Origin of the sequence: Maricaulis sp. W15 (assembly GCF_001924955.1) — a bacterium.
GTDB lineage: Bacteria > Pseudomonadota > Alphaproteobacteria > Caulobacterales > Maricaulaceae > Maricaulis > Maricaulis maris.
Genome location: NZ_LQXG01000022.1, coordinates 1 through 57,671, shown reverse-complemented (window position 1 = coordinate 57,671; position 57,671 = coordinate 1). Strand labels below are relative to the sequence as shown.

The window sequence follows — 57,671 nt, the reverse complement described above, 5'->3', positions numbered from 1 at the left end:
GGGCAACAAATGCGAAATCGCCGACGCCATAGCCAAGCCGGCGCCCGAGTGTCAGCCGCCCGGTCAGCAGCGGTGGGGGCGTGGGCGTACTCGCCGTCGATGGGGGCTGATGAGTCACAGTGAATTCCTGATCGGTTTCCCGGAAGGTGTGGGTCGGTGCGCGCCAAGGCTTTATTTCATGAATAGCCGAATTCTTCCGTCGATCAATTTGATTTCAAACGGTTTTCAAGTGCTCTCGTGCGTACAGCAATCTGTGATCGATCCGCCCCTCAGTCCCGATCCGCCCGTCCCAGCCGAATATCGTCCATCTTGCGGCGCAATTCCGGTTCCCATTCCTCGGCGATGGCTTTGACCCGGGCGACCAGCTCCTTGTTTTCGTGGGCGGGGATGGTGGTGTCATAGACGTCGGCGACCTCGATCATGGAGCGGCGGTCGGTCATGTCGAAGGTCCGGGCCATTTCCAGCGCCCGCTCGTGCTCAATACCCAGGGCCTCGAAGGCCGAGCGGCCGATTCGGATCGAGCTGTCATAGGTCTCGCGAATGATGTCGCGGCAGCCCAGCTCGTAAAGCTGGTAGACATGATCGCGATCAACGGCGCGGGCGATGACGTGAAGGTCGGGATAGGTCTGCAGGGCATAGCTGACGAGGGCATTGATCTGGTCGCGATTGTCGATGGCAACGACCAGCAGGCGCGCCTCGGCAATCCCGGCCGCATGCAGCAGGTCGGGCCGGGTGGCGTCGCCGAAATAGGCTTTCATCCCGAAGGCGCGCAGCATGTCGAGCTGGGCATAGGAGTAGTCGACCACCGTGGTGGGAAAGCCGGCGGCGTGGAGCATCCGGTCGACGATGCCGCCGACCCGTCCGCGCCCGGCAATGATGATGGGGTGGATTTCCTCGATCGCGGCCTCGTCGCGTTCGGCCTGTTCCGACGAGAAATGCGGTGCGATCAGCTTGTCGTGGATGATGAAGAGGAGCGGCGTCAGCAGCATCGACATCGCGACGATGAGCGAAAGTCGTTCGGCGATGTCGCCGGGCAGCACCGCATTGGCGACGGTGAAGGACAAGAGGACGAATCCGAACTCGCCAGCCTGCGCCAGCCCGAGCGCCAGCAGCCAGCGGTTGGAGCCGCGCACCTTGAAGATGATCGCGAGCCCGTAAAGCACGGCAGCCTTGATCGTGATCAGCCCCAGTGTCAGCCCGATCATCAACAACGCATCGCTGAACAGCAGTACGAAATTGATCCCCGCACCGACCGTCATGAAGAACAGGCCCAGCAACAGGCCGCGGAAGGGGTCGATGTCGGATTCCAGCTCATGCCGGTATTCGCTGTTGGCCAGCACCACGCCGGCGATGAAGGTGCCCAGGGCCGGTGACAGGCCGACCAGCGACATCAGCAGGGCGATGCCGATCACCATCATCAGGGCGGCGGCGACGAACAGCTCGCGCAGGCCGGTGCGGGCGATGAAGCGGAAGAGCGGTCGGGTCAGAAAGCCGCCAATCAGCACGACCACGCCAACCGAGGCCAGGGTGACCAGGCCGGCAGCCCAGCCCGGCAGGTGGGCGACCAGGCTGAGCGCCTCGCCATGCCCGTCAGCACCGTGATCGCCGGCATGCGACATCGCTTCGACCAGTTCCGGCAGGGCCAGAAGCGGGATCAGGGCGAGCATCGGGATGACGGCGATATCCTGGAACAGGAGGACCGAGAAGCCGGCCTGGCCGCCATCGGATCGCATCATACCCTTCTCGTTGAAGGTCTGCAGCACGATCGCGGTCGAGGACAGAGACAGGACGAGTCCGACCGTGAGCGCGACCGACCAGCCCAGGCCGAGTGCCAGCGCGACCAGCGTCACGGCGAGCGTCGTGCCCAGCACCTGCAGTCCGCCTAGGCCCAGCAGACGGCCGCGCATCGCCCAGAGGCGTTGGGGTTCGAGTTCCAGCCCGACCAGGAAAAGCATCATGACCACGCCGAATTCGGCGAAATGCTGGATCGAAACGACGTCGACGCCCAGCATTCCGAGTGCGGGGCTGATGGCGATGCCGGCAATCAGATACCCCAGAACCGAACCCAATCCCAATCGGGTCGCGATCGGGACGGCGATCACGCCGGCGATGAGGAAGGTGAAAGCGAGTAGCAGGAAATCGGTCATTGGCCCCCCGACGCACACCCGGATCAACGGGCAATTTGTCGCCAAACTAGGGGGCATTGACCGGTTTGCCCAGATGGCTGCTTCCGTGTCCTGGCGGGACGGCTTGCCGGGTCGGGGTCAGGATTGTCGGAGTGGGACGACGCCCGGCATCAGTGTCGTCGGCGTCGCGCCAACCCGCTTAGGAAGCTGGTCAGCATGCACATGTTGCGTTGCAGCAAGCAAAGTTTGAAAAAGAAATTGCCACCGGTGTCATTGTTGTGCAGCATGGCGTCGATCCATGCTGGCAATTTCGTCTTCAGCTCCAGCTCTGTTTGGAACTGGATCAGTCGAAGCGGAAATGCTACCGGTGTCATTGAGAGGTCGATGGCGCTGTTCAGGGTCAAGAGTTCAAACGCGGACCGGAAACCGGCCGCTGCGGGGAGGAAATGATGAGAAATTCTAACATGCCAACAGGCAAGCTGCGCCTTCTGGCCGGCTGCGCCACGGCCAGCCTGGTGCTCGGGACGGCGTTGGGGGCAACGGCCCAGGCCCAGGATGAGCCGGCCCAGACCAATGACGTGATCACGGTTCAGGGCTTCCGGAGCAGCCTGGCTCAAGCGCTTGATGTAAAGCGAGACTCGAACGGCGTTGTTGACGCCATTGTCGCAGAAGACATCGCGGCGTTTCCGGATCTGAACCTGGCCGAATCAATCCAGCGCATTCCGGGCATCTCGATCAATCGTGTTGCCGGTGAGGGGCGCCAGATCACGGTTCGCGGTCTGGGATCGGACTTCACCCGCGTTCGCATCAACGGCATGGAAGCCATGTCGACGACGGGTGGTTCCGATGCCTCGGGCGGCTCGAACCGTGGTCGCGGCTTTGACTTCAACACTTTTGCGTCCGACCTGTTCAACCAGATCCGCGTCACCAAGACGACGTCCGCATCGATGGATGAAGGTTCCCTGGGCGCCACCGTCGATCTGCGCACCGCGCGCCCGTTCGACTATGGTTCGGGGCTGACGGCCGCCATGTCGGGCCAGATGGGCTATAACAGCCTGTCGGAAGAGACCAGCCCGCGCGTGGCTGGTCTTGTGTCCTGGGTCAATGAAGAAGAGACGTTCGGTGCCAATCTGTCGATCGCCTTCTCTGACCGCACCATCATCGAGGAAGGCTTCTCGACGGTTCGCTGGGATGACGGCAATTTCCGCTCGGTGAATGGCGTCGCCTGTCCGGCCGGTCCCGATTGTGCCGGCATCAATTCCAGCTCCACCGTCTACCATCCGCGTATCCCGCGTTATGGCCGTCTGACCAATGAGCAGGAGCGTCTGGGCATTACCGGTGGCCTGCAATTCCGTCCGAGCGAACGCACGACGGTGTCGCTGGATGCGCTCTATTCCAGCTTCGACGCAACCCGCACCGAGAACTTCCTGGAAGTCTTCATCCGCAGCCAGCAGGGTCAGTTCGACGTCAACAGCTTCACGGTCGACAGTGGGCTGAGCATCATCGACTCGGGCAATTTCGACATCAGTGCCAATTCCAACGGTACCCACCCGATCCGCTCGGAAGGTCGCTATGATGAGCTGACGACCGAGTTCACGCAGTTCACCTTGAATGTCGATCACGACTTCTCGGACCGTCTGCGCGGCAACTTCCTTGCTGGTACGGTGACATCGGATTTCGACAACCCGGTCCAGACGACCATCCTGTTCGACGCCATCGGCGATGTGACCGGGTATTCGTATGACTTCCGCGGCAATCTCAACACGCCGGCGATCGACTTCGGGTCACTTGACGTGACGGACGCATCGCAGTTTGCCTTCACCGAAATCCGCGACCGCCCGCAGTCTGTGTCGAACAGCTTCGATACCTTCTCGGCGAGCTTGGAATTTGACGCGAACGAGAACTGGGTCATTTCAGGCGGCCTCAATTTCAAGCAATATGACTTTGAAAGCCGCGAAGCCCGCCGCGAAAGCACCAATGGCTCGATTGTCTGTAACCTGCCAGGTGTGTCTTGCCCGGTTGGTGCGAACGGCCTGCCGATCACCAGCGACCTGTCATCGGTTCTCACCGGTTTCGGCAATGATCTGGGCATGCCGGCGGGCAATGACACGGCCTGGTTGGTCCCGAACATCCAGGCTGCCGCCGCAGCTGCCGGAATTTACAACATTCCGGGAACGGTTCGCGCCGGAAATCAGCGCGCCGTGAGCGAAGAGGATCTGGGCGCCTTCGTCCAGGCTGATTTCGAAGCGCAGCTGGGCAGCATCCCGGTTCGCGGTGATGTCGGCATCCGCTATGTCGAAACCACCACCGCGGCAACGGGTCTGGTCAGCGGTACGGAAGTCACGGTCGAGCGCAGCTATGAAGATACGCTGCCCTCATTGAACCTGACATTCGAGATGTCCGAGGACTTCCTGATGCGCTTCGGCGTTGCCAAGGTGATGGCCCGTCCGTCGCTCGGCAATCTGACGCCGGGTGGTTCGCTGGACAGCTTCACCGGGCCTCCCTTCTCCTACAATGCGGGCAATCCGGGTCTCGATCCCTACCGGGCAACAGCCTATGACGCGTCATTCGAATGGTATTTCGATGATGAAGCGCTGTTCGCGGTCAGCTTCTTTTACAAGGATGTGTCGAGCTTCTTCACCTCTTCCCAGTCGGTTGAAGTGGCCTACAGCCTGTCCGGCCTGCCGGCCAATCTGCCGCCGGCGTCCAGCCCGCTCTTCAACCTGATCCAGGCCGGCGGCGACCCGCTGGTCGAGATCAGCCAGGTGTCGAATGGTGGCAGTGCCTCCGTGCAGGGTTTCGAAGTGGCCTATCAACAGCCCTTCACCTTCCTGCCGGCGCCGTTCCACAATTTCGGCTTCCAGGGCAACTACACCTATGTCGATAGCGACGAGATCATCGGCTTCTCGCCGAATGCCTATAACGCGACCATCTATTATGAAGATGACCGCCTGTCGGCCCGCATCTCTTCGGCTTACCGCGATGCCTATGTGACGACCCGGGCCAATGGTTCCGGTCGGAATGAACGCGGCGTGGAAGCGAGCTTCAATCTCGACTTCGCCTCCTCCTACCGCGTCAACGACATGATCGATCTCACCTTCGAGGCGATCAATCTGACCGACGAGTTCGAGCATCAGACCTATGACTCGGGCTATCTGCCGACGGTCTACCATCACACGGGCACGGAATACCTCTTCGGGGTTCGTGCATCCTTCTGATCGGTTTGACCATGTGAATGCGGAAGGCCCGGCGCGGGAGATTGCGCCGGGCCTTTTCGTCAAAACCTTGGAGTTGTCATGCGCCGCGCGTTCGCCCTTGCGCTTGCTGTCGTCCTCTTCGCGCCGTCGGCGCAGGCCCAGCATCGTGAACCCGATGCCGAAATCGCAATCTGGGGCGATGCGGTCCCGTCCGGCACGGGCCCGGTCGCCGACGGGCTGTCGGAGGTGATCACCGAGCGCAGCGCGACGCCGGATGTGATCCGCGACCGGATGGCGACCGGCATTACCAGGCCGCGGCTTCTGGTTTTCCGGCCCGAGCGACCCAATGGGTCAGCCCTTCTGATCCTGCCCGGCGGCGGCTATCAGCGGGTGGTGATCGACAAGGAAGGAATCGAGAGCGCTGAACGCTTCAACGCGGCCGGGGTTACGGTCTTCATCCTGCTCTATCGTCTGCCGCATGACGGTCATGATCATGGCGCCGACGTTCCGCTGCAGGATGCCCAGCGTGCCATGCGCCTGGTTCGAAGCGAGGCAGCGGCGTTTGGCATTGATCCAACACGCGTCGGCGTGCTGGGGTTTTCGGCCGGCGGTCATCTCGCCGGTTCGCTGACAACGCGTTTCGACGCCGCTGTCCATACACCGTCTGACGCGGTCGACGCGGTCAGCGCCCGACCGGACTTCTCGGTGCTGGCCTATCCGGTCGCCCGCTTGAGCGGGCCGGCCGTCCATGTGGGCTCCCGTGATCGCCTGATCGGTGCCGCGCCGGATGCCGCGACCCTCGCCATTTACGACATTGCCGAAGCGGCCCGGGCCGATGCGCCGCCGCTATTCCTGTTTCACGCCGCCGATGATGCCGCTGTACCGGTCGAAAACGCGCTGGACGTGTTCAACGCTTTTCGCGCGCTCGGGGTTGAGACCGAAATGCACATCTTCGCCGAGGGCGGACATGGTTTCGGCATCCGCTTCGCCGAGGGCCTGCCGGTCGAGGTCTGGCCCGATCTGGTCCTGGCCTGGATGGCGCGCGGCGGCTTTCTGGGCGAGTCGCGTCAGGTGCCCGGCTGAACGTAAGGCACGCTGGCGAAGAGCGCCCGCTCGCCGCCGCGCGGGTCATTCTCCATCCGCGGCGGCCAGTCGAAGATCATGGTTTCGCGGTTTGGCAGGGTATAGCGCGACCAGTCCGGCAGGGCCGCGTGTTGTGGCCTGCCATTGCGGGCGAGCGCAATGAAGGCCTCGCTCATCAAAGCGGCCATGTTGCGTGCCGTCTCGCCATTGCCCGGCAGGGCGCCCTCCACCGCCGTATTGTCGAACACCAGCGGTATGTCGAATGTGTGCGGGGCGTAGGGATTGCCGAAGTCGAGCTGGTAGACCCAGGTCGGCGTGTCGACCTTGGCCCGTTCCTCGGCTTCGATGATTGCGCCGCGCCAGGATCGGGCGGCGGTGGTTGCGGCGTAGAAAATTTCCTCCGCCGAACGCTCAGGATAGAGTTCGCGATAGCGGGCAATCACCGTCTCCGGCCGGATATCGACCCGCATGTTCGGGATCAAAAGCTCGGGCAGGTCGTCCCAGTCGAGGTTTTCGTATTGCGGGCCGCGCAGGAAGGCGCGGGTCTCGTCACGGGTATTGCCGATGATCATCGGGATGTGGCGCGATTGCGGCGCCACGTCCGGGTAGAAGGGGTGACGGGGCAGGACGACATCATCGCGCACCGGGCCGAAATAGACCCGGCCATAGGGCAGGACCGGATCATCGACGCCGAGCGCTTCGACAAGCTGCTCCATTGGCAGGTCGAGGATTTCGTGGGCACGGGCATCATCCAGGCCAAGCCCTGCCAGAAAGGCGCGTGAGCGGGCTGTCGCATTGGCAGGGCCGGAGGCCGTCACCTGCTGGCCGCTCATCGTGGCCGCGCTGTGGAACAAGCCGTCGGCGACCGGGGTCGCCATCAGGCTGGCAATCTTGGCGCCACCACCGGACTGGCCGAACACCATGACCCGGCCCGGATCGCCGCCAAAGCGGGCCGCATTGTCGCGGACCCATTCCAGCGCCAGCACAAGGTCCAACTGTCCGGCATTGCCAGAGGCGGCAAAGTCCGGCCCCAGGAGGCGTTGCAGATAGAGATAGCCAAAGGCATTGAGGCGGTGATTGACCGTTATCACCACCACGTCGCCGCGTTGGCACAGCCGGGTGCCGTCATAGAGCGGTGAGGAGCCGGATCCAGCCGCATAGGCGCCGCCGTGGAAATAGACCATCACCGGTCGCGCTGCATCGGCTTCGAGGCCGGGCGTCCAGACATTGAGGAAAAGGCAATCTTCTGACTGGTTCGCTTCGTTGCGGCCTTGTGGCGAGGCTGAGCCATACTCGGTCGCGTCAAGCGTGTCCGTCCAGGGCGCCGGCCGGGTCGGAGGCCGGAAGCGGGTCGTCGCGGTGTCGGCGCCATAGCGGATGCCGAGGAAGCGGTTGATACCGCCTTCGATGATGCCGCGAACCGGTCCGTTTGACGTGGCGACGACAGGGTCGCCGCGCTGGGCGCAGCCGGCACCGGTCGCGAGCACACTGCCGGCGGCGCCGGCCGTGGCCAGAAGGGTGCGTCGGTCGAGGGAGAGGCTCATCGGATCACTCCTGCATCGCTGTCGTCGATCGCGCGTTCAATCTCGTCCAGCCGCGCCATCGAGGCGTCGCCGGGCGTCGTCATGGCCAGGGCACCGTGAGCGGCGCCATACTCGACCGCCTCGGCGGGTGTTTTTCCGGCCATCAGCGCCCAGCAGACACCCGATGCGAAAGCATCGCCGCCGCCGACCCGGTCGAGAATGTCGAGGCCTGGCCGTTTGCGGGATTCACGGAATTGGCCATCGGCGTGGATGATCGCCGACCAGTCGTTCGAATTGGCTGTATGCGCCGTCCGGCAGGTGGTGGCGACAACGCGCAGATTGGGAAAATCGGCGACCGCGCTCTCGATTGCCGTCCGCGGATCGCCGCCGGACGGTCTGTCGCCCAGCCCCTCGGCCCCGAACAGGACGTCAACATGGGGGGCGATGGTGCGGTTTAGGGCGCGGGCCGCGTTCGAGCCGCCGCGTGAGGCCCAGAGCGAGGCGCGGTAATTGAGGTCGAAGGAGACGACGGCGCCGTGCTTGCGGGCGGCCGTCACGGCCTCGACGGTCAACGCGGCCGTGCTGTCGCTGAGCGCGGCGAAAATGCCGCCGGTGTGGAACCAGCGCACGCCCTGGGCGCCGAACAGGGTGTCCCAGTCGACATCGCCGGGCTTCATCGCCGAGGCCGCACTATGGCCGCGATCCGAGACGCCCAGGGCTGGACGCAGGCCGAAGCCACGCTCGACGAAGTTCAGGCCGACCCGGCTGTCGCGACCGATGCCGTCGAAATCGCGCCAGAGAATGTGTGACGCATCGACCCCGCCCTGACAGATGCAGTCCTCGACCAGCCAGCCAACATCGTTGCGTGGCAGGGCCGTGACCACGGTTGCCGACAGGCCGAAGCATTTGCGGGCCGCGCGGGCCAGATTGTACTCGCCCCCGCCCTCCCAGACCTGGAAGTGACGGGTATTGCGCACCCGGCCTTCGCCGGGATCCAGGCGCAACATGACTTCACCGAGGGCGGCGACGTCCCAACGCGCCGATCCGGCGGGTTTGATGGGCAGAAAGCTGTGGGTCATGGGATCAGGGTCAGAGCGTTACGCCGCCCTTCCACAGGGCGATCTGGCGTTCGTCATAGAGTTCGTTGCGGGCGCGCTTGCCGCCGGCGACATCGAGAAGGGTCCGCCACAGGCGGTCGGCCGTCGCGTCCGGCGCCTCGCCATCAAGGATGGGACCGGCGTCAAAATCGATCCAGTTCGGCTTGCGCTCGGCAAGGTCGGAGCGGGTGGAGAGTTTCAGCGTCGGCACCATCGTGCCCAGTGGCGTGCCGCGACCGGTAGTGAAGAGGATCATCGTTGCGCCGGCGGCGGCCATGGCTGTCGTGGATACGGCGTCATTGCCCGGTGCTTCCAGCAGGCTAAGCCCGCTACGCCGCAGCCGGTCGCCATAATCCAGGACATCGACCACCGGCGCGCTGCCGGCTTTCTGGACCCCGCCGAGCGATTTTTCTTCCAGCGTGGTGATGCCGCCCTCGATATTGCCGGGTGACGGATTGGCGTGGACCGGCTCGCCATGACCGATGAAATAGCGTTTGAAGCGGTTCATCATCGTGCCGATCGCGGTGTGGACTTCGCGCGAGACGGCGCGGTCCATCAAAATATGCTCGGCGCCGAACATTTCCGGCACTTCGGTCAGGATGGTACTGCCACCGGCGGCGTCGAGCCGGTCGGTGATGCGGCCCAGGAGCGGGTTGGCGGTGAGGCCGGAAAACGCGTCTGAGCCACCGCATTTCAGCCCGATCACCAGGTCGGAGACCGGGCAAGGCTCGCGGCGATCCATCTGCGCCATATGATCGGCGATCTCGGCGACGGCGGCGATGCCGGCATCCAGCTCGTCGCCGGCCTCCTGGCAGGCGAAGGCGCGAACGCGCAATGGATCGGTGTCGGGCATCGCGTCGAGCAAGGCGCGATACTGGTTGGACTCGCAGCCCAGCCCGACCAGGAGCACGCCGCCGGCATTGGGATTCTGCGCCAGGCCGGCGAGGATGGCGCGGGTCTTCTCGAGATCATCGCCGAGTTGCGAGCAGCCGAAAGGGTGGGTGATGGCATGGACGCCATCGACCTGGCCACGGACCTGGTTGGCGGCCATGCGGGCGATGCGTTCCGAGGTGCGGTTGACGCAGCCGACGGTCGCGATCACCCAGATTTCATTACGGATTCCGACCCGGCCATCAAATCGGCGATAGCCCATGAATGTATCGGTGCTGACCGCGGCCTTGGAAGACCGGTCTGCCGTGCGCCCGGTCCAAGCGTAATCTTGTTCGCCGCTGAGCGTGGTTTCGAGATTGTGGCTGTGGACATGGGCGCCAGCCGCGATGTCACAGCGGGCGCGGCCGATGATGGCGCCGTATTTGATGACCGGTGCACCGGCCGGAATGTCGGTGAGGGCGAATTTGTGCCCGGCGGGAACAGGGTCGAGCAGGCGCGGTAAATTGGCGGCCGGGCGTTCGCCCCTGGCTAGCGCGCTTGTCGCGACCCCGACCCGGTCGTCCGGATGGACGACAAGACCTTGGCTGACCGCGGATTTTTCGGCGACACTCATATCGTCTCTCACCCTTGCTGGCCTGAATGGTAACCGGTGTCATTTTACACGGAAAGGGAAAATTTCATCGCCAGCCATCAAGCGGCCGAAAGGCATGACAAGCAAGGAGATGTCCTGTAGTGGACATTTCCTTGGCATGGTGCCGCGGGGGATTTTCCGGATGAATGACGGCGAGACGCCTGACAATGGCAAGCCGGCGAAAAGCCTGCGCGATGAATTCGTGGACCGGCGCCCGACCATCAATGATGTCGCCCGGCTGACCGGCGTTTCCAAGAAGACCGTGTCGCGCGTCATCAACAAGTCACCGGCGGTGAAGGAAAACACGCGCGAAGAGATCCTGCGGGTGATGCATGAGATCGGCTATGCGCCGGATCCGCAGGCCCGCGGCCTGGCTTTTAGGCGCTCTTTCCTGATCGGGATGATCTACGACAACCCGAACCCGCAATATGTCGTCAACATGCAGCAGGGTCTGCTGGACGGCATGCGCAGCACCGGTTTTGAATTGGTTGTCCACCCCTGTGACCGGGCCAGCCCGACCTTCCTGGAAGATGTCCGCAATTTCGTCGAGCGCCAAAAACTTTATGGCGTCATCCTGACCCCGTCAGTCTCGGAAGACGAGCGGGTGCCGCCGATCCTGCGCCAAATCGGCTGTGAATTCATCCGTATCGCTTCGGTCTCGCTGGACGAGCCGGAACACATGATTGTCTCGCACGACCATCTCGGCGGTGCGGCGGCAGGCCGACATCTGGCCGAACTCGGGCACACACGGATCGGCTTTATCTCCGGTCGCGAGAGCTTCCGGTCCTCCCATGAGCGTCGCCGCGGCCTCGAGCGGGCGCTGGGGGAGGCCGGGCTCACCCTGGACGATGATCTCGTCGTACAGGGCGCCTACACATTCGAGTCCGGCTATGACTGTGCCCGCGACCTGTTGCAGCGGCCGGTCCGGCCGACAGCGATCTTTGCCGCCAATGACGAGATGGCCGCCGGCGTGCTGCAGGCGGCGCGGTCGCTGGACATTCGCGTGCCCGATCAGCTGTCGGTCGTCGGCTATGACAATTTCCAACTCGCGGAACGGCTGTGGCCGCGTTTGACCACGGTCCACACCCCGACCCGCGAGATCGGGCGGCGCGCTTCCACCAAGCTGGTCAATCCGCAGTCGGCTGCCGAGATCGAACAGCAAGACCCCCGGGCCCTGCCCAGCCTGGTCGTCCGGGACACCACTGCACCGCCAACCTGACACCCCTGCAAAGACAGCAGGAGAAAAGACTGAATTTGCACGCTCCCGACCGGTTGATGTTCGCAATGACACCGGTTACCTTTCTGCCTGACAGTCCGCAGGACAGATAATCGAAAACAATGCCCACGAAGTCGTTTTTCCATGAGGATCGCCTCTTTCCCGCCGACCCGGTCGTGCGGGGCATTGCCCGTGAGCTGCATGCCTCGGTGCGCGATCTGCCGATTGTCTCGCCGCACGGTCATACTGATCCGCGCTGGTTCGCGAGCAATGATGCCTTCGACAATCCGACCGCGCTGTTGCTGGCGCCGGACCACTACATTTTCCGCATGCTCTATAGCCAGGGTATCCGGCTCGCCGATCTCGCCATTCCCGATCGCCAGGGTGTCCCGGCGACCGATCCGCGCGCGGCCTGGCACTTGTTTGCGTCCAATTTCCATCTCTTTCGCGGCACGCCGTCAGCCATCTGGCTGAGCCATGTGCTGGTCGAGGTCTTTGGCATTGAGGACCGGCTCGATGCGGCGACGGCCGATGCGGCCTATGACAGGATTGATGCCGCGCTCAAGACCCCGGAATTTCGTCCGCGCGCCCTGTTCGATCGTTTCAATATCGAGCTGATCGCAACCACCGAGTCTCCGGTCGACACGCTTAACCATCACCACGCCATCGCCCATTCGGACTGGGCCGGACAAGTGGTCACCGCCTACCGGCCCGACCCGGTCATCGATGCCGACCATGAGGACTTCCATGCCTCGCTCGACGCCTTTGGCGACATCACCGGCGAAGATGTTTTCAACTGGGATGGTTATCTCGCTGCCCACCGCCAGCGGCGGGTCGACTTCATGGCCGCGGGCGCGACGTCAACCGATCACGGCCACCCCACCGCGCGTACTGCAGATCTCGACCGGGGTGAGGCAAAGGCCCTGTTCGACCGCATCGTCAGTCGCAAGGCGCGCGACGGTGACGCCGAATTGTTTCGGGCCCAGATGCTGACCGAGATGGCCGCGATGAGCCTGGAAGATGGTCTGGTCATGCAGATCCATCCCGGCAGCCATCGCAATCATAACGGCCCGCTTTTCGACAGCCATGGCCGCGACAAGGGTGCCGATATTCCGACGCGCACCGAATATGTTGAGGCCCTGCGTCCGCTCCTCAACCGTTTCGGCAATGAACCGGATTTCGGCTGCATCGTCTTCACCCTCGACGAGACCAGTTATTCGCGCGAACTCGCGCCGCTGGCCGGTCATTATCCGGCGCTGAAGCTGGGGCCGGCCTGGTGGTTCCACGACAGCCCGGAAGGCATGATGCGCTTTCGCGAGCAGACCACCGAGACCGCCGGTTTCTACAACACGGTCGGCTTCAATGACGATACCCGCGCCTTCCTCTCCATCCCGGCCCGTCATGACGTGGCGCGACGGGTGGATTGCGCCTTCCTGGCGCGGCTCGTGAGCGAGCACCGGCTCGGCCTCGACGAGGCCCATGAGACCGCCCGCGACCTCGCCTATAATCTGGTCAAACAGGCCTACAAACTCGACGCTCAAAACTGAGACAGGAAATCCCCATGAAGATCGCGCTCATCATCGAAAACAGCCAGGCCGCCAAGAGCGGAATTGTCCACGATGCCCTGGCCACCGTGGCCGAGCCGCTCGGCCATCAGGTGCACCATTACGGCATGTATACGCCCGAGGATGAAGCCTCGCTCACCTATCCGATGAATGGCTTGCTGGCGGGCCTGCTGCTCAATTCCAAGGCCGCTGATTTCGTGGTCACCGGCTGCGGCACCGGTGTCGGTTCCAACCTCGCCTGCAACGCCATGCCGGGCGTGTTCTGTGGTCTCGTTGTCGATCCGACCGACGCCTTCCTGTTTGGCCAGATCAATGATGGCAATGCAATCTCGATGCCCTATGCCAAGGGCTTCGGCTGGGCTGCGGAACTCAATCTGCAGGACTGTTTCCGCAAGCTGTTCGAAAACGAGCGCGGAGCGGGCTATCCCAAGGAACGCGCTGCCGTCATGGCGAAAAACCGCGGCATTGTGGCGGAGCTGAAAGCGGCCTCCTGTCACGACATGCTGACCGTGCTGAAGACGGTCGACCAGGACCTGCTGAAAGCGGCCATCGCCGGCGAGAAATTCCAGGAATACTTCTTCGCCAACTGCCAGGACGACGCCATCGCCGACTATATCCGCACGGTGCTGGCCGCTTAGGCCTTGCGCCCGAACGGCCGTGTGAAACGGAGAAACCCATGAGCCCATCATTCGATCTCACCGGCAAGGTTGCCCTGGTCACCGGCGGCAATACCGGGCTTGGCCAGGCGATGGCGATTGCCCTGGCCCAGGCCGGTGCCGATATCGTCGTCGCTGGCCGGTCCAGCGCCGCCGAGACCGGTGAAGCGGTCGAATCCGCTGGCCGGAAATTCTACGAAATCAAGGCCGACTTTTCCGACCCGTCCTGTGTCGAGGGGGTGGTCGCTGCCGCCGTCGAGCAGGCGGGCCGGATCGATATCCTGGTCAACAATGCCGGCATCATCAAACGCAATGACGCGCTCGACTTCACCCAGGAAGACTGGGACAGCGTCATGGACGTCAACATCAAGTCGGCCTTCTTCCTGTGCCAGGCCGCAGCCAAGCACATGGTCGCCCAAGGCAGCGGCAAGATAATCAATATCGCTTCGATGCTGTCCTTCCAGGGCGGCATCCGGGTGGCGTCCTACACGTCTTCCAAGAGCGCGATTGCCGGCCTGACCAAGCTTCTCGCCAATGAATGGGCGGCGAAGGGCATCAATGTGAATGCGATCGCGCCCGGCTATTTCGCGACCAACAACACGGCCGCCTTGCAGGCTGATCCGGATCGCAACGAGCAGATACTGGGCCGCATTCCGGCCGGGCGCTGGGGCGACCCGTCCGACATCGGCGGCGCCGCCGTCTTCCTGTCTTCTTCGGCTGCAGACTATGTCCACGGCACGGTTCTGGCCGTGGATGGTGGCTGGCTCGCCCGCTAGGCAAACAACTCCCGAACCTTCCCTCCAGCCGGCCCTTCGGGGTCGGCTTTTTTTTGGCTGTCGGACGCTCTTCCAGCGCTCGGCCTCCTTCGTCCTGTCGCCATTGGGAAGAAGAGGGCGCGGGTCATCACCCGGACGAGGAAAGGCGGCGGGACGCGAAGCGGCGAGGCGGAGCGGGTGACCGTTGGGCGGCGGCACAACGCGAGCGCATCCCACCCCTTCCGGCCCTTCGGGCCACCTTCGACGTCAAGGGGAAGGGTTTTTTGAGCGGGTTTGTCGCTCGACCTCAACGCATCAGATTGACCAGACCCATGGACAGGGCGGGGAAATAGGTGACGGCCATCAGGGCGACGAACAGGGCGCCATAGAACGGCCAGATCGTCTTGACGGTCTCTTCCACCTTCACCTTGCCGATTGCGGCACCCACGAAAAGGACCGAGCCGACCGGCGGGGTGACCAGGCCGATGCCCAGATTGAGCATCATGACGACGCCGAACTGGACCGGGTCCATGCCGAGATCGACCACGATGGGCAGGAAGATCGGGGTGGTGATCACGATCAGTGGCGACATGTCCATGAAGGTGCCGAGCACCAGCAGGATCAGATTGATGATCAGCAGGATGAGGATCGGATTGTCGGTCACCGTGGTGATCAGGCTGGCCAGTTGCGAGGGCGCTTCCAAGAGGGCCAGCATCCAGCCAAAACCGGAGGCCGAGCCAATGATCAACAACACCATGGCGGTCGTCTTGACGGCCTGGATGGCGGCATCAAGGAAGGCGCGCGGGCCCATCGAGCGGTAGAGCAGGGCGGCGACGACGACGGTGTAGAGCACAGCGACGGCTGAGGATTCGGTGGCCGTGAAAAAGCCGCCGAGCACGCCGCCGACAATGATGATGGCGGTGAACAGGCCGGGCAGGGCCATGATGAAGGCGCGCAGGAAGGCCATCCAGCCGGGGAATTCACCCTTGGGATAGCCACGCTTCACCGCCACCAGCCAGGCGGCAACCATCAAGGTCGCACCGGTCAGGAGGCCCGGCACGATCCCGCCCACGAAGAGCTCGCCGATCGACACGCCGACGCCGGCAGCGGCGGCATAGATGATCATGTTGTGCGAGGGCGGGATCAACAGGCCGCAAACGGCGGAGGTCGAGGTCACGTTGACGGCATAGTCGGCATCATAGCCGCGCTCGCGCATCATTGGCATCAGGGTCGAACCCATCGCCGAGACGCTGGCGATGGCTGAGCCGGAGACGGCCCCGAACAACATCGACGCGCCGACATCGACCTGTCCCAGCCCGCCTCGTGATCGCCCGAAGGCGGCTTCCGCGACATGGACCAAGCGTTCGGCGATGCCGGACCGGTGCATGAGTTCGCCAGCGAACACGAAGAAGGGGATGGCCATCAGGGAGAAGATGCTCATCCCGCCCGCCATGCGCTGGAAGACGGCGATGGCCGGCATGTCCATCATGAAGAAGGTGATGAGGGTCGCGCCGAGCAGGGAGAAGGCAACCGGCACACCGATGATCAGCAGGAAAACAAGGGTGCCGAGGAGGACTGACAATTCCATGGTTCAGGACTCCGCGTCGCCGGCAATGGCCGGATTGAGCTGTTCGAGAATATTTTCCAGCGCGAAGAGGCTGATCAACACGCCGCTGATCGGCAGCGGCAGATAGGCAAAGCCGCGCGAGATACCGAGCGTCGGGATGGCATGCTCCCAGGTTCGCAGGATCAATTCTCCGCCCCAAAAGGCCATGGCGCCACCGACCAGGGCGACGATGAGGTGGGACAGGAGTTGCAGGCGGTGTGGCCATCGGCCGGGCAGGTTGTCGGCGAAGGCGGATATCCGGATATGGAAACCTTCTTTGACCCCGGCCGCCGCGGCGAAACTGACAAACCAGATCATCAGGACAAGCGAGGCCTGTTCCGACCAGGACGGGCTGGCATTGAGCACATAGCGTGCAAAGACCTGCCAGCCGATGATCAGTGTCATGACGGCCAAGCCGATACCGCCGAGCAACAGCAGTGACCGGCTGGCGAAATTGAGGAGGTTGGCGAAAGCACGCATCAGGCATCGCCCCCGAGATTGCGGATATCCTCGACCAGGCGGCGTTGGACATCGGTGACCACGAACCGGTCCCAGACGCTTTCCATGCGGTCTGAAAAGGCGGTGATGTCACCGATCTCGTTCGCTTCCACGCCACCGGCCAGCACCCGTTCGCGCGCGTCGGAAACGCGGGCATCCCAGATTTGACGCATGACTGGCACGCTGTCGCGGGCGGCCTGCTGGAAGATCGCTTGGTCTTCGCCGGACAAGCGGTCCCAGCGGTGTTTCGACATCACCAGGATTTCCGGTGCCATGACATGGCGGCTGAGGCTGTAATAGCGCGCGGCCTCGAAATGACGGGTCGTCTCATAGGAGGGCCAATTGTTTTCGGCCCCGTCGATCACGCCCTGGACCAGGCCCTGATAGACTTCGCCGAAGGACATCGGGGTCGGGTTGGCGCCGAGCGCCTCGACCATGGCGACGTAGAGATCGGAGTTTTGCACCCGGATCTTCATGCCGCGCAGATCGTCCGGCGTGTTGATCGGGTGGCGGGTATTGTAAAAGCTGCGGGCGCCACTGTCGTAAAAGCAAAGTCCGACCAGCCCGTGCGGGCGCAGGGCGTCGAGAATGGCCTGGCCCGGCGCGCCGTCGAGTGAGGTGCGCATATGGTCGATCGAATTGAACAGGAAGGGCAGGCTGGGGACGATCGTCTCATTGGCGATCGAGTTGAGTGGCGCCAGATTGACCCGGTTGAGGTCGAGCGCGCCGAACACGGTCAGCTCCAGCGTGTCGCGTTCCGAGCCGAGCTGGGCCCCGGCGAAGATTTTCACCCGCTGACGACCGCCGGTGCGTTCCTCGACCATGCGGGCCATGGCTTCAACGCCTTGGACTGTCGGATAGTCAGCGACATGGGCGTCGGCGGAATAAAGCGGCCGGTCGGCTTGTCCGCAGCCGGCAACAGCCGCGGCCGCCCCCGTCGCGATGAGGTGTCTGCGATTGATCATGATCCCTCCCCAGGGTCTGGTCCGTGCCGGCTACTCAACGAGTCCGTTCAGCCAGTCCTCCAGTTCAGTATACCCGTTGCCGTCGGCGTCATGCGAGCCGTCTTGCGGATTTTCGGGGTCGAGGCCGCGGGCGGTTTCCCACGCATCGGGCATGCCATCGCCATCGCTGTCGGTGCGCGCAGGCTCTGAAGGCAGGTCGGGCCAGCCACCGACTTCTTCCTCTGATGAGATGATCCGGCCTGTGCCGTTGAGCACGTCATTGATGATGCGTTGGTCGGCTGCGTCGCGCCAATGCGAGGCGCCGGCGCCCGCCAAGACCGCCGCATAGGCTTCGTCGGCGGTGTCGGTGCGGATGAAATCAGCCTCATAGGGCTCATCAACCCAGCTAAGATCATGCGCCGCCGAGCGCAGCATGGGGCGTTGCTCGCGCAGCTCGCCATCCATCGTATTGCCGGAGAAATGGGCGCGCCCTGTTGTGTTGCGCATGTAGAAAATGACCGGGCCGAGCGTTTGCGGACCCTGGACATAGGCATTGTTGATGAAGTTGTAGTGCGCGACCGAGGCCGGATCGAGATCGGTGCCGGCGGCATGATGATAGTCGGTGCCTTCGCGCCCGTAGAGCGGGTCCTGGTTCAGACCAAGATGCTGGGAGGGGTCGAACTCGGCGCTGGCGGGAACCCAGTCCCAGAAGTCCGTCTCGGCGCCATGTCCCCAATTGTAAAAGACATTATTGCGGAAATCGAGGAAAAGACCGTCGGGATCGTCGAACGGTGTCGCGTAATTGCCGATGCGGGGCATGCGCGAATTATGGTTGGCCCACAGATTGTGGTGCCAGGAATAGCGGGCGCCATTATTGCCGCGGATCAGGCTGCCATAGGCGCGGTCGCCCTTCTCGTGGCCGGCCTGGTAGAGGCCTTCGGCCATGATCGACCATTGCACCGTCAGATTGGTCAGGTGTTTCTGGCCAGGCGAGCCGCGATAGCTTTGCGACGAGGACAGGGTCTCGTCGATCGCCCAGCTGGTCGAGACGTGGTCGAGAATGATGTCAGAGCCGCCGACGATCGAGATGGCGTCATCCTCGACATGGCTCGCACCGCCGATCCGCGAGCGGATATAGCGGATCACCACATGATTGGCGTGCACCTGCAGTGGATAATCGCGCAGGGCAATGCCAGCGCCGGGTGCCGACTGGCCGGCGATGGTGATGTAGTCATTGAGCACCCGCAACGGGCTTTCCAGCTGGATCGTGCCGGAGACGGCAAAGACGATGGTCCGCGGCCCGTCAGCCTCGACGCCTTCGCGCAGCGAGCCGGGACCTGAATCGCCCAAGTGGGTGACCGTGTAGACATCGCCGCCGCGACCGCCGCGGCTGAAACGGCCGAAGCCGTCAGCGCCCGGGAAGGCGATCTGCTGGCCGTCGGCCACGGTGGGCGGTGCAACGGGAGGCGCAGTGTCATCGGCAGAAAAATTTGTGGTCAACGCATCAATGTGACCGCAACCAGTCGCCACGGCGCAAACGCCAACGAGCAAAGCGCTTCTGAACATTCGTCTCTCCTCCCGGACGGTCGAGAATTGCCTCTGACCGTCTCCCATTCGTGCCGCTCATTGTTGCTTGCGGCTTGATCTTGAGGGAATACCGTGAAAAATGACACCGGTTTCCTTATTTGGAACCGTAACCGATATCGAGTGAGGCGCAAGCCCCTTCGTCAGAGTAACTCGCCGGCCGATAAGGCGAGGAAAATCAGGGAAAATCGACTTGACGCCCAATCAGAAAACCATCTCGGAAGCCTTCATCGGCGCACGTCAGGCGGGGGCCGGATTGCGCGACTATCCCGGTCAATTGCCGGCGACGCTCGCGGACGCCTATGCGATCCAGGACCAGTCCATTTCGCGCTGGCCCGATCGTGTTGACGGCTGGAAAATCGGACTGGTTCCGCCGGAGTTCCGCGGTCCTGTCGGCGCCGAGCGGCTGGTCGGTCCGATCTTTGCCAATCTGATCCGTGATCACGCGATCGGCCAGGTCCATGACATGCCGGTTTTCGCCGACGGTTTCGCCGCGGTGGAAGCGGAATTCATCTTCGTGCTCGGCAAGCCGGTCCCGGTCGGCACCAAGATCACGCCGGAACTGACCCGTGATGTGGCTGGTCGGCTTCATGTCGGCGTCGAGATCGCTTCGAGCCCCTTTCCGGGCATCAATGATCTCGGACCGATTTGCGTTGTGACCGATTTCGGCAATAATTTCGGCCTCATCGTCGGGCCGGAGATCGCCGACTGGCAGTCGCGCAGCTGGGCGGATCTGCCGGCACGGGTCGTCATCAGCGGCGAAGAGGTCGGCGCCACCACTGCGGCCGCCTTGCCGGGAGGACCGATCGGCGCGCTCGAATTCATCCTGCGCTTGATGCAGGAACGCGGGATCGCGCTCGACGCGGGCAGCCATATCTCGACCGGCGCCGTAACCGGCGTCCACCAGGCCAAGGTGGGTGATACCAGCCGCGTCAGCTTCGGCGAGTTCGGCGAGATTGAGCTTAGCCTGTCTGCGGTCCGCTCCGATTGGCTTGGGCTGACGGCAGGACACCGGGCTGCGGCGCATCCAATCGGTTCCTGAGGTGTTGCGCCCCCGGGGTGTGCAGACAGGTCCCGGAAACGGTGCTACCTGTCTGGCAACGCAGTGTTTCGGGGGAGAAATCGATGAGCGTCACCACCAAGCCGATCTGGGCCAGCCTGGTCCTGGCCGCCGCCTTGGCCGCCTGTAGCCAACCGACCGAAACCGGCCCGACCGGCGCCGATGCGGGGTCGGGCACAGCAATAAGCGAGAGCGCCCCGGAAGCCGGGCGCTTCACCATCCTGGTCGGCGGAACCGAGATCGGCGCCCTGGAGATTTTGCCCTCCGAAGACGGCTATGCGGTCGAGTACGAATACCGCAATAACGGCCGCGGCCCGACCATCACCGAAAGCATCGCGCTGGACGAGGCCGGCCTGCCGGTCGACTGGACGATCTCCGGCGCTTCGACCTTCGGCAATCCGATTGACGAGAGCTATGCCTATGTCGACAGCGAGGCGCGCTGGCAGGACGCCACCGGCAGCGATCAGGCCTTGCCCGAGGGCGACGCCTTCTATGTGCCGCAAGACGCCAGCCCCTATTGGCTCGCCATTGCCGCGCGGGCCCTGATGGCGCGTGACGACATGACGATCCCGGCCCTGCCCGGCGGCGAGCTGCGGTTGACCGCGATTGATCAGCTCACGGTGAGCAATGGCGAGGCGAGTCGCGATGTCACGACCTATGCCCTGTCCGGAACCAGCGAGAACCCGACCTATTTCCTGATGGATGATCGCGCCTTCTTCGGCCTGATCACGCCGGGTTTTGCCATCCTGGAAGCCGGGTATGAAGGTGAGGATGAGCGCTTGCGTGCCCTGGCCGCAGGCTATGGCGCGAGTCGCTTCTCCGAAATCCAGGCGCGGGTCGCGCATGACTATGACGGGCCGGTGCGCATCCGCAATGTCCGCGTTTTTGACCCGCAAACACTGAGCCTGGGCGAGCCGGTTTCGGTGGTTGTCGAGGGCGAGCACATCACCGCGATCGATACGCTGGATGTGGCGACGCAGGCCGGCGAGACGGAGATTGACGGGGCCGGTGGCTCATTGATCCCGGGCCTGTTCGAAATGCATGCCCATATGGGCGAGACCAGCGCTTTCCTGAACATTGCCGCCGGTGTCACCAGCGTTCGTGACATGGGCAATAACAATGCCGTTCTTGATGAGTTGATCGGACGGATCGAGGCGGGCGAAGTCGCCGGGCCGCGTGTCCACCGCAGCGGCTTCATCGAGGGGCGCAGCCCGTTCAGTTCCAATAACGGCATTCTCGTCGCCAGCGAGGAGGAGGCTGTGGCCGCCGTTGAGACCTATGCGGCGAGCGGCGATTTCATCCAGGTGAAAGTCTACAACTCGATGAATCCGGACTGGGTTCCGGCGGTTATCGAGGCGGCTCACGCCAATGGTCTGCGCGTTGCCGGCCATGTTCCGGCCTTCACCAATGCCAATTCGATGATTGCGGCCGGCTATGACGAGATGACCCATATCAACCAGATCATGCTGGGTTGGGTGCTCGAGGAAGGCGAGGATACGCGCTCATTGCTGCGTCTCACCGCGTTGCGCCGCCTGCCGGCCCTCGATCTCAACAGTGAAGCGGTACAGGCAACCATTGCGGCGATGGCAGCCAATGGCACGGCGGTCGATCCGACCTATGCCATTCATGAAGCCCTGCTCCTGTCGCGCAATGGCGAGGTCTCGCCGGGCGTGGTCGATTATATCGACAATATGCCGGTCGATACCCAGCGCGGCGCCCGCAGTGCCTGGGCCGATATCGCGACGCCCGAGGATGATGCCAATTATCGCGGCGCGTTCGACCAGATCACCGAAACCCTGAGGATGATGCGCGAGGCCGGTATCTTCATCGTGCCGGGCACCGATCTGGGTGGGTCTTTCGCCTATCACCGTGAACTGGAACTCTATCAGAATATCGGCATGACCCCGGCCGAGATCATCGCCTGGGGTGGTCATGGCATGGCCGAATATCTCGGCGTCGATGACGAACTCGGCACGATTGCACCGGGCATGCTGGCTGACTTCTTCCTGGTCCCGGGCGATCCGACCGTCGACTTCAGGGAGCTCAAGACGATCGCGCTCGTCTCTGCCAATGGGGTCTTCTACTATCCGACGGAGATTTATCCGGAATTCGGGATCCAGCCATTCACGGACCTGCCGGCCATTTCGCAGCCGCGCTAGGATCAGGCTTGCCGTGTCGGTCCGGTGTCGGGAATCATCGGGCCGGGAGGGGTGTGATGCCTGTGATCGAAACTGCCCGACTGTCTCGCCGGACCCTGCTCGCGCAGGCCGGCGCGGTCGCCCTTGGTGCCTGCCAGCCGCTCACTGGTTGCGCGCCGGTGCGCGCCGGCTTGCAGCTTTACTCGGTGCGCGAGGCCATGGCCGTTTCGGTGCCGCAGACCCTGGAGCGGGTTGCGGGGATGGGCTATGGCGCCGTTGAATTCGCGGGCTATTTCGATCAGGCGCCGGCCGGGATTGCCAGCCTTCTTGCGGCGACCGGACTTGTCTCGCCCAGCGCCCATGTCGATGCCCGCCAAGCCCGCAATGATCCGGCCCGCATCGTCGCGGCCGGCGCCGAAGCCGGGCATGATTATCTGGTGATCGCCTGGATCCCGCCGCAGGACCGGACCTCGCTGTCGGACTGGCAGGCCTGGGCCGATATCCTCAACCGGTTGGGCGAGGCGTGTCGCTTGTCCGGCTTGCGCTGCGCCTATCACAATCATGATTTCGAGTTTGCCGACGCAGCCGGTACGGACGCCCCATCCGGGCAAACGCCATGGGCCGTCCTGCAGGCGCGGTGTGACCCGGCTTTGGTATCCTTCGAAATCGACACTTATTGGGCTCAAGCGGCTGGACAGGATCCGGCGGCCCTGGTCGCCCAGGCGCCGGAACGTTTCCCGCTGTGCCACATCAAGGATTATCATCCGGACGGCGCCATGGCCGGGCTCGGCGATGGCGTTGCCGATTTCGCACCGGTTTTTTCCGCGCGCGGTACTGATGGTTTCGTCCAGTGCTATGCCGAACTCGACAATCCGGCATCACCTTTCGGCTTCGCGGCGACGGCGCGCGGCCGGCTGGAGGCCTTGTTGCGGGCCAATCAGGCTTGCCCGGTGTGACGGGGGTGACTAACCTTCCCTCCGGCTGCTTTGGCGGCTGTGTGCAACCTCTCGGAGTTTGTGTTTGATGGCGTCTTCGCCCCGCCCCGATACGGCGTCGCGAACAGCATCCCGGCTGCGATCCTGGTTGTGGCTCCTGGCAGTGATCGGCCTGACCGTCCTGGTGATGTGGACATGGCAGACGCTGGCGGGGCCATCGACCGAGGGCGCCGCCGCGCTGACCGGTGACTATGCGGATCTCGCGCGGTCGCGGGGTCTGCAGGTGGAGCTTGATTATCTGGATGCCGAGGCGGATTGGCGCGCGCTCGCAGACCTGCCCGATCCGTCCGACGACATCGGCATGTCCTTCCCCTGGCTCGCGGGCCTGACCATGGTGATGGTGATCAAGTGGGTGGTGATCGGGCTGGCGGTCGGGGTCCTCGCCTACATTGTCTATCTCGCCATTCGTCACGGGGCCGGCCTGCGGGTCGCCACGCGCCAGGTTGCGGCGGTCGGTGACCATGACGGTCCGGGCAAGGGCGGCCTGCCGGCCGGGGAATTGCCGCTCTTGAGCCTTGAGGAGATCGCCAGGCTCGCCGATGCGGCCAAGGCGCTGGGCGCCTTGCAGCGCCTGGTTCTGGTGGCCGCGGCCGAGGCCACCGGCTCCGTCCTCCGTCGCAGCGAGACGGCCCGGGAAGCACTGCGCCGCCTGCCACGCGACTGGGGTCATTACGACAAGGTGGCGCGCCTGGTGCAGATCGCCGAACAGGTCCGCTATGCCGGACGCCCGATCGAACAGGATGGCTTGGACGGACTCATCGCCGACGCCCGGCTGGTTCTCGGTGCCGGGGCGGCGGTGTCATGACGGGCGCCGGGGGGCAACGCAATGTCGTCAACTGGCTCGCCCTTGGCCTGCTCGCAGCGGTGACTGTCACGGCGGCCTGGATGCTCGCGCGTCAGGACCGTGCACCGGCCTTGGAGCACAGCGCGCTTGGTTTTGATGGGCTGGTTGTCTGGTTGGCGCTAGATGGCATGGATACGCGCCGCTTTCTGGGGCGGGGACCGTTGTCCGGCGATGGTGTCGGCCTTCGCATCCTGCCGCTCTATGATACCGATCTGGACGCGTTCGGCGGCCGCAATTTCGAGCCTGAGGGCGCTTATCTCGCCGACACCCAGCGCAACATGTTTCGCCATGTCGTCACGATGAAAGCGGAGACATTGCCGACCCTGGTCGTTCTGCCGAAATGGCGCGACGGGGTCCGCCTGGTGGGCGTGACGCACCCGGAATTCCTGATTGCCCGGGAGCGCGGCGCGGCAGATCCGGTTGCATCGGAGGTTGATGCTGCCGATGCCGACACTGCGGATGCTGGTACAGACGCCGCCGAAGCGGACACTGCGGCTTCTGACCCATCGCCCGACGAAGGGTCGCAAACCCGTTTTGGCCGGCCCGACGCCGACGAAGACCGTCACTCGCAACCGGTGATCTACGTCGAGCCCGAATTGCTGGCGATTGGGGACACAGGCTGGGAAACCCTTGACGTGTCGGGCTTCGCCGACGGCATGGCACGGCTCTATGCACCGCAATGGATGACCCTGCCGGAGGGCTGTGAGGCCCTGATCGGCGTGCCCGAGCGCGCTTTGCTTGGCCGCTGCGAGTTTGACGACCTGTCCTATTGGGTGCTGTCAGATCCCGACCTCCTGAACAATCACGGCCTCACCCAGGCCGGCAATGCGGATCTGGCGCGCCAGCTGGTGCGGCGTCTGGCCGATGGCGGTGACGTGCTGGTCGACTATTCCACCGCGGTTTTCCTCACTGCCACGCCGGATGAGCATCAGCGCAGCTGGGCCGATATGGCCCGCATGTTCGAGCCGCCCTTCACCTGGCTCTGGCTGGCCGGTGGCGGCCTGCTCGTCCTGCTTCTGTGGCGCGCCGGGCTGCGCGGCCGCCCGTTGATCGCCGTGTTTGAGCATGGCCATGGTGCCGCCCGCCAGGTGGCCCTGCGTGCCCAAGCCCGCCTGATGCGAAATGCCCAAGCCGATGGCGCCCTGATCCGCACCCTGGTCGCCAATCGCCGGCAAGCGCTTGCCAAGGCTTGGCTGGGCCGTGAACGCCGTACCGGCCACGCCTTCCAGCGCACCGTTGCGCTCCTGCGTCTGAAGGACCGGGAGCTGGCGGCGCGCCTCACTGATATCTTTGACCGCGCAGACGCACTGCCCGACCGCATCCGCCAGGACGTGGCCATCGACGCACTCGCCGATGTCGAACACGTCTACCAACAGGCCCTGGAGCTCGCATGACCCTGACCCTCGAACAATTTGCCGAGCGCGCCGAGACGCTGCGCGCCGAAATCCGCAAGGCCGTCCACGGCCAGGATCATGTGATCGACCAATTGCTGACCGCGGTCTTCGCCCGCGGCCATGTCTTGCTGGAAGGCCCGCCGGGTACGGCCAAGACCCTGCTCGCGCGCAGTTTTGCGTCGGCGCTCTCGCTTGATTTCGGACGGGTCCAGTTCACCCCGGACCTAATGCCGGGCGATGTCCTGGGCGCCAACCTGTTCGACTTCAGCTCGAACACATTCCGCCTGGTGCGCGGGCCGGTCTTTACCGACATCCTGCTGGCCGACGAGATCAATCGTGCGCCGCCCAAGACCCAGGCTGCCCTGCTGCAGGCGATGAATGAGCGCACGGTCACCATCGACGGTGTCGACCATCCGCTTGGCGGGCATTTCCACGTCATTGCCACCCAGAACCCGATCGAGCAGCAAGGCACCTATCCGCTGCCGGAAGCCCAGAATGACCGCTTCATGTTCAAGCTGGTCCTTGATTTCCCCGACCGTGAGGACGAGCTGGAAATCCTGCGACGCCACGCCTTGCAGCCGCTCGATTTCGACGCCCGTACGGCGGGGATCGAACGCGTGATTTCCGGCGAGGATGTCAACGCCGCCCATGCCCTGGTCGACGCCATCCGGCTGGATGAGAAAATCCTGGCCTATATCCTCGACCTCGTTCGTGCGACCCGAACCGATGGCGATGTCCGTGAGGGCGCGTCGACACGGGCCGCCGACACGCTGGCCGCCGCCGTGCGGGCGAGTGCCGCCCTGGCAGGCCGCGACTATGCCATTCCCGATGATGTCCAGGCGCTGATCCTGCCGACCTTGCGCCATCGCATCCAGCTGGGGCCGACGGCTGAAATCGAGGGGCGGACACCGGATGATGTGTTGAAGGCGATCCTGACGCGGATCGAGGTGCCGCGCTGATGCGACCAACACGGCGATTGCTGTGGGCGGCCCTGATCGCCCTCGGGCTGACCGGTCTGCTGCTGCCCTTTGCGGCCGGTGATGGCAGCCTGTTGGCCATGCCGTGGATCGCGCTGGGTTCGCTGATGGCGCTGGACCTGGCTGGCAGTGTCCACCGCCGCCGGCGTCTGGAGCTGGAGGGGCCGGATGCGGTGTTCGCCGGTCAGACCGCTGTCTTCCGGCTGCATATTCTCCCGTCGGCGCCGCCGGGAATGGTGGCGCATTTTGACTGGCCCGACGGTTTGTCCGGGCCTGCCAAGCTGAGTGCCGGGAGCGGTGAGCGTGTGCTCGACCTGCCGTTGGAAGGCCGGATCCGTGGCGCTTGGCCACTCGGACATGTCTGGCTCAACTGGCCGTCACGTTTCGGCTTTTTCGACTTTATCCCACGGAGCGAGCTGGGCCGGTCGGTGACCATCCTGCCGGATATCCGCCCGGTGACCCAGGGCCAGATCGATCTCGCCGTGCGCACCAGCATGCACGGGCAAAAGGAGTCTTTCGCCGAAGGTGAGGGGTCGGAATTCCACCAGCTGCGCGAATACGTGCCCGGCGACAGCCTGCGCCGTGTCGACTGGAAACGCTCGGCCCGGCAGCGCCGCATGTTGTCCAAGGAGACGCGCGCCGAACGCAATCACAACATCATCATCGCGCTCGACCATGGCTATCTCATGCGCGAGGTGATCGATGGCCTGCCCAAGATCGACCACGCCATCAACGCCGCGCTTGCGACCGCTTGGGCCGCGGCGGTCGGTGGCGACCGGGTCGGCCTCTATACATATCACGCGCGCCCGCACAGCTGGATGCCGCCGGAACCGGGCCGCCAGATATTCCCCAAACTGCGCCGGGCGCTCGCCGAGCTGAGCTATGAAAGCGCCGAGAGCAATCCGACCCTGGCGCTGGCGACCCTGCAGACCCGCCTGCGCCGTCGCAGCCTGGTGATCATCTTCTCCGACTTCGTCGACACCACCACGTCGGAACTCATGGTCGAGCATCTCGGCCGCCTGTCACGCGATCACCTGGTCATCTTCATCGCGCTGCGCGACCCGGCCACCGAGGACCAGGCACGCCAGCCGGTTGCATCGCTGGATATCGCCGCCGAGTCGGTCTCGGCCTCCGACATTCTTAGGGACCGCCGCATTGTCATCGAACGCCTTGGCCAGCTCGGTGTCATGGTGCTCGATGTCCGGCCCGACCAGCTGACCCCGAGACTGGTATCGACCTATCTCGATCTCAAGGCGCGGGAGGTCGCATGAGCGAGGTCCAACCGATCCGGTCAACCCGTTTCCGGGCCGAGCGCGAAGCCGATTGGCGGGCGCTTGAGGTCTTGATCAAACGGGTCGAAAGCCGGGGCAGCCACCGGCTCAGTTTCGACGAGTCGCGCGCGTTGGCCGAACTCTATCGCAAGGCGGCGACGTCATTGTCGGTGGCGCGCGATATCTCGCTCGACAAGAATCTGCTGATCTATCTGGAATCGCTGGTCGCACGAGCCTTCCTGTCGGTCTATGCGCCGCAGGACAGCCTGTCCGGCGTGGTCGGTCGCTTCTTCGGCGGTTCGGCATCGGCAGCGGTCCGGCGCTCGGGCGGGGTCATATTGATGGCCTTTCTCGCCCTCTTCTTGGGCAGCTGGGTCGCTGCCAACCTGTTCGCGCAAGACCCGGCTTGGTTCTACACATTCGTGCCCGGCGAACTGGCTGGCGAACGCGGACCGGGTGCCAGCACCGAGACCTTGCGGGCCGGCCTGTTCTCCACTGAAGCCAATCTGATCGGCCAGCTGGGCGTGTTTGCCGCCTCGCTGTTCTCGCACAACACACGGGTGGCCCTCTTCTCCTTCGCGCTGGGGGTCTTTGCCTGTGTTCCGAGCTTGTTGCTGACCATCTATAACGGCCTCATCCTTGGCGCCTTCTGGGGGCTTTATGCGGATCGCGGCCTGGCGCTGGAATTGTTTGGCTGGCTCTCGATCCACGGCGTGACCGAATTGTCGGCCCTTGCCCTGGCGGCGGCCGGCGGCTTCCGGCTCGGCCTGGCGCTGTTGTTTCCCGGCAGCATGACCCGCAAGGACTCGCTGCGGATGGCATCCAAGGATGCCGTCAAACTGGCCCTGATTGCCTCGCTGATGCTGTTGGTCGCCGGATTGCTGGAAGGCTTTGCCCGGCAATTGGTGACCGACACGACGCTACGAATCCTCATCGGCTGGGGGATTGGCGTCCTGTGGCTGGCCTGGTTTCTGCTGGCGCGCCGGAGGACGGGCTGATGGCGCACACGGAAACGCCGGCGCAGATCGCCCGCCGTCTCGAAAAGAGTCGTCGCTGGTTCGATCTCATTCCGCCGGAAGGGGTGCCGATCCGTTTCGAAGTGGCGGGTCTGGCAGGCCGTTTCGGGGCGCAATTGCTGGATATCCTGATCACGGTCGTGGTCATGATGGCGATCATCATCGTGCTGGCCTTCCTGCCCTTCGACATCGCGCCTGTTGTCAATTCGCTCGCCGCGATCCTGATGCTGATGATCCGGGCGCCCTATTACATCCTCACCGAATTGTTCTGGAATGGTCAGACCATCGGCAAGCGGGCCACCGGGCTGCGCGTGCTCGGCGCCGACGGGCGCGGCCTGACCACCCATGCGGTGGTCGCGCGCAATCTGATGAAGGAGGTCGAGATCTTCATGCCGGGCACCTTGTTGCTGGTCTCCGGCGGTCTCGATCTGTTCTGGAACCTGGTACTGCTCGCCTGGATACTGGTTGTCCTGATCGTGCCACTGGCCAGCAAGAAGCGGCAGCGCCTGGGCGATCTGATCGCCAACACCTATGTCATGGTGCGGCCGAAATCGGTGCTCCTGCCCGACCTATCGACCTCAGTATCAGCAAATGTTTTCGACTTCACGCCGGCCCAGCTGGAACATTATGGGCGGTTCGAACTGCAGACGCTGGAAAGCCTGCTGCGCACCGAGGCCAAGACACGCGGCTCGGATGCGCGCCGTCGCGACAGCCTGATCCAGGTCGCGGCCCAGATCCGACGCAAGATCGGTTATGAAGAACCGGTCCCGGACAGCCGGGTGGCGGAGTTCCTGCACGCTTTCTATACGGCGCAGCGGGCCTTCCTCGAACAGAAGCGCATTTTTGGTGATGTCCGCGACGACAAGCATCATCGTGACATGGACACAGGCTAGTCAATCAATCGTTCAAGACGCCACAAGGGGGGCAATATGACGGATACAAACCCAACACCGACCACGCAGGCAGAGCTTGGGATCGGCCGCATCCTTGGCGGCACATTCAAGCTCTATTTCAGCAATTTTCCGCTATTCTTCGGGGTGGTTTTCCTGCCCTACGCATTGTTCACCATGCTGGTGATTGATCCGGTCAACCGCAATTTCATGGCGAGTACGACCAATCCGTTGGATACGCTCGGACAGAGTTTCATGGTTGCCGGCCTGTCGATGATCCTGATCATCTTCCTCCAGGCCATCATCGTGCGCATGTCGATTTCCCTGAATGGCGGTCAGGGACCCCAGCTTGGCGCGGCCCTGCGCGGGGCGGTGACCGGTTTCCTGCCGATCATCATTCTCGGCATCGTGGCGGGTATCGCGACCGGGATCGGCTTCATCCTGCTGATCGTGCCGGGCCTTTATGTCCTGGCCCTGCTCTATGTCTATGTGCCGGCGATCGTGTTTGAAAAGGCTGGCTTTTCGGCGCTCGGTCGCAGCGAGGACCTGACCAAGGGTTATCGTTGGGCCATCGTCGGCGTCATCCTTGTGATCATGGTGCTGACATGGATCATTTCGGCCATCTACTCGGCGGTCATCTTCTCGACGGTCGTTGATCTGGGGGCTGTTGTCGATGGAAGCACCGATCCGGCCGCCATCGCGGCGGCGACTCCCTGGTGGTTGAATCTCGTGGCCTCGGCTGTCCAGGCCGTCACCTTGCCGATCACCCTGATCGCTTCCGGCCTGGTCTATGCGCGTCTGCGTGAGATCAAGGAAGGTGGCTCGACGAGCGACCTGCTGCGCGTCTTTGAATAGGCCCGTATCGCAATCCCGATGACCTAAAGCATCGGCCCGCCGCCTGTCAGGGCGGCGGGCCTTTGTCCTCCAAGAGACCGAGCGCGCTGAAATCGGAGTCTATGTTAGGGGTAACATATCGCGTATAGAGAATGCCGAACGAGGGGTCACCGGGCGTGCAGCGGTGACGGGACAGACAGATCCAGGGGCAGGCGTGCCGCGAATGAGCCATGAACCGAGCTATCTCGTCGCCGATATCGGCGGCACGAATGCCCGTTTCGCCATTGCGCGCGGCAGTGTTTCGCGTGGCTTTGATCTCGACCAGGTCCGCCGCCTCAAGAATGAGGATTTCGAGCATTTGCGCGATGCCGCCATGGCCTATCTGGAGAGCTGTGATGGCGACCGCCCGGGTCGAGCCTGTTTCGCCGTTGCCTCGCCGATCCGCGCCGGCCGCGTGCAGCTGACCAATGCCACCTGGAGCTTCCGTCCCGACGAGCTGGGTGGTGAGCTGGGCATGGCCACCCTGATGGCGGTCAATGATTTCGAGGCCCAGGCCCGTGGCGCACCGCTGACCCCGACCGCCGACATCGTCCAGATCACCGATGGCCGCCCCATACCCGGCACGCCGATTGCCGTGCTGGGTCCGGGAACCGGGCTGGGCCTGGGATTGCTGGTGCCCGATGGCGATACTGTCAAAGTCGTGGCGACTGAAGGTGGGCATGCCGGCTTTGCGCCACGCACCGATCTCGAGATCGAGGTCGGTCGGCTACTGGCGCGGGAATATGGTTTTGTCTCCTGGGAGCGCATCCTGTCGGGCCGCGGCTTGGTCAATATCCATCGCGCCCTGTGCCAGATCGATGGCGACAACTGGCCCGGCTATCGGCCCGAGGATATCACCGCCGAAGCCTTGGCCGACCCCGACTCGATGGGGGCCCGCGTGGTCGAGTTTTTCTGTGCAGCACTCGGCGGTTATGCCGGCGATGTCGCCGTTCTGACAGGGTCGCGGTCCGGGATTTATCTGGGCGGGGGCATCCTGCCGCGCATCCGCACCCTGCTGGAGGCCAGTGCCTTCACGTCGCGTTTCCTGGGCCGTGGCCCGATGACGCGCTATGTATCCGATATTCCGATCCGTCTCATCCAGTCCGACGGTGCCGCCCTGCGCGGTGCGGCAGCGCTGGCAGAACAGGGCCAATCCCACTCATGACCATCACGCTTGAAACCCTCGTCCGCGCCGCCAGCGTCATCCCGGTTCTTACCGTGGGGGATGTGGCCAAGGCCGCGCCGCTGGCCCGCGCCCTCAAGGCCGGGGGCTTGCGCGTCATCGAAATGACCATGCGCACGCCGGCCGCCCTCGACGTGCTGACTGCGATGAAGTCCGCCGAGCCGGACCTGATTATCGGCATGGGTACGATCCGCACGCCGGAGCAGGTCGCCGACGCGATGGCGGCGGGCGCCGACTTCCTGGTCTCGCCGGGCCTGTCGCCGGAACTGATCCCGGCCCTGTTGGGATCCGGCCTGCCGGTCCTGCCGGGCGTCGCCACGGCGGGCGAGGCCATGAGTGCCGTGGAAGCCGGTTTCGACGTGCTCAAATTCTTTCCGGCCGAGCAGGCGGGCGGGCGGCCCTATCTCAAATCCATCGCCGGTCCTTTGCCCGATATCCGCTTCTGCCCGACGGGTTCGATCACCCGCGAAATGGCGCCGGATTATCTGGCCCTGCCCAATGTGGTCTGCGTTGGTGGGTCCTGGATCGCCACCGGCGCCATGATCGAGGCCGGCGACTGGGACGCAATCACGGCCAATGCGGCGGCCGCAGCGGCGATGAAGGCCTGATATCCATCACCGGACGGCCCAAGAAAAAAGCGGCGACCCGATGGGCCGCCGCTTTTCTTTTGCCGTTTTGTGATCCGGCTATCCGGCTTTGACGCGCTTGTGCATCTCGTCGAAATAGTCGGTCACCTCCGGTCCCGGCTTGGCGGTGGCCTTGGAGACCACATAGAGCGTCACCAGGCAGGCGATGAAGCCCGGCACGATCTCGTACATCACACCGGAGAGCTGCAGGCCGTAGATCCAGACCAGCACGGTCACCGCGCCGGCGATCATGCCGGAGATGGCGCCCAGACGGGTCATGCCGCGCCAGAACAGGCTGACCAGGATGACCGGGCCGAAGGCAGCCCCGAAACCGGCCCAGGCGTTCGACACCAGGCCGAGGATGTTGCTGTCCGGATTGAAGGCCAGTCCGATCGCCACCAGCGACACGGCCAGCACCGACAGCCGGCCGACCAGGACCAATTCCTTCTGGCTGGCGCCGCGTCGCAGGAAGATCTTGTAGAAGTCCTCGGTCAGCGAGCTCGATGAGACCAGAAGCTGGGACGAGATCGTACTCATGATCGCGGCCAGGATGGCGGCCAGCAGGAAGCCGGCAATATAGGGGTGGAAAATGACCTGGGAGAGCAGGATGAAGATGGTTTCCTGATCGCCGAGAACAACATCGCCATCGGCAAAGGCACCGTTGGTGTCGATGTTTTCCAGATCGCCCATCGTGGTTGTGGCATCGCCGGGCGCTTCGACGACGCGGGCCACATTCAACCCGTCGGCCGTCTGGATTCCCTGGCTCTTCACATAGGCGAGGCCGGCGGCGCCGGTCAGAACGGCGCCGACCACGGTGATCAGCATCCAGCTCATGCCGATACGCCGCATGACCTTGACGTCCTTGAGCGACTTCACGGCCATGAAACGCACAATGATGTGCGGCTGGCCGAAATAGCCCAGGCCCCAGGCCATGGTCGAGATGATGCCGACCACGGCGAGGGCAAGCCCTTCCTGCGGGATCATCGAGAGATAGGGTTTGTCCCAGCCGCCGACATCGACGCTGAGCGTGCTCAGCGCGTCGATCGTCGGGCCGAACCCGCCCAGCTGCATGATGGTCACCACCGGCACCAGGATGAGGGCGATGAACATGATCACGCCCTGCACGAAGTCGGTCAGGCTGACAGCCAGGAAGCCGCCGAACAGGGTGTAGGCGACCACCACACCGGCGGTCAGGAACAGGCCCATCCGATAGTCCAGCCCGAAGGAGGCGTCGAACAGCTTGCCGCCGGCAACCACGCCGGCCGAGGTGTAGATGGTGAAGAAGACCACGATGACGATGGCCGAGATCACGCGCAAAAGGCGCGAATTGTCGGCGAAGCGTTTTTCGAAATAGTCCGGAATGGTGATCGCGTCGTCCGCCACCTCGGTATAGACGCGCAGGCGCGGCGCCACGAGCTTGTAGTTGAAATAGGCGCCGATCATCAGGCCGATGGCGATCCAGCTTTCCGACAGGCCGGTCAGCAGGATGGCGCCGGGCAAGCCCATCAGCATCCAGCCGGACATGTCCGACGCGCCGGCCGACAGGGCGGCAACGGCGGGGTGCAACTGGCGTCCGCCCAGCATGTAGCCGGACACGTCATCGGTGGATTTGCGATAGGCATAAAAGCCGATCGCCATCATCAGGACGAAGTAGAGCGCCAGTGAGATAAGGGCTTCAATATCCATGGACTTGCCTTGGGTTCAGCGAAACGAAAGGTGGAAGATCAAGTGGTTCGGCGTTCGGCTCAAGGGTGCAGGCCGGGATCACCGCGACCGGCTTAGGGACGCGTCTGCCCCTCACCATGGACCAGGTATTTGAACGAGGTGAGCTGTTCCAGTCCGACCGGGCCGCGCGCATGCATCTTGCCGGTCGCAATGCCGATCTCGGCTCCCATGCCGAACTCGCCGCCGTCGGAGAATTGGGTCGAGGCATTGTGCATCACCACGGCGCTGTCGATCATCGCCAGGAAACAGGCCGCCGCGTCGGCGTTTTCGGTGATGATGGCATCGGTATGGGCCGAGGAATGGGTGGCAACATGATTGATGGCCGTCTCCAGCCCGTCGACGATCTTCACTGACAGGCAGGCGTCGAGATATTCGGTATACCAGTCGTCCTCGCTGGCCGGCTTGATGCGCGGATCGATCGTCATGGCGGCGTCGTCGCCGCGGAATTCGCAATTGCTCATGCGATCGACCAGGCGCGGCAGGAGATCGGCGGCCACGGCCTCGTCGATCACCAGGCTTTCCGTGGCGCCGCAAATACCGGTTCGGCGCAGCTTGGCGTTTTCGACAATGGCGACGGCCTTGTCGAGATCGGCCTCGGCATGGACATAGGTGTGGCAATTGCCGTCCAGGTGCAAAAGCGTTGGCACGCGCGCCTGATCACGGACCAGGGAAACAAGGCCCTTGCCGCCGCGCGGAATGACCAGGTCGACGAACTGGGTGCACTGGAGAAGATGTTTCACCGCGTCCCGGTTCGAGGTGTCGATCATCTGGATTGAGTCTTCCGGCAAGTCCGCTTCGCGCAGGCCTTCCTTCATGCAATCGACGATGATGCGGGTCGAGTTGAGGCTTTCCGAGCCGCCGCGCAGGATCACGGCATTGCCGGATTTCAGGCACAGGGCGCCGGCATCGGCGCCAACATTGGGACGGGACTCATAGATCATGCCGATCACACCGAGCGGCACGGCGACACGTTCGATGCGCAAGCCGTTGGGGCGGTCGATCTGGGCCAGGACCCGACCGACCGGGTCGGGCAGGGTGGCGATGGACTCCACGGCCTTGGCGACGCCTTCAATGCGCTCACCGTCCAGCATCAGCCGGTCGATGAAGGCATCCGGCTTGCCGGCCTGCTTGACGCTGTCAACATCGATGCGGTTGGCCTCGAGCAGGTCGTTGGCCCGCAGGCGCAGGGCTGCCGCCGCAGCGACCAGCGCTGCATTCTTGCGCTCCGTGGACGCCGTCGCGAGAACGCGGGCGGCGGCACGGGCCTGACGGCCGAGTTGTTCGATATAGGCTTGCATACGATCTGACATGGGTTCCTTGGGGTATGAGTGTTGTTGAGAAGTTGCCGTCCGGCAACTAGCGAAGTTCGACCGCCCGGTCATAGGCGGCCTGGACGGTTTCGGTCATGAGGGTCTCGAGTTGGCCGTCGCGACGCAGCGCATTGATGCCAGCCTCGGTCGTACCCTTCTTGCTCATCACCGAATTGCGCAACTCGGCGACGTCTTGGTCGGACCGGCTTGCCATCTCGATGGCGCCGCCCATGGTTTCCAGCACCAGGGCGCGGGCCGTCTCTTTCGAGAAGCCGAGGCTTTCGGCGGCGGCGATATAGCTGCGGGCGATTTCGAAGACATAGCCGGGGCCGCTGCCGGCAACAGCGGTCAGGCGGTCGAGTTCGTCCTCGCTGTCGAGCCAGACCGGGGTGCCGGTGGTGCGGGCGAGCTGGTCGCCGAGGTCGCGATGGCGGTCATCGCAGGCGGTGTTGGCGTAAAGACCGTTGACGCTGCGGCCGATCAGGGCCGGCAGATTGGGCATCAGGCGCAGGATGGGCTTGTCGCCCACCACACGCGCGATCGAGGCAACGGAAAACCCGGCGGCGATCGAGACAAGGCAGCCGCCCTCGGCCAGCAGTCCGGAATAGTCCGGCAGCACGTCGGGGATTTGTTGCGGTTTGACCGCGATGATGATGGCGTCGAAGCGCCGCCCTGCCAGGGCGTCGGCGCCGTCGACATGCTCCGTACCGGCGGGCAGGGCCCGGCCCGACCGATTCACCGTTGTGAACCGGGCCGGCATGGCATCTAGCCAGCGGCGCAGCATCGCGCCGCCCATTTTGCCGCAACCGATGAGGAGTATGTCCATGCGCCGTCTGCTCCATTTGCGTTTGCCCGCCGTCATGGCTGGGCCGTGCTCACATGAAAATGCCCGATCCGCCGGGGCGGGTCGAGCCTGTCTTGTGGCGGTATATAGCAAAAACAATTTCGAATTCAAATTATATATGTGAGTGCGTGTTCAGCCTGTGAGGTCGGTGTGGTCGCATAAGAAATGACGCATGCTACGCTGGTGCCACGGCATGGCGGCGGGATTTAGTTGGGGCTTTGGGGTTGAAAAATTTCGAATGCTAAATATTTTGCGCTCAAGTTTTGCGCCGCAACAAAGGTCGGCGCGCCAAACAGGAGAACCGTGTGAGCCAGCGTAAACGCATCGTCGTCAAGATCGGGTCCAGTCTTCTGGCCAATGACAGCCGGCTGACCCTTCGCTATGCCTTCATGAACGAGTTGCTGGCCGATATCGCGCGCCTGCGCGATGAGGGGCATGATGTGGTACTGGCCTCGTCCGGCGCTGTCGCCCTCGGTCTCAACGCGATCAAGACCTCACCGGAAGATGCCGGCGTGCTCGACAAGCAGGCCGCCGCCGCGTGCGGACAGCCGCTGCTGCTCAACGCCTACAAGCAGGTCGCCCACGAACACGGTTTCGACATCGCCCAGATCCTGGTGACCCTGGAAGACCTCGAGGAGCGCCGTCGCTTCCTCAACACCAAGAACACGATCCAGCGCCTGTTCGAGCGTGATGTCATGCCGATCGTCAACGAGAATGACACGGTGACCACCGAGGAGATCCGGGTTGGCGATAATGACCGTCTGGCCGCCAAGGTGGCGCAGATGATCCAGGCCGACCATCTGATCATCCTGACCAGTATTGACGGCCTTTATGATCGCGACCCGTCCGACCCCGACGCGCAATTTGTCGAGACGATCGATGATGTCACCGAATATCTGGAAGTGACCTCGGGCACGAGTTCACTCGGTTCCGGCGGCATGCTGACCAAGATCCAGGCGGCCAATCTGGCCCAGAATGCCGGTTGCACCACGCTGATCGCCGAGGGCACGATCGACCGTCCGGTGTCGGCGGTGCTGTCCGGCGAGCGTCGTCACACCAAATGCGTTGCCAAGGGTACGCCGGCTTCGTCCTGGGCGGTCTGGCTCACCAATCGCCTGCAGCGCGCCGGCAGCCTGGTGCTCAATGATGCCGCCGCTGAAGCACTGGCGACCAGTCCGAGCGGCGTCAGCCATGAGGATATCGTCAAGATTCATGGCGCCTTCACCAAGGGCGATGTGCTGCACATCTATTCCGAGAGCGGCGAGGAAGTCGCGCGCGGCCTGACCAATTTCTCCTCCGACGAAACCATGATGCTGGCCCGCCATACCGATCAGGACGTCAAGGAACTGCTCGGCTATCACGCCCGCCCGGAGATCGTGAACCGCGACAATATGGTCATCCTCAACGCCCAGCACCTGCCCTGGGATGCGCCGACCAAGTCGCTGCGCCTGGTCGCGTCCTGACCTGATCTGCATCTGGCCGTACCGGAAGCTGGAATTTTGTGTGGCGGCGGTCCAGACTTGCCGTCATGCATGAAGTTTCAGCCGAGGGTGCCACCATGGACGGGGCAGACACGTCGCAAGACGAAAAGAAGAAGCGTCGGGACTATAGCCCGGCCGAACTGGCGGCCGGTCTCGTCCATCTTCTCGATGTCGAGGAGATCGATGTCGATCTCTATCGCGGGCGTCGCAATCCCGGTGGCCAGGGCCGGGTTTTCGGTGGCCAGGTCATTGCCCAGGCGTTGAAGTCCGCCGTGGCGTCGGTCGATCCCGAGCGTCATATCCACTCGCTGCACGCCTATTTCATGCGGCCGGGGGATGAGGACTTCCCGATCATCTATCGCGTTGAGCGTGATTATGACGGCGGCAGTTTTTCCAATCGCCGCGTCATCGCCATGCAGCGCGGCAAGCCGATCCTCAACATGACGGCCTCCTTCCAGAAGCCGGAGGCGGGGCTGACCCACCAGTTCGATCTTGGTGATGTCGCGATGCCTGACGACCTGCCGACCGAGGTCGAGCTTTTGCGCAAGATGAAGGACCAGATTCCCGAGCCCTTCTACCGCTTCATGACACGGCCGCGGCCGATCGAGATGCGTCCGGTCGATCCCTGGTCGCCAATCGACCCGCGCCCGCGCGAGCCCAAGCGGCAGATCTGGATCCGCGCCACCGACCTGGCCACGGACGACCAGGTCATGCATCGCGCCATCCTCGCCTTCGCCTCCGACATGGCGCTGTTGAGCACCTGCATGCAGCCGCACGGCGTCAGCTGGATGACCCGCAAGATGCAGTCAGCCAGCCTCGATCACGCGGTCTGGTTCCATGATGACGTCGATATGAGTGACTGGCTGCTCTACGACACGGACAGCCCATGGTCAGGTGGCGCCCGCGGCTTCAATCGCGGTCAGCTCTTCACGCGTGACGGCAGGCTTGTTGCCTCGACGGCGCAGGAAGGCCTGATCCGGCTGCGGGACGAGTAGGGCCTGGCCGCGCCGGCCAATCGGTCACATGAAAAGGCCGCGCCGGTTGATCCGGTGCGGCCTTTTCGTTTGCGATGCGAGGAAGTGGACTACAGCACTTCAAACAGGCCGGCAGCGCCCATACCGCCGCCGACGCACATGGTGACGACGACGTATTTGGCGCCGCGGCGCTTGCCCTCTATCAGGGCGTGGCCGACCATTCGGGCGCCGGACATGCCATAGGGGTGACCGATCGAGATGGCGCCGCCATTGACGTTCAGCTTGTCGGCCGGGATGCCGAGGCGGTCGGCGCAATACAGCACCTGCACGGCGAAGGCTTCATTGAGTTCCCACAGGCCGATATCGTCCGCCTTGAGGCCGAAGCGCTCGAGCAGTTTCGGCACAGCGAAGACCGGGCCGATGCCCATCTCGTCCGGCTCGGTGCCGGCGACGGCCATGCCCATATAGCGGCCGAGCGGGGCGAGGCCGCGCTTGGCGGCGAGTTCGGCTTCCATGACCACACAGGCCGAGGCGCCGTCGGACAGTTGCGAGGCGTTGCCGGCGGTGATGGTGCCGCCTTCAATCACGGTCTTGAGGCCCTGCAGGCCTTCCAGATTGGTGCCCGGACGATTGCCCTCGTCCTTTTCCAGGAAAACCTCTTTCTGCGAGGTCTCACCGGTCGCCTTGTCGACCGCGATCATGGTCGATTTCATCGGCACGATCTCATCGTCGAACTTGCCCGCCTCCTGGGCCGCGGCGGTGCGCTGCTGTGATTGCAGGCCGTATTCGTCCATGCGCTCGCGCGAAATGCCATATCGGCTGGCGACCACTTCGGCGGTCTGCAGCATCGGCATGTAGATGTCCTTGTGCATGGCCAGGAGTTCCGGGTCCGGCTGCACGCGCATTTCCTTGGTCTGGACCATGGAGATCGACTCGACGCCGCCGGCGACGACGACGTCCATGCGGTCGACGATGACCTGTTTGGCCGCTGTGGCGATGGTCATCAGGCCGGACGAGCACTGGCGGTCCATCGACTGGCCGGCCACCGTGACCGGCAGGCCGGCGCGCAGGGCGGCGGTGCGGCCGATCGTGTGCTGCACGCCCTGCTGCAGGGCGGCGCCGATGATCACGTCCTGGACTTCAGCCGGATCGATTTTCGAGCGCTCGACGGCTGACGCGATGGCGTGGCCGCACAGGGTCGGCGACGGCGTGGCATTGAAGGCGCCGCGATAGGCCTTGCCGATCGGGGTGCGGGCGGTGGAGACGATGACGGCATCACGCATTGTGGGATCTCTTTCATTGCGGAAACGGAGCGTTCGGGGAGGGTATGACGACGGGATCTGGGCTCGCGACCTTATCAGCTTCGAAGACCCGGCTTGTTGGATCCCTTGCTTGCAGATTACTGTTTGCTTGCGCCCACTCTCTCCTCTGCGCCAACGGATTGTGATGAAGTTCTAGTCGCCTGCACTGGTGCAGGGCAAGAGAAAACCGGACCGGCTTCTCAAATTTGGTCAGTCGCACCGACTTTCACAATGTCAGACCTCGTAAAGCGCCTGTATTCTCTGACTCTTGTCGCTTTTCAAAAAACAAGTATGCTCATACCGTACGCATGAAAAAGTGAAGTGTCTCCTCTGCAGAATGAGACGGTCCTGACATCAAGTGCGGCATGGGGCAGACGTCGAAACGACGCGCCCGGAGGGAGGATGAATGACCGAAACTGCGACGCCCATTTCGGCGCCACCGATAAAGTACGCCACCAAGTTGCTGTATGGCGTGGGGTCGATGGCATACGGCGTCAAGGACGTCGCCTTTCGCGCCTATCTGCTGTGGTATTATAATTACGTGATTGGCGCTGACGCGGCGATGGTGTCGCTCGCCATCCTGGTCGCGCTCGTCTTCGACGCTATCTCCGATCCGATCGTCGGGCAGTTTTCCGACAGTTTGAGAACGAAGTGGGGCCGTCGGCACCCGCTCATGTACATGTCGGCAATTCCCGCGGCGGCGTCGTTTTTCTTTCTCTGGCATCCGCCCGAGGCGTTGGACGGTTGGGGCCTGTTTGCCTATCTCGCTGTCCTGTCTTCGGCAGTCCGGACCTGCATCACATTCTACGAAATCCCCAGCTCGGCGCTCGCGCCTGAACTGTCGAGTGACTATGACGACCGTACCTTGATCGCGAGCTATCGCTATTTCTTCGGCTATCTCGGTGGCTATGGGATGTCGATCCTGGCCCTCGCAGTCTTCCTGGCGCCAACGGCTGAATACCCGATCGGTCAGCTCAATCCGGTGGGATACTGGACGTTCGGACTTGTCGGATCGGTGTTGATGTTTGGCACGGTCATGATCTCGACCGCGGGGACCCATCACCGCATCAAATATCTCCGGAAGCTTCCGCCACCCCAGCGCCGGAATCCGCTGGAAACACTCATGCTGATGCGACGGACTTTCAGCAATAAGGCGTTTCTCGCAATTCTCGGATTTGGCCTTCTCAAATACACTGCGATCGGTATGGCGGCCGCTCTAAGTCTCTATTTCGGGACCCTGTTCTGGGGTTTCGACAATTTCGAGATGGCGATTATGTCCGCCGAGCCATTGATGGGGGCTGTCCTGGCGCTGGTCTTCGCACCGATCATCGCCAAGCGACTTGGCAAGCGGAATGCGGCGTTCTGGCTGGCGATTGCTGCCATCTTTCTGGGGACGTTGCCGTTCATCCTGAGGCTGAATGGCCTGTTCTATGCCGACGATGATCCGCGTGTTCTTCCTACCTTGTTCGGCATTCTCGCCTTGTACTCGGCGTGCGCAATTTCCTCGGCCATCCTGGTCCATGCCATGATCGGCGACGTGATCGATGCGAGCGCGCTCAAGACCGGGCGGCGGGCCGAGGGGCTGTTCTATGCGGCCAACAGCTTCATGCAGAAGTGCGTCACCGGCTTCGGCCTGATGGCGGCGGGCGTCCTGCTGACGATCGTTGATCTTCCCGAGCGAGCCCAACCGGGTGAGGTCGATCCGGCTTCGGTCGACCTGCTGGCGACGCTCTATATTCCCAGCATCGCCGTCCTTTATATCGCCGGCGCGCTCTTCCTCCATTTCTACCGGATTGATCGCGCCAGTCATGAGGCCAATCTCGCAGCGCTCAAGGCGCGTGATGATGCCAAGCGGCCGGCTCCATGAGCTGCCGAAACCGACAGGAGCTCGTATGAGCCTGCGTAATGCCGCCTGCATCGCCGGCGCCTTTGAACACCCGACCCGGTTGGCGCCAGACATGACCACGCCGCAGCTGCATGCGGAATGTGCGGCCGGGGCGTTGGCCGATGCCGGCCTCTCGCTGACGGATGTCGATGGCTATTTCTGCGCCACGGACGCGCCGGGTTTCGGGCCGATCTCGATGATCGATTATCTCGGCCTGACCGTCCGTCACACGGATTCAACCGAGATGGGTGGCTGTACCTATATCCAGCACGTCGCCCATGCGGCGCAGGCGATCGCCATGGGCAAGTGCTCGGTCGCGCTGATCACCCTTGCCGGACGGCCGCGCTCGGAAGCGGTGCAACGCTTCCGGCCCGGGGCGCCGGAGAGCGCGTTCGAGCAATGGGTCGGGCTGACCAATCACACCAGCTACGGCATGTGCGCCGCCCGCCACATGCATGAGTTCGGCACCACGTCGGAACAGCTGGCCTGGATCAAGGTCGCCGCCTCGCACCATGCCCAGCACAATCCGCACGCCATGCTGCCCAAAGTGGTGACGGTCGAGGATGTGATGAACAGTCCGATGATCGCTGATCCGCTGCACCGGCTCGATTGCTGCGTGACGACCGATGGTGGCGGCGCCCTCGTGGTGGTGTCGCCAGAGATCGCGAAGACGCTGGACCGTCCGGTGATCTCCCTGCTCGGGGCAGGCGAGGCGACCAAGGGGCCGTCCGGCGGGCTCGGTCTTGACCTGACCGTCTCGGCCGCGGCGCAATCCGGTCCGCGTGCCTTTGCGGAGGCCGGCGTCACCCCGGCCGATATCAAATACGCCTCGATCTATGACAGCTTCACCATTACCGTGCTGATGCAGCTGGAGGATCTGGGTTTCTGCGCCAAGGGCGACGGCGGCAAGTTCGTGGCCGACGGCAATCTCATCTCCGGCACCGGCAAGCTGCCCTTCAACACCGATGGCGGCGGGCTGTGCAACAATCATCCCATGTTCCGCGGCGGCATCACCAAGGTGATCGAGGCGGTGCGGCAATTGCGCGGCGAGGCGGCTCCGGCGGTGCAGGTGCCCAATTGTGATCTCGCTGTCGCCACCGGTATTGGCGGCTCGCTCGGCGCCCGGCACGGCGCGGCCACCATCATCCTGGAGCGTCAATCATGAGTGCGCGCAAGCGACCCGCCCCGCAGCCCAATCCCGAGACCCAAGCCTTCTGGGACGGGCTGGATGAGGGCGTCCTGCGGATCAAGACCTGCGGCAATTGCCATGAGGGTCACTATTATCCGCGCCATATCTGCCCCCATTGCGGATCGGCCGACACCCGCTGGCTTGATACGGGCGGGACCGGCGAGATCTACAGCCTGTCGGTGATGCGGCGCGGCGAGGGGGCGCCCTTTGCGGTCGCCTATGTCACGCTCGATGAGGGGCCGTCCGTGCTGACCAATCTGGTCGCTGATGATCTTGATGCGCTCGCCATCGGTCAGCGTGTCCGGCTCGCCCCGCAGCCCAGCGATGCGGACGATATCGGGGATGGGTCCGCCTTGCCCGTCTTTGCCGCGATCGGCGACTGATCATGGCGACAAGAGGTCTCCGCCCGTCCGCCTTCGCCAACCGGTCCGCCCGCGAGCTGTATTATGGCGGGTGACGAGACCGCAGAGGCTCGCGAGCAGGCCTATAGCGATTTCGTCGAGGGCAATCTGAAGCGAAACTATATCGCTCACTTCACCCACGGCATGCTCGGCATGACCGGCTTCCGGTTGATCTTCGCGCCAACCTTCGTGCCCGCCTATCTGCACATGCTGACCGGTTCGCCGATCTTTGTCGGCATTGGCCAGGCGCTGATCCAGCTTGGTGCCATTGCCTCGCCGGTCATGGGCGCCGCCCATATCGAGCATCGCCGCCTGGTCATGCCGGCAGCGATGACGATCGGCATACTGATGCGGGTGCAGTTGCTCGGCCTGGCGCTGGCCGGCTGGTTCCTGACCGGCTCGGTCCTGCTTGCGGCGACCTTCTTCTTCCTGCTCTTGTTCGGCTTCTTCCTGGGGTCCCAGCGTGTTGCCTTCTAGGTCGTGCTGTCGAAGGTGATCCCGATCCGCATGCGCGGGCGTCTGCAGGCCTGGCGCAATATCGCCGGCGGTGCGATCGCGGCCGGCCTGTCCTGGTGGGCCGGGGCGCATCTGATCGAAAACAATGCGTTCGGCAATGGTTATGCGACGACTTTCATGGTCGCCTTCGTGCTGACCAGTCTTGGTCTCGGCGCGCTCTGGCTTGTCATGCGGGAGCCGGAAAGCCCGACGGTCAAGGTCCGGATGGGGGTGATGGCGCGGGTGCGGGAATTCCCGCAATTGCTGGAAAATCGCGACTATCGCAACTTCCTGATCGCCCAGATGCTGGCAACGGCGGGACGCATCGTCATCCCATTCTGCATCATCTATGCGGGCCGCAAGATGGAGGTCGACGGTGCCGCCATCGGATTGTTCTCGCTCGCCTTCCTGGGCGCCGACACGCTGACCAATCTGGTCTGGGGAACGTTGGGAGACCGATATGGATTCCGCCTGACCTTCATCCTCACCGTGGTGACCTGGATCGCCTCGCTGGTGATGATGATCTTCGCTGAGCAGCCCTGGCATTTCCTGTTGGCGTTCTTCGGGCTGGGTGCCGCCGCGTCGGGCTACATGATGAGTTCCACGACGCTGGTGCTTGAATTCGGCGAGCGCGACGACATACCGATGCGTCTTGCCCTCTCGACCACCGTGGAAACAAGCATGGCGTCGCTCGGGCCTGTGCTGGGCGGGTTGATCGCCAGTTTTGCCGGTCTGGTGCCGGTTTTCATCATCTCGCTCGTCAGCCTGGTGGCGGCTTTGGGTGTTCTAGTTTCCGCAGTACGCGAACCGCGTCATCTTAAAGCGGAAGGTGATGCCGCAGTGCAGCGTTGAATTGGCCAATAATAACTCGCAATATGGCCTCTATCTCCTTGACTTGCCAAATTCCGATTGATCTAATCGAATGTGCGGTATGCAAAAAAATAAGGCAGCCGCACCAGTCTGGGAGGAGAATATGACTGTTAAAGGTCTCATGCGTGCGAGCAGCGCGCTGACAGCCCTTGCCATGGTGGCAGGCCTGTCGGCGACGTCATACGCGCAAGACGATGTGATCATCGTCACGGGTTCCGTCATTCGCGGAACCCCCGAGGACGCGGCCCTGCCGGTCGACGTCCTGTCTGCAGAAGAACTGGCCCGCCTGGGCAACCCCTCGCCGGTCGAGCTGATCAAGGCGCTGCCGGTTTCAAGCGGGGTCATCGGGGACACCAACCAGTTCGATAGCCGGTCGCAAGCCACCGAAGGCATGGCCTCGGTCAACCTGCGCGGCCTCAGCCCGCAGCGCACGCTGGTGCTGTTGAACAATCGTCGCCTGGTTCCGGCGGGGACGGGGGTCCCGTTTGTCGATCTGAACCTGCTGCCGGCGGCGGCGATCGGACGGATCGAAATTCTCAAGGACGGCGCTGCGGCGATCTACGGATCGGATGCCATTGGCGGCGTGGTCAACTTCATCACCCGCTCGGGGCAGGAGGGTTTCCGCTTCGGTGGCGACTATTCCTTCATTTCCGACACGGATGGCGATTACACGCTGCAGGGCAGCTTCGGTCACCAGGGCGATAATTTCCGCTTGATGGTGGCGGCCGGATATCAGCACCGTTCAGAGTTGCTGGCGATGGATCGCGACTTTGCGGTGCAGGACTTTGAAGCCAACCCGGAAGGCGGTTGGACCGGTGGCGGCAATCCCGCAACCTTCCTGCCGCTGGGTGTCATTCCCGGTGTCGGGGTCGCTCCGATCGGCGGGCTTCGCGCCGACCCGGATTGCGCCGCACTCGGTGGCTTCGTGACGGCGGCCAATTGGTGCCGAACGCAATACACTGGCTTTGATGCCCTGGTCGAGGAAGAGGACCGCTACCAGCTCTGGGGCGAGATGGGGGTCGACCTTACCGACAATGTCGAGTGGGAGATCAGCCTGCTTTATGGACATGACGAGGTGCCGCATTACCGGACCTCACCCATGTATCTTCTGACCCAGTCGCCATCGGTCAGTGTGGGCGGGTCGCCAAGCGGGTTCGTCGTGCCCGGAAACAATCCAGGTTTCATCCAGATGGTCACCGAAAACCCCGGGATCGTACCCGCCGGCACGGTTGCAGCCCTGTTTCCGACCCTGCTGTTCCGGCCATTGCTCGCGGGTGGCAATCCGGCCTTCGCCGGCAATCCCGATGATCTGGGGTCGGCGACGGGCCTGCGGGAGAATGAAAGCTTCCGCATCTCGACCGGCCTGAACGGCGAGCTGAACGACACGACCTCGTTCGACTTGAATGTCACCTATCATCGCTATGAGCGGTTCTATGATGGCTATGACAGCTTTGGCGACCGGGTCCAGCTGGCCCTGGGCGGCTTGGGTGGCCCGAATTGCAACCCGGCCACCGGAACGCCGGGCGTGGGCGGTTGCATGTGGTACAATCCATTCGGCAACCAGGCGCCGACCAATGCCGTTACGGGAGCCGAACGCCCCGGCGACGAGCCGAACCAGAACAGTGCCGAGCTGATCAACTGGTTCTTTGTTCGTGGCACGACCACTCTGGAAACCGAATTGTTCGTGGCCGAAGGCACATTGAGCGGTGAAACCGGATGGGAGTTGGCAGGGGGACCCGTTCTCTACGGCGTCGGTGGCCAGTATCGGCGTGAAACCTACTCGGCGGCCTATGGCGACAACAACAATATTGCCGTCAATCCGTGTCGCGACACGCCTGTCTCCGGCAATACGAGCTGTGACCCGCAAACCGGGGCATGGGCGTTTCTCGGATCCAACGCCGACAGCGACGCAGATGGTGATGTCTATGCCATTTTCGGCGAGCTCCAACTGCCCGTGACGGATGATTTCAATGTCCAGCTTGCGGCGCGTTTCGAGGATTATGGCGGGCAGACCGGTTCGACCTTCGACCCGAAAGTGACGGCGCGTTGGCAGATTTCCGACGGTTTCGCCTTGCGCGGTTCGGCCGGCACGACTTTCCGCGGGCCACCCGCCCAGCAGACGGTCAACTCCAACGTCACGTCGCTGCAGGTGATCGCATCGAGCTTCCGTCCGGTCGACGTGTTCGGTAATCCGGCTCTGGCGCCGGAATCGGCCACCAACTACTCGATCGGGGCCCTGTTCTCGACGGACAATTTCACGGCCAGCGTGGATTATTTCCGTTACGAGATCTCCGACACGATCACCACCGAGCCGCTCTCCGGCATGGTCGCCACGCTGTTCGCTGATCCGGCGAATTGTACTGACCCGGCCTTCGACGGTCTGCGCGAGCGTTTCCAGTTCAATGATGGTGGCGGTGTTGCCGGCGCCGGTACCTGTGCGGCAGCCAATATCGCGCGGGTGCGGACGGAAGTGGTCAATGGCGGAGATCTGACGAGTTCCGGTGTCGATTTCATCCTGAACTATGATTTCGGTGATGTGTTGGGCGGTTCGCTCAATGCCGGAATTACGGCGACCTACATGCTGGGCAATGAGCTTGGCGAGGAGATCGTGGAGGGTGTCGTCGTCCAGGACGGATTCGACGGCGTCGGCTTCATGAACTTCCAGACCACCGCTTATCCGGTGCCGGAATGGAAGGGCCGGGGGTTCTTCGAATATTCTGTCGGCAATATCGATACCCGACTGACTTTCACCTATGTCGACAGCTATCGCGACCAGCGCGCTGATCTCGGGACCGGGCCGTTTGCCCCGAACCCGTATATCATGGGCAATCCGGTGCTGATGCAGGGGGCAACGATCGACAGTCAGCTGACGACCGATTTCAACCTGCTCTACCACTTCGGTGAGGCAACGACCTTCTCGTTCACGGCCATCAACCTGACCGACGAAGATCCGAGCTTTGCCCGCCAGGACTATAACTACGACCCCTTCACCGGAAATCCGGTGGGGCGTGTCATCCGGCTCGGTTTCAACACCGAATTCTGATCCGGCGTTATCTGACAGGAAGAGGGCTCCGACCGGCGGTCGGGGCCCTTTTCATTTGCGTGCCTGCACGGCGCGCGCGGAGGGGAGGCGATTCAGTTTTGTAAAACTCAGACAATATACTTGCCATCCGGCCCATACTGACCAATCCTTGCCCAAAATCGGGGAGTGTTGATCATGCGCGGATTTGCGATTTCCTTACTTGCAGCATTGGCGTTCGGGAGCATTGTCAGCGCTGTGGCCGCAGCGCAGACGGCTGATCAACATCTCCGACATAATCGCCTCATCGTGCTCACCGACATCGAGGCTGATCCGGACGACACGCAGTCCCTGATCCGCCTCCTTCTCTATGCCAACGAGATCGATCTGGAAGGCTTGGTCGCCACGACATCGATCCATCAGCGTAGCCGCACGGCACCGGAGTCGATCCACCATGTCATCGGGCGATACGCCGAGGTGTACGACACGCTGAGCCAGCACGCGTCCGGCTACCCTGCGGCCGAAACGCTGACAGCACTGGTCACCACAGGCCAGCCGGTCTACGGCATGGACGGCGTTGGCGAAGGCCGCGACACATCCGGCTCCGATGCGATCATCGCCGCTCTGGAAGCGGACGACCCCCGCCCGCTCTGGGTTGCCGCCTGGGGTGGACCCAACACCCTGGCCCAGGCGCTGCACACGCTGCGCGCCACCCGTTCACCGGAAGCGCTTGCGCGCCTCATTGCCAAGCTGCGCGTCTATACGATCTCCGACCAGGATGACAGTGGCGCCTGGATGCGCGAGACCTTCCCCGACCTCTTCTATATTGTCAGCCCCGGCGGCTACGGCGCCGCCACATGGACCGGGATTTCGCAGGTTGTCGACGGGCTCGACAACACCACCATCTCGAATGCCTGGCTGGCGGAGCATATCCAACAAGGCCACGGCCCGTTCGGTGCCGCCTATCCCGATGTGGCCTACGGGATGGAGGGCGACACGCCGACCTTTCTCAACCTGATCCCGAACGGGCTGAGCGATCCGGAACGCCCCGACTGGGGCGGCTGGGGCGGTCGATACGAACTCTATACGCCCGAACTTTCGGCGCTCGACCCGGATGGTTTTACCGGCGGCGTCCCGGTGACCGAGGAAACCCGTGAGATATGGACCAACGCGATCGACACGGTGCGGCCCTGGCGGGCACGATCCCATGGTCGCGCGCATGGTTATGCCGAGGAAAGCTTCACTGGCTTTCGTGCGACCCTGTGGCGCTGGCGTGACGATATCCAGAATGATTTCGCCGCCCGCATCGACTGGACAGTCAGTGCGTATGTCAATGCCAACCATCCTCCGATCGTCCGTCTTGATCATGCGGATCGACTGACAGTGCACAGTGGCGACGCCGTTCGTTTGAGCGCGCTGGGGTCATCCGATCCGGATGGTGACAGCCTCAGCTATCATTGGTTTCAGTATCCCGAGGCCGGAAGTTATCCCAATGCGATCGACCTTTGGGGGGCTGATAATCTCTATGCTCGCGGCTTTCACGCCCCTGAGGTCGAGGCACCACAGACCGCTCACTTCATCCTGCGCGTCACCGACAAGGGCTGTCCGGCGTTAAGTCGTTACCGCCGCGTCATCGTGACGATACTCCCTGCCGGCGGTCAGTGAGGGAAGGCGGGTTATCCCCGCCCAGCACCCCTTTCCTTCTCCCTGGGGAGAAAGTGCGCGTAGCGCGGATGAGGGGGATTCGTCCTGCTCTCACCGGGGTTTACCCCTCACCCTGCCCCTCTCCCAAGGGAGAGGGAAAGCGCCTCGAACCAAAAAACTTATCCGCCCCTCTGTCCAGCCATCGCATAATCTTCCCGTTCCCAGGCCATCCTGAGGCTCGGGCCGGTTATCCGGCGGGATGTCTGTCGCGGTTACCGGCATAGAATCAGCGTTTAATTGGCTCCGGCCGGTATCCCACACGACCTCACGACCCAAAACGCCAGGCGACGAGGCCGTGGCGCGGTTCGGGGCGCCCCGCGCATAACCCATCCACCGCCCACACAGCCTATCCCGCTTGGCCAAACCCGTTGTCGATGCTACCTGCCCGCACCATGACCATAGATCCGTCCCTCATCCGCAATTTCTCCATCGTGGCGCATATCGACCACGGCAAATCCACGCTGGCCGACCGCCTGATCCAGGTGACCGGCGGATTGACCCAGCGCGAGATGAAAGAGCAAGTGCTCGACAATATGGAGCTCGAGCGTGAGCGCGGCATCACGATCAAGGCCCAGACCGTGCGGCTGGACTATACGGCGAAGGACGGGAAGACCTATGTCCTCAACCTGATCGACACGCCCGGCCATGTCGACTTCGCCTATGAGGTCAACCGCTCGCTGGCCGCCTGTGAAGGCTCTTTGCTGGTCGTCGATGCCTCGCAGGGCGTCGAGGCCCAGACCCTCGCCAATGTCTATCAGGCGATCGAGGTCAATCACGAAATCGTCCCGGTGCTCAACAAGATCGACCTGCCGGCCGCCGAGCCGGAGCGGGTCAAGGAGCAGATCGAGGATGTGATCGGTCTGGACGCGTCCGACGCCGTCATGATCTCGGCCAAGACCGGTCTTGGCATCGAGGATGTGCTGGAAGCCGTCGTCACCCGACTGCCGCCGCCCGCCGCCGGCGATCCGAATGCGCCGCTGAAGGCGATGCTGGTCGACAGCTGGTATGATCCCTATCTCGGCGTCATCTGCCTGGTGCGGGTGATCGAAGGCACGCTGAAAAAGGGCATGAAGGCCCGCCTCATGGGCACCGGCGCCGCCTATCCGGTTGACGGGGTTGGCGTGTTCCGACCCAAGAAGGAGGCCATTGAAAGCCTCGGTCCCGGCGAGCTGGGTTATCTCAATGCCTCGATCAAACAGGTCCGCGATGCCCGCGTCGGCGACACCGTCACCGATGACCGGCGGCCGGCCGACAAGGCGCTCACGGGCTACAAGCCGGCCCAGCCGGTGGTGTTCTGTGGTCTCTTCCCGGTCGACAGTGCCGAGTTCGAGGATCTGCGCGAGGCGATCGAGCGGCTGGCGCTCAATGATGCCTCCTTCTCCTACGAGATGGAGACCTCGGCGGCGCTCGGCTTCGGTTTCCGTTGCGGCTTCCTGGGCCTGCTGCACCTGGAAGTTATCCGCGAGCGCCTCGAGCGCGAATACAATATCGAGCTGATCACCACGGCACCGTCGGTCGTCTATCGCCTGCACATGAATGATGGCAGCGAGATCGACCTGCACAATCCGGCCGACATGCCGGACCCGGTCAAGATCGACACCATTGCCGAACCCTGGATCAAGGCGACCATCCTGGTGCCGGACGAGTATCTCGGTGGCGTGCTGAAGCTGTGCCAAGACCGGCGCGGTAACCAGATCGAGCTGACCTATGCCGGCAATCGCGCTTTGGTCGTCTATGAACTGCCGCTCAATGAGGTCGTGTTCGACTTCTATGACCGCCTGAAATCGATTTCCAAGGGCTATGCCTCGTTCGACTATCAGTGGATTGAGGACCGGGTCGGCGATCTGGTGCGCATGTCGATCCTGGTCAATGACGAACCGGTCGATGCCCTGTCCATGGTCGTGCACCGGGCGCGTGCCGAGCTGCGTGGCCGGGCCATGTGCGAGAAGCTGAAAGAGCTGATCCCGCGGCACATGTTCAAAATCCCGATCCAGGCCGCCCTGGGTGGCCGCATCGTCGCCCGCGAAACCCTGTCCGCCCTGCGCAAGGACGTGACCGCCAAATGTTATGGCGGCGACGCCAGCCGCAAGCGCAAGCTGCTGGACAAGCAAAAGGCCGGCAAGAAGAAGATGCGCCAGTTCGGCAAGGTCGAGATCCCGCAGGAGGCCTTTATCGCGGCGCTGAAGATGGATGATAATTGATCGGGGCTTGCCAAGTGCCGATCATGGCCCATCTTGATGTCTGTGCCACGCCATCAACCGGGAGCTTTCCGATGCGCCAAATTCTGTTCGCCAGCCTTGCCGCTTTTGCGCTGTCATCGGCCCCGGCCCTTGCCGAACTCGACGCCGGCGACGCCGCTGCCGACTTCACCGTGTCCGGCTTCCAGGCCGGTGAGCCGGTGAGTTTCCATCTCGCCGAGGCCCTGGAGGACGGGCCGGTCGTGCTGTTCTTCTTCCCGGCCGCCTTTACTTCGGGCTGCGAAGCCCAGGCGGCGGCCTTTGCCGAGGCGATCGATCAGTTCACCGCGGAAGGCGCGACCGTGATCGGGGTGACTGGCGGCAATACCGACCGTCTGGCCGAGTTCTCGACCCAGCATTGCGCCTCGGCCTTTCCGGTCTTCGCGATCGAGGACGGCATGGCCGGTGATTATGATGCCCGTCTGATGCTGCGTCCGGGTTGGACCAACCGCACCTCCTATGTGATCGATCAAAATTCGACGATTGCCTTTGCCTGGTCGGATATGAGCCCCTACGAGCACGTTGATCAGACGCTTGCTGCCGTGCGGGCGCTGAACGTCGAATAATCTTGCATGCAGCGCGGCGGAGTCGGGGCTTCGTTAGCGATATCATGCAGTGGACAAAGGCGCGGTCATCGTGTTGCGGTGCATCGCGAAGCGTGGCGATTCCCGAGCCTGCCATCCACTGAGGTGTTTGCCTGATGTCCGATCCCGTTGTCCTGTTTGAAAACGTCCATCCTGTTGCCGATATCGCCTTCTCGGCTGACGGTTACGCCATCGAGCGTCACACCGCCGCGCTTGATATCGGTGATCTTCATGCCGCGCTCGGACCGGCCGTGCTGGCGGGGATCCGTTCGCGCACCAAGATGAACAAGGCGGCCTTTGACGCGGCGCCCAACCTGCTGGCCCTGGGCTGTTTCTGTATCGGCACCAACCAGGTCGATCTCGAGACGGCGGCCGGTCGCGGCATTCCGGTCTTCAACGGCCCGTTCGGCAATACCCGCTCGGTCGCCGAGCTGACCCTGGCCTCGATCATCATGCTGATGCGTGGCATCCCTGTGCGATCAAGCGCGGCGATGCGCGGCGAGTGGCAGAAATCGACGACCAATTCGCACGAGGTCCGGGCCAAGAAGCTCGGCATCGTCGGATATGGCAATATCGGCTCGCAATTGTCGGTTCTGGCGAGCGCACTGGGCATGCATGTCTATTTCTACGACACCGAACCCAAGCTGGCGCACGGCAATGCGCGCTCCTGCGCCTCGCTCGACGAGTTGCTGGAAATCTGTGACGTCGTCACCCTGCACGTGCCCTCGACCGAGCACACCCGCAATCTCATGAGCGCATCGGCCATCGGCAACATGAAAAAGGGTGCCATCCTGATCAATCAGGCCCGCGGCGATCTGGTCGATATCGACGCGCTGGCCGCCGCGCTGGAGAGCGGGCATCTGATCGGCGCGGCCGTTGACGTCTTCCCCAAGGAGCCGGCGTCGAAGGATGAGGCCTTTGTCTCGCCGTTGCAGAAATTCGAGAATATCATCCTCACCCCGCATATCGGTGGCTCGACGCTGGAAGCCCAGCAGGCCATCGGCGAAGACGTGTCGGGCAAGCTGGCGCGTTTTGTCTCGCTCGGCGCGACCAAAGGGGCGGTCAATGTGCCCGAGATCGAGCCCGGTCAGATCAAGCCGGGCCGGACGCGCCTGTTGAGCTTCCACTCCAACGCGCCGGGTTTCCTGTCGCGCCTCAATGATGCGGTCAGCGCCTCCGGCGCCAATATTGCCGCCCAACAGCTCGAGACACGCGGTCAGTTGGGCTATGTGGCGGCCGATCTGGAGGGCGATCTGCCGCCCGGTTTCATCGATCACATCCGGGCATTGGACGGATCGATCCGGGCCCGGCTGGTGCGCTAGTCCGACGGTCCGGTCCGGCTCTCCCATTGGCGGCGGTTGAGGCCGACCACCAGCAGCCAGCCGGCGAAAACAAATTCCGGGAGGGCGGCGGGAAGGAGCAGCAACCCGCCCAGGCCCGACAGCGCGGGGAGGCCGAAGTGAACGATGCCGAGGGCCAGATAACTCAGGCCTGACAGCCCCATGAGCAGGCCGAGGAAGCGCGGGAAGTAGCCTGAACGGGCAAGCAGGATGCCGAGCGCGCAGCCATGCAGGCCGAACAGCATGAGGGCGAGGATATAGCCTTCATTGTGCAGGCCGAGGAAGGTGAGGGCGAGCGTGTCGGCGGCGCCCGCCTCGAACTGGCCGGCAATGCCGGTATCACCCAGCAGGATCAGCGGTGCTGTCTGCGCCAGAAGCGCGGTGACCAATACCCCGCTCATCACCAGACGAACAGACAGGGCCAGGAGCGCCAGGCCGCGATCGACCGGGGCCAGAAGGCGGTAGAAGGTCACGGCCAGAACGATGTCGAGCACGAGGACCAGGAAATCGGCCAGGAGGCCCAGGCGGAACAATCCGTTCCGGCTCTGGATCAATTCGGCGGTCGCGCCGGCATCCTGCCAGTCGATCAGACTGCCGCGAACAGCCATTTGGGCGAAAATGCCGCAAAGAATGATCGCGATATAGGCCAGCCCCGACAGGCGGGCGAGCGCGACGGGATGGCGGGTTGGTGTGGTTGTGTTGGGCATGCGTGCTCCGATCCGGACCTGATTGTGGTGTCCATACTCGCGACCGGCACAGCGCGGGTCTAGCCGATTTCCAAATCGGCGCATCGTTCTGGGAAAACGGGTTCGCCGGTGCGCTAGACGCCCAGCGCCTTGGCCAGCCCGTCGACTGTGCGGACATAGCTGGCACCGGACCATTCACAGGCCGCTATGACGACTTCTCGTTTGGCGATCAGACCGAAGCCGATGAAGCGGTCAGCGGCGCCGGCCTCATAGGCCTCGAAATCGGTCATGCCGTCGCCGATCATGATGGTTTCGTCGGCCTTGCCGGAGATGGTGTTGAGGATCTCGGCCTTGCCGCCATTGCGCGACAGCGGATAGTCCGTGTCCAGGCCACTGACCTGGTCACCATTCCAGATAAAGCGATTGGCGTGGATGTCGCCCTGGCCAAAGCCAAGATCGCCCAGGACCGGTTCCAGGAGGTCGGCAAAGCCACCGGAAACGGCGTGCAGCGCATCGCCGCGCGCCCGCAGCGTGCGGATCAGCGGTGCCATGCCGGGCGTCAGGCGTTGACGCAATTGCTCGGCGACGGCGTCAACGCCCGCTCGATCCAGTGCGGCGAGTTCCAGGCGTGCTTCCAGACTGTCGCGCAGTGCCATGCTGCCCGACATGCCGGCGCGGGTGATCTCATGCAGGCGCGCTTTCGCCGCCAGCTTGTCGTCGCGCACGGCAAGTGCCGCCTCCAGTGCGCTGTCCAGCGACTCAACCCGCAACAGCGTCGAGTCCACATCAAAGGCAATCAGTCGTGTCACGCCGTCTTCCCGAACCACCAGAGCGTGAGTCTAGACGCGGGCTTGCGGCCTGTCAGCGTCTTTGCGCGACGCACGCTCAGGCGCCGGCGCCCGGGTTGATCGGGCAGACCACGCCGGTACCGCCAATGCCGCAATAACCGGACGGGTTCTTGGCCAGGTATTGCTGGTGATAATCCTCGGCATAATAGAAGGGGCCAGCCGCTGTGATCTCGGTCGTGATTGCACCGAGGTCTGCCTTGTCGAGACCGGTCTGGTAGCGCGCCGCTGACTGGCGGGCGAGGGCGAGTTGGTCCGAGGTGGTGGCATAGATCGCCGAGCGGTATTGCGTGCCGCGATCATTGCCTTGCCGCATGCCCTGGGTGGGGTCGTGGCTTTCCCAGAAAATCTTCAACACGCCATCCAGCGTGATCACGGCCGGATCGAAGATCACGCGCACCAGTTCGGCATGGCCGGTGGCGCCGCTGCAGGTCTCTTCATAGGTCGGGTTCGGCGTTGAGCCACCGCCATAGCCGACCGCCGTATGCCAGACACCCGGTGCCTCCCAGAACAGGCGCTCGGCCCCCCAGAAACAGCCCAGGCCGAGGAATATCTCCTGCAGGCCGTCGGGCACGGCCACCTTGATGTCACGCCCGGTGATGAAATGGGTCGGCGCGGTCGCGATGGCCTCGCTGCGACCGGCCAGGGCCTGGTCGGCGGGAATGATTCGGGATTTCCAGACAGGGTCTGACATGCGGGGCTCCAAAGCCTTGAGGTGTCGCCTGAAGATAAGAGGCTTGCCGGCAAAAACCAGAGCCAGTTGCGGCGATATCCGCCCCGTCACGGCGGGCATTGCAGCGGGGCGTCGACCGGTCGGTGTGTGGCCGTCCGGAGGCCGTGGCACGCGCGCGCGGATGCATCGCGGCCTGCCTCAAGTCCCGGCCCTTGCCCCACCCCTTGGCAATATGTGCACAAGACCTTTTGAGGTGGCCGGGACAGTCATCCCGGGGCGGGCTGTCAAATCTTGCATTCGACGGGTGCGCAAGCTGAGCGAGACGCCTTGCAGGATGCGCCGCGATGGGTATAGTCCGCGCCTTCGCGGTGAGGTGGCCGAGTGGTCGAAGGCGCACGCCTGGAACGCGTGTAGGCGGGTAACCGTCTCGTGGGTTCGAATCCCACCCTCACCGCCACATATCTTCTTGAAATAATTAGATAAAATTGCGCCGCACAATTCCCGCGGCGTTTCCGCGGCTTCGTGGATACTTCCTTGCATGGAGACTTGGGTGTCTCGGCGATCTTCGTCACTGCTCACGCGTCCGCCCGCATCATTTCAACCACGACCGATCCCTCGAGCGCCGTTCCAGATTCAAAAAATCTTCGCAATGCCGCTCTCATCGAAAGGCGCGAATTGCTGCTGGCCAAAGGCTATGCGAGCGCCGACATTCGAGACTTGTCCGCTTTAGTTTGACACCGCCTTTTTGAGACCAGTCCGGTTTTGTCTGGTTCCTCCTAGCGATCCCTCAGATCCGGCGTCGGCCGGAACACGAAAAGCTTGAGCAACGAGAAAATGCTCACGGCTGCTGCAATCATGGCCACGATTTGGGAGATGATATGGGGCAGGCCAAGCTGGAAGGTCAGGCCGTACAGGACTGCAATCTGCACCACATAGCCCACGCCATAGGCGGCAATATACCTGATGAAGGCGGTATGGTGTGTCGACTTGTCGCGGAAAGACCAGCCCTTGTTGAGAATATAGGTCACCACAATGCCGGTGGAGTAGCCGATGCTGCTGGCAGTCACCTCGTGAACGCCGAGAGCCGTCAGTCCCGCATAAAGAGCCAGCAGGGCGAGATTGGTACTGCCGCCTACGATCAGATAGCGAACGGCTGGTCGCTCGATAATGGCGTATATAAGTTTGGGGAATTTATTGCGCGTCATAGGTGCACTTGAAACCAACGAGTTTACGCTCTGAGAAGAACGCAGGTCATACCAATGCAGAAAATATAGTCAACGGAGATGGCAACCTCCAATATGATAACAACCGCGGTTCGGGAGAGACCATTTAAATGTAGCGCCAAGTTCGAACTAGGTCGTGGGCTCATAAGTTCTGATCCAGAGACGCGCTGAGGCGAGAGCGACGCCAGCGAGGAAGTTTCTGGCGAGCTTGTCGAAGCGGGTGGCGCATCGTCTGAAGTGCTTGAG

Annotated in this window: 49 protein-coding genes, 1 tRNA gene and 1 pseudogene (1 of these 51 running past the window's edge); 32 read left to right on the top strand and 19 right to left on the bottom strand. The window is 63.2% G+C overall.

What is annotated here, in order from left to right:
• The 3 genes from AWH62_RS16155 to AWH62_RS16145 all read right to left on the bottom strand — a co-directional run.
• Positions 1 to 118, bottom strand: partial view of an MFS transporter gene (locus AWH62_RS16155; RefSeq protein ID WP_075191524.1) — the beginning only. It extends 1,289 nt beyond the left edge of the window; only the first 118 of its 1,407 coding nucleotides appear in the window; it begins with the start codon at positions 116 to 118; the stop codon falls past the left edge of the window.
• A 151-nt stretch (positions 119 to 269) separates the two neighbouring features.
• Positions 270 to 2,147 carry a cation:proton antiporter gene (locus AWH62_RS16150; protein WP_075191523.1) on the bottom strand — a complete coding sequence of 626 codons (1,878 nt, stop codon included), beginning with the start codon at positions 2,145 to 2,147 and terminating at the stop codon, positions 270 to 272.
• 149 nt (positions 2,148 to 2,296) lie between these two features.
• On the bottom strand, positions 2,297 to 2,530 hold the full coding sequence (locus AWH62_RS16145; RefSeq protein WP_075191522.1) for a hypothetical protein: 234 nt from the start codon (positions 2,528 to 2,530) through the stop codon (positions 2,297 to 2,299).
• A gap of 45 nt (positions 2,531 to 2,575) precedes the next feature.
• On the opposite strand from AWH62_RS16145, the gene AWH62_RS16140 reads away from it, so the two are divergent.
• Both AWH62_RS16140 and AWH62_RS16135 read left to right on the top strand, forming a co-directional pair.
• The gene (locus tag AWH62_RS16140; protein WP_075191521.1) at positions 2,576 to 5,344 is read left to right on the top strand and encodes a TonB-dependent receptor; all 2,769 of its coding nucleotides are present in this window, start codon (positions 2,576 to 2,578) and stop codon (positions 5,342 to 5,344) included.
• A gap of 78 nt (positions 5,345 to 5,422) precedes the next feature.
• Entirely contained in the window at positions 5,423 to 6,406 is a 984-nt protein-coding gene (locus AWH62_RS16135) for an alpha/beta hydrolase (RefSeq protein WP_075191520.1), read from the top strand.
• Here AWH62_RS16135 and AWH62_RS16130 read toward each other — a convergent pair.
• Genes AWH62_RS16130 through AWH62_RS16120 form a run of 3 tightly spaced genes read right to left on the bottom strand, consistent with a single transcriptional unit; the run spans position 6,391 to position 10,530 of the window.
• On the bottom strand, positions 6,391 to 7,950 hold the full coding sequence (locus AWH62_RS16130; protein WP_075191519.1) for a carboxylesterase/lipase family protein: 1,560 nt from the start codon (positions 7,948 to 7,950) through the stop codon (positions 6,391 to 6,393). The genes AWH62_RS16135 and AWH62_RS16130 overlap by 16 nt on opposite strands.
• On the bottom strand, positions 7,947 to 9,008 hold the full coding sequence (locus tag AWH62_RS16125; protein ID WP_075191518.1) for a sugar kinase: 1,062 nt from the start codon (positions 9,006 to 9,008) through the stop codon (positions 7,947 to 7,949). The genes AWH62_RS16130 and AWH62_RS16125 overlap by 4 nt, the downstream gene beginning before the upstream one ends.
• A 10-nt stretch (positions 9,009 to 9,018) precedes the next feature.
• Positions 9,019 to 10,530 (bottom strand): UxaA family hydrolase, encoded by a 1,512-nt coding sequence (locus AWH62_RS16120; RefSeq protein ID WP_075191517.1) that lies wholly within the window; start codon positions 10,528 to 10,530, stop codon positions 9,019 to 9,021.
• Between the two features lie 160 nt (positions 10,531 to 10,690).
• On the opposite strand from AWH62_RS16120, the gene AWH62_RS16115 reads away from it, so the two are divergent.
• The 4 genes from AWH62_RS16115 (at position 10,691) to kduD (ending at position 14,761) form a co-directional block, all read left to right on the top strand.
• The gene (locus tag AWH62_RS16115; RefSeq protein WP_075191516.1) at positions 10,691 to 11,767 is read left to right on the top strand and encodes a LacI family DNA-binding transcriptional regulator; all 1,077 of its coding nucleotides are present in this window, start codon (positions 10,691 to 10,693) and stop codon (positions 11,765 to 11,767) included.
• Between the two features lie 119 nt (positions 11,768 to 11,886).
• Positions 11,887 to 13,311, top strand: coding sequence for a glucuronate isomerase (uxaC, locus tag AWH62_RS16110; protein WP_075191515.1), 1,425 nt, complete (start codon positions 11,887 to 11,889; stop codon positions 13,309 to 13,311).
• Between the two features lie 14 nt (positions 13,312 to 13,325).
• Entirely contained in the window at positions 13,326 to 13,967 is a 642-nt protein-coding gene (locus AWH62_RS16105) for an RpiB/LacA/LacB family sugar-phosphate isomerase (protein WP_075191514.1), read from the top strand.
• A 38-nt stretch (positions 13,968 to 14,005) separates the two neighbouring features.
• Positions 14,006 to 14,761, top strand: a complete 756-nt coding sequence (gene kduD / locus AWH62_RS16100) for a 2-dehydro-3-deoxy-D-gluconate 5-dehydrogenase KduD (RefSeq protein WP_075191513.1) — start codon at positions 14,006 to 14,008, stop codon at positions 14,759 to 14,761.
• 286 nt (positions 14,762 to 15,047) lie between these two features.
• Here the strand turns inward: kduD and AWH62_RS16095 are convergent, their stop codons facing one another.
• Genes AWH62_RS16095 through AWH62_RS16080 form a run of 4 tightly spaced genes read right to left on the bottom strand, consistent with a single transcriptional unit; the run spans position 15,048 to position 19,354 of the window.
• Positions 15,048 to 16,328 carry a TRAP transporter large permease gene (locus AWH62_RS16095; RefSeq protein WP_075191512.1) on the bottom strand — a complete coding sequence of 427 codons (1,281 nt, stop codon included), beginning with the start codon at positions 16,326 to 16,328 and terminating at the stop codon, positions 15,048 to 15,050.
• A 3-nt stretch (positions 16,329 to 16,331) separates the two neighbouring features.
• Positions 16,332 to 16,826 carry a TRAP transporter small permease gene (locus AWH62_RS16090; RefSeq protein ID WP_075191511.1) on the bottom strand — a complete coding sequence of 165 codons (495 nt, stop codon included), beginning with the start codon at positions 16,824 to 16,826 and terminating at the stop codon, positions 16,332 to 16,334.
• Complete coding sequence (locus tag AWH62_RS16085; RefSeq protein ID WP_075191510.1) at positions 16,826 to 17,809, bottom strand: TRAP transporter substrate-binding protein; 984 nt, start codon at positions 17,807 to 17,809, stop codon at positions 16,826 to 16,828. The genes AWH62_RS16090 and AWH62_RS16085 overlap by 1 nt, the downstream gene beginning before the upstream one ends.
• 30 nt (positions 17,810 to 17,839) lie before the next feature.
• Complete coding sequence (locus tag AWH62_RS16080) at positions 17,840 to 19,354, bottom strand: hypothetical protein (protein ID WP_083635266.1); 1,515 nt, start codon at positions 19,352 to 19,354, stop codon at positions 17,840 to 17,842.
• A gap of 211 nt (positions 19,355 to 19,565) precedes the next feature.
• Between AWH62_RS16080 and AWH62_RS16075 the strand changes: the two genes are divergently transcribed.
• The 12 genes from AWH62_RS16075 (at position 19,566) to eda (ending at position 32,621) form a co-directional block, all read left to right on the top strand.
• Positions 19,566 to 20,414 (top strand): 2-keto-4-pentenoate hydratase, encoded by an 849-nt coding sequence (locus AWH62_RS16075; RefSeq protein ID WP_083635265.1) that lies wholly within the window; start codon positions 19,566 to 19,568, stop codon positions 20,412 to 20,414.
• An 83-nt stretch (positions 20,415 to 20,497) separates the two neighbouring features.
• A complete protein-coding gene (locus AWH62_RS16070) occupies positions 20,498 to 22,591 on the top strand; it encodes an amidohydrolase family protein (RefSeq protein WP_075191508.1) in 2,094 nt (697 codons plus the stop codon).
• Positions 22,592 to 22,647: 56 nt separating this feature from the next.
• A complete protein-coding gene (locus AWH62_RS16065; protein WP_075191507.1) occupies positions 22,648 to 23,526 on the top strand; it encodes a sugar phosphate isomerase/epimerase in 879 nt (292 codons plus the stop codon).
• 67 nt (positions 23,527 to 23,593) lie between these two features.
• Positions 23,594 to 24,370, top strand: a complete 777-nt coding sequence (locus tag AWH62_RS16060; protein WP_083635264.1) for a DUF4129 domain-containing protein — start codon at positions 23,594 to 23,596, stop codon at positions 24,368 to 24,370.
• Positions 24,367 to 25,803 carry a hypothetical protein gene (locus AWH62_RS16055; RefSeq protein ID WP_075191505.1) on the top strand — a complete coding sequence of 479 codons (1,437 nt, stop codon included), beginning with the start codon at positions 24,367 to 24,369 and terminating at the stop codon, positions 25,801 to 25,803. The genes AWH62_RS16060 and AWH62_RS16055 overlap by 4 nt, the downstream gene beginning before the upstream one ends.
• A gap of 2 nt (positions 25,804 to 25,805) precedes the next feature.
• The gene (locus AWH62_RS16050) at positions 25,806 to 26,762 is read left to right on the top strand and encodes an AAA family ATPase (protein WP_369823734.1); all 957 of its coding nucleotides are present in this window, start codon (positions 25,806 to 25,808) and stop codon (positions 26,760 to 26,762) included.
• Positions 26,762 to 28,051, top strand: coding sequence for a DUF58 domain-containing protein (locus AWH62_RS16045; RefSeq protein ID WP_075191503.1), 1,290 nt, complete (start codon positions 26,762 to 26,764; stop codon positions 28,049 to 28,051). The genes AWH62_RS16050 and AWH62_RS16045 overlap by 1 nt, the downstream gene beginning before the upstream one ends.
• Positions 28,048 to 29,049 carry a stage II sporulation protein M gene (locus AWH62_RS16040; protein ID WP_075191502.1) on the top strand — a complete coding sequence of 334 codons (1,002 nt, stop codon included), beginning with the start codon at positions 28,048 to 28,050 and terminating at the stop codon, positions 29,047 to 29,049. The genes AWH62_RS16045 and AWH62_RS16040 overlap by 4 nt, the downstream gene beginning before the upstream one ends.
• The gene (locus AWH62_RS16035) at positions 29,049 to 29,960 is read left to right on the top strand and encodes an RDD family protein (RefSeq protein WP_083635263.1); all 912 of its coding nucleotides are present in this window, start codon (positions 29,049 to 29,051) and stop codon (positions 29,958 to 29,960) included. Before AWH62_RS16040 ends, AWH62_RS16035 begins: the two co-directional genes overlap by 1 nt.
• A 36-nt stretch (positions 29,961 to 29,996) precedes the next feature.
• Complete coding sequence (locus AWH62_RS16030) at positions 29,997 to 30,812, top strand: hypothetical protein (RefSeq protein ID WP_075191501.1); 816 nt, start codon at positions 29,997 to 29,999, stop codon at positions 30,810 to 30,812.
• Between the two features lie 202 nt (positions 30,813 to 31,014).
• Positions 31,015 to 31,995 (top strand): glucokinase, encoded by a 981-nt coding sequence (glk, locus tag AWH62_RS16025; RefSeq protein ID WP_075191500.1) that lies wholly within the window; start codon positions 31,015 to 31,017, stop codon positions 31,993 to 31,995.
• Positions 31,992 to 32,621, top strand: a complete 630-nt coding sequence (gene eda, locus AWH62_RS16020; protein WP_075191499.1) for a bifunctional 4-hydroxy-2-oxoglutarate aldolase/2-dehydro-3-deoxy-phosphogluconate aldolase — start codon at positions 31,992 to 31,994, stop codon at positions 32,619 to 32,621. The genes glk and eda overlap by 4 nt, the downstream gene beginning before the upstream one ends.
• Before the next feature lie 78 nt (positions 32,622 to 32,699).
• Here the strand turns inward: eda and AWH62_RS16015 are convergent, their stop codons facing one another.
• The 3 genes from AWH62_RS16015 to AWH62_RS16005 form a co-directional block, all read right to left on the bottom strand.
• Positions 32,700 to 34,325 carry a sodium/solute symporter gene (locus AWH62_RS16015; RefSeq protein ID WP_075191498.1) on the bottom strand — a complete coding sequence of 542 codons (1,626 nt, stop codon included), beginning with the start codon at positions 34,323 to 34,325 and terminating at the stop codon, positions 32,700 to 32,702.
• 92 nt (positions 34,326 to 34,417) lie between these two features.
• The gene (locus AWH62_RS16010) at positions 34,418 to 35,674 is read right to left on the bottom strand and encodes a glutamate-5-semialdehyde dehydrogenase (protein ID WP_075191497.1); all 1,257 of its coding nucleotides are present in this window, start codon (positions 35,672 to 35,674) and stop codon (positions 34,418 to 34,420) included.
• A 46-nt stretch (positions 35,675 to 35,720) separates the two neighbouring features.
• On the bottom strand, positions 35,721 to 36,500 hold the full coding sequence (locus AWH62_RS16005; RefSeq protein ID WP_075191496.1) for a pyrroline-5-carboxylate reductase: 780 nt from the start codon (positions 36,498 to 36,500) through the stop codon (positions 35,721 to 35,723).
• Positions 36,501 to 36,823: 323 nt separating this feature from the next.
• On the opposite strand from AWH62_RS16005, the gene proB reads away from it, so the two are divergent.
• Complete coding sequence (gene proB, locus AWH62_RS16000) at positions 36,824 to 37,981, top strand: glutamate 5-kinase (protein ID WP_075191600.1); 1,158 nt, start codon at positions 36,824 to 36,826, stop codon at positions 37,979 to 37,981.
• Between the two features lie 95 nt (positions 37,982 to 38,076).
• Positions 38,077 to 38,994, top strand: coding sequence for an acyl-CoA thioesterase II (locus tag AWH62_RS15995; RefSeq protein WP_075191599.1), 918 nt, complete (start codon positions 38,077 to 38,079; stop codon positions 38,992 to 38,994).
• A gap of 89 nt (positions 38,995 to 39,083) precedes the next feature.
• Here the strand turns inward: AWH62_RS15995 and AWH62_RS15990 are convergent, their stop codons facing one another.
• Positions 39,084 to 40,256: an acetyl-CoA C-acyltransferase gene (locus AWH62_RS15990; protein WP_075191495.1), complete on the bottom strand. Its 1,173-nt coding sequence runs from the start codon at positions 40,254 to 40,256 to the stop codon at positions 39,084 to 39,086.
• A gap of 424 nt (positions 40,257 to 40,680) precedes the next feature.
• Here AWH62_RS15990 and AWH62_RS15985 point away from each other — a divergent pair, with 424 nt between their 5' ends.
• The 10 genes from AWH62_RS15985 (at position 40,681) to serA (ending at position 53,980) form a co-directional block, all read left to right on the top strand.
• Entirely contained in the window at positions 40,681 to 42,141 is a 1,461-nt protein-coding gene (locus AWH62_RS15985) for an MFS transporter (RefSeq protein WP_075191494.1), read from the top strand.
• A gap of 25 nt (positions 42,142 to 42,166) precedes the next feature.
• Positions 42,167 to 43,324 (top strand): thiolase domain-containing protein, encoded by a 1,158-nt coding sequence (locus AWH62_RS15980; RefSeq protein ID WP_075191598.1) that lies wholly within the window; start codon positions 42,167 to 42,169, stop codon positions 43,322 to 43,324.
• Entirely contained in the window at positions 43,321 to 43,731 is a 411-nt protein-coding gene (locus AWH62_RS15975; RefSeq protein ID WP_075191493.1) for a Zn-ribbon domain-containing OB-fold protein, read from the top strand. Before AWH62_RS15980 ends, AWH62_RS15975 begins: the two co-directional genes overlap by 4 nt.
• 63 nt (positions 43,732 to 43,794) lie before the next feature.
• Complete coding sequence (locus AWH62_RS17085) at positions 43,795 to 44,226, top strand: hypothetical protein (protein WP_198928921.1); 432 nt, start codon at positions 43,795 to 43,797, stop codon at positions 44,224 to 44,226.
• A 30-nt stretch (positions 44,227 to 44,256) separates the two neighbouring features.
• Positions 44,257 to 45,096 carry an MFS transporter gene (locus AWH62_RS17080; RefSeq protein WP_198928920.1) on the top strand — a complete coding sequence of 280 codons (840 nt, stop codon included), beginning with the start codon at positions 44,257 to 44,259 and terminating at the stop codon, positions 45,094 to 45,096.
• A 121-nt stretch (positions 45,097 to 45,217) separates the two neighbouring features.
• A complete protein-coding gene (locus tag AWH62_RS15965) occupies positions 45,218 to 48,157 on the top strand; it encodes a TonB-dependent siderophore receptor (protein WP_075191597.1) in 2,940 nt (979 codons plus the stop codon).
• A gap of 174 nt (positions 48,158 to 48,331) precedes the next feature.
• Complete coding sequence (locus AWH62_RS15960; RefSeq protein ID WP_075191492.1) at positions 48,332 to 49,798, top strand: DUF1593 domain-containing protein; 1,467 nt, start codon at positions 48,332 to 48,334, stop codon at positions 49,796 to 49,798.
• 431 nt (positions 49,799 to 50,229) lie between these two features.
• A complete protein-coding gene (lepA, locus tag AWH62_RS15955; RefSeq protein ID WP_075191491.1) occupies positions 50,230 to 52,038 on the top strand; it encodes a translation elongation factor 4 in 1,809 nt (602 codons plus the stop codon).
• A 71-nt stretch (positions 52,039 to 52,109) separates the two neighbouring features.
• Positions 52,110 to 52,640, top strand: a complete 531-nt coding sequence (locus AWH62_RS15950; RefSeq protein WP_075191596.1) for a peroxiredoxin — start codon at positions 52,110 to 52,112, stop codon at positions 52,638 to 52,640.
• A 134-nt stretch (positions 52,641 to 52,774) separates the two neighbouring features.
• Entirely contained in the window at positions 52,775 to 53,980 is a 1,206-nt protein-coding gene (serA, locus tag AWH62_RS15945; RefSeq protein WP_075191490.1) for a phosphoglycerate dehydrogenase, read from the top strand.
• On the opposite strand, the gene AWH62_RS15940 is transcribed toward serA, so the two are convergent.
• The 3 genes from AWH62_RS15940 to msrA form a co-directional block, all read right to left on the bottom strand.
• Positions 53,977 to 54,705: a DUF4386 domain-containing protein gene (locus tag AWH62_RS15940; RefSeq protein WP_075191489.1), complete on the bottom strand. Its 729-nt coding sequence runs from the start codon at positions 54,703 to 54,705 to the stop codon at positions 53,977 to 53,979. The two genes, serA and AWH62_RS15940, sit on opposite strands and share 4 nt — an antisense overlap.
• A gap of 113 nt (positions 54,706 to 54,818) precedes the next feature.
• A complete protein-coding gene (locus AWH62_RS15935) occupies positions 54,819 to 55,493 on the bottom strand; it encodes an HAD-IB family phosphatase (protein WP_075191595.1) in 675 nt (224 codons plus the stop codon).
• A 76-nt stretch (positions 55,494 to 55,569) separates the two neighbouring features.
• Positions 55,570 to 56,223 carry a peptide-methionine (S)-S-oxide reductase MsrA gene (msrA, locus tag AWH62_RS15930; RefSeq protein ID WP_075191488.1) on the bottom strand — a complete coding sequence of 218 codons (654 nt, stop codon included), beginning with the start codon at positions 56,221 to 56,223 and terminating at the stop codon, positions 55,570 to 55,572.
• A 346-nt stretch (positions 56,224 to 56,569) separates the two neighbouring features.
• On the opposite strand from msrA, the gene AWH62_RS15925 reads away from it, so the two are divergent.
• Positions 56,570 to 56,659, top strand: a tRNA-Ser gene (locus tag AWH62_RS15925).
• Between the two features lie 77 nt (positions 56,660 to 56,736).
• Positions 56,737 to 56,937: a hypothetical protein gene (locus AWH62_RS16920; RefSeq protein WP_158025652.1), complete on the top strand. Its 201-nt coding sequence runs from the start codon at positions 56,737 to 56,739 to the stop codon at positions 56,935 to 56,937.
• Positions 56,938 to 56,978: 41 nt separating this feature from the next.
• Here the strand turns inward: AWH62_RS16920 and AWH62_RS15920 are convergent, their stop codons facing one another.
• Entirely contained in the window at positions 56,979 to 57,407 is a 429-nt protein-coding gene (locus AWH62_RS15920) for a GtrA family protein (RefSeq protein WP_075191487.1), read from the bottom strand.
• A gap of 147 nt (positions 57,408 to 57,554) precedes the next feature.
• Positions 57,555 to 57,671: pseudogene (locus tag AWH62_RS16915) on the bottom strand (IS5/IS1182 family transposase); the annotation flags it as partial.

Bases quoted from the DNA above. Each gene is read 5' to 3' on its own strand.
- AWH62_RS15940 (WP_075191489.1), bottom strand. From the start codon at position 54,705: ATGCCCAACACAACCACACCAACCCGCCATCCCGTCGCGCTCGCCCGC.
- AWH62_RS16120 (WP_075191517.1), bottom strand. From the start codon at position 10,530: ATGAGTGTCGCCGAAAAATCCGCGGTCAGCCAAGGTCTTGTCGTCCAT.
- msrA (WP_075191488.1), bottom strand. From the start codon at position 56,223: ATGTCAGACCCTGTCTGGAAATCCCGAATCATTCCCGCCGACCAGGCC.
- AWH62_RS16070 (WP_075191508.1), top strand. From the start codon at position 20,498: ATGAGCGTCACCACCAAGCCGATCTGGGCCAGCCTGGTCCTGGCCGCC.
- AWH62_RS16105 (WP_075191514.1), top strand. From the start codon at position 13,326: ATGAAGATCGCGCTCATCATCGAAAACAGCCAGGCCGCCAAGAGCGGA.
- eda (WP_075191499.1), top strand. From the start codon at position 31,992: ATGACCATCACGCTTGAAACCCTCGTCCGCGCCGCCAGCGTCATCCCG.
- AWH62_RS16055 (WP_075191505.1), top strand. From the start codon at position 24,367: ATGACGGGCGCCGGGGGGCAACGCAATGTCGTCAACTGGCTCGCCCTT.
- AWH62_RS16060 (WP_083635264.1), top strand. From the start codon at position 23,594: ATGGCGTCTTCGCCCCGCCCCGATACGGCGTCGCGAACAGCATCCCGG.
- AWH62_RS16150 (WP_075191523.1), bottom strand. From the start codon at position 2,147: ATGACCGATTTCCTGCTACTCGCTTTCACCTTCCTCATCGCCGGCGTG.
- AWH62_RS16080 (WP_083635266.1), bottom strand. From the start codon at position 19,354: ATGTTCAGAAGCGCTTTGCTCGTTGGCGTTTGCGCCGTGGCGACTGGT.
- AWH62_RS15960 (WP_075191492.1), top strand. From the start codon at position 48,332: ATGCGCGGATTTGCGATTTCCTTACTTGCAGCATTGGCGTTCGGGAGC.
- AWH62_RS15975 (WP_075191493.1), top strand. From the start codon at position 43,321: ATGAGTGCGCGCAAGCGACCCGCCCCGCAGCCCAATCCCGAGACCCAA.
- AWH62_RS16005 (WP_075191496.1), bottom strand. From the start codon at position 36,500: ATGGACATACTCCTCATCGGTTGCGGCAAAATGGGCGGCGCGATGCTG.
- AWH62_RS15920 (WP_075191487.1), bottom strand. From the start codon at position 57,407: ATGACGCGCAATAAATTCCCCAAACTTATATACGCCATTATCGAGCGA.
- AWH62_RS16135 (WP_075191520.1), top strand. From the start codon at position 5,423: ATGCGCCGCGCGTTCGCCCTTGCGCTTGCTGTCGTCCTCTTCGCGCCG.
- kduD (WP_075191513.1), top strand. From the start codon at position 14,006: ATGAGCCCATCATTCGATCTCACCGGCAAGGTTGCCCTGGTCACCGGC.
- AWH62_RS16040 (WP_075191502.1), top strand. From the start codon at position 28,048: ATGAGCGAGGTCCAACCGATCCGGTCAACCCGTTTCCGGGCCGAGCGC.
- AWH62_RS16045 (WP_075191503.1), top strand. From the start codon at position 26,762: ATGCGACCAACACGGCGATTGCTGTGGGCGGCCCTGATCGCCCTCGGG.
- AWH62_RS16115 (WP_075191516.1), top strand. From the start codon at position 10,691: ATGAATGACGGCGAGACGCCTGACAATGGCAAGCCGGCGAAAAGCCTG.
- AWH62_RS16030 (WP_075191501.1), top strand. From the start codon at position 29,997: ATGACGGATACAAACCCAACACCGACCACGCAGGCAGAGCTTGGGATC.
- AWH62_RS15965 (WP_075191597.1), top strand. From the start codon at position 45,218: ATGACTGTTAAAGGTCTCATGCGTGCGAGCAGCGCGCTGACAGCCCTT.
- AWH62_RS16095 (WP_075191512.1), bottom strand. From the start codon at position 16,328: ATGGAATTGTCAGTCCTCCTCGGCACCCTTGTTTTCCTGCTGATCATC.
- AWH62_RS15990 (WP_075191495.1), bottom strand. From the start codon at position 40,256: ATGCGTGATGCCGTCATCGTCTCCACCGCCCGCACCCCGATCGGCAAG.
- AWH62_RS16010 (WP_075191497.1), bottom strand. From the start codon at position 35,674: ATGTCAGATCGTATGCAAGCCTATATCGAACAACTCGGCCGTCAGGCC.
- AWH62_RS16065 (WP_075191507.1), top strand. From the start codon at position 22,648: ATGCCTGTGATCGAAACTGCCCGACTGTCTCGCCGGACCCTGCTCGCG.
- AWH62_RS15985 (WP_075191494.1), top strand. From the start codon at position 40,681: ATGACCGAAACTGCGACGCCCATTTCGGCGCCACCGATAAAGTACGCC.
- serA (WP_075191490.1), top strand. From the start codon at position 52,775: ATGTCCGATCCCGTTGTCCTGTTTGAAAACGTCCATCCTGTTGCCGAT.
- uxaC (WP_075191515.1), top strand. From the start codon at position 11,887: ATGCCCACGAAGTCGTTTTTCCATGAGGATCGCCTCTTTCCCGCCGAC.
- AWH62_RS15950 (WP_075191596.1), top strand. From the start codon at position 52,110: ATGCGCCAAATTCTGTTCGCCAGCCTTGCCGCTTTTGCGCTGTCATCG.
- AWH62_RS16140 (WP_075191521.1), top strand. From the start codon at position 2,576: ATGAGAAATTCTAACATGCCAACAGGCAAGCTGCGCCTTCTGGCCGGC.
- AWH62_RS16085 (WP_075191510.1), bottom strand. From the start codon at position 17,809: ATGATCAATCGCAGACACCTCATCGCGACGGGGGCGGCCGCGGCTGTT.
- AWH62_RS16130 (WP_075191519.1), bottom strand. From the start codon at position 7,950: ATGAGCCTCTCCCTCGACCGACGCACCCTTCTGGCCACGGCCGGCGCC.
- AWH62_RS17080 (WP_198928920.1), top strand. From the start codon at position 44,257: ATGCGCGGGCGTCTGCAGGCCTGGCGCAATATCGCCGGCGGTGCGATC.
- AWH62_RS16015 (WP_075191498.1), bottom strand. From the start codon at position 34,325: ATGGATATTGAAGCCCTTATCTCACTGGCGCTCTACTTCGTCCTGATG.
- AWH62_RS15980 (WP_075191598.1), top strand. From the start codon at position 42,167: ATGAGCCTGCGTAATGCCGCCTGCATCGCCGGCGCCTTTGAACACCCG.
- lepA (WP_075191491.1), top strand. From the start codon at position 50,230: ATGACCATAGATCCGTCCCTCATCCGCAATTTCTCCATCGTGGCGCAT.
- AWH62_RS16125 (WP_075191518.1), bottom strand. From the start codon at position 9,008: ATGACCCACAGCTTTCTGCCCATCAAACCCGCCGGATCGGCGCGTTGG.
- AWH62_RS17085 (WP_198928921.1), top strand. From the start codon at position 43,795: ATGGCGGGTGACGAGACCGCAGAGGCTCGCGAGCAGGCCTATAGCGAT.
- AWH62_RS15995 (WP_075191599.1), top strand. From the start codon at position 38,077: ATGGACGGGGCAGACACGTCGCAAGACGAAAAGAAGAAGCGTCGGGAC.
- AWH62_RS16090 (WP_075191511.1), bottom strand. From the start codon at position 16,826: ATGCGTGCTTTCGCCAACCTCCTCAATTTCGCCAGCCGGTCACTGCTG.
- glk (WP_075191500.1), top strand. From the start codon at position 31,015: ATGAGCCATGAACCGAGCTATCTCGTCGCCGATATCGGCGGCACGAAT.
- AWH62_RS16035 (WP_083635263.1), top strand. From the start codon at position 29,049: ATGGCGCACACGGAAACGCCGGCGCAGATCGCCCGCCGTCTCGAAAAG.